The organism is Microbacterium sp. SSM24, from assembly GCF_025989145.1.
GTDB lineage: Bacteria > Actinomycetota > Actinomycetes > Actinomycetales > Microbacteriaceae > Microbacterium.
On sequence record NZ_JAPDNQ010000001.1, the window covers coordinates 735,301 to 792,971 of the forward strand.

A 57,671-nucleotide genomic window follows, 5' to 3' on the forward strand; every position below is an offset into this window, starting at 1 on the left:
TCGGTCGGCCGTGACCGCGTGGTAGAGCGCCCCGTGCGGCTTGACATAGCGCACGTCGGCGCCGGCCGCGACGAGAGCGCCGAGCTGCACGGCGACCGAAGCGGCGAGATCGTCCGGCGCCATCGCCATCGGGAGGCGGCCGAAGCCCGCAGGGTCGGGGTAGGACGGATGCGCTCCGACCGCGACTCCCATGCGCCCCGCGCGCTCGACCGCGGCGCGCATGCTCGCGGCATCGCCCGCGTGCCCGCCGCACGCGACGCTCGCGCTCGAGATCACCGCGAACATCGCCTCGTCGTCGGCGGTGGGCACGCCGTCCACCGTCTCGCCGAGATCGGCGTTGAGGTCGATGGCCGCCATGCCCCCACGCTAGCGGCGCGCGCTTCCACACCGGGAGTCGCCAAGACACACCGCTCGGCCGCAGCCATGTCCGGCGTGTCTTGGCGACTCGGGTGGGCGGTCGGGGGGTCGGGCCGGGGGCGGACGGGGCTAACGTGGGACGCATGGCGCGAGGGAGGGACGAGGCATCCGCTCCTGCCGTCAGGCTCTCCGACGGCACCCTCGCGCGCGTCGTCACCTCGGCGTACGGCGGCGGGTGGGAGCTCGACGTCGACGGCACCCCGCAGTCCCACGTCGACCTCGACGACCCGACCCATCTGCACTTCGAGTACGTCGCGCGCATGGGTGCGGTGATCGACCGGCTCCGGATGCCGCGCCAGCCCCTGACCGCAATCCACCTCGGCGCCGGCGCGCTGACGATCCCCCGGTACGTCGAGTCCACGCGGCCCGGGTCGCGCCAGCAGGTCATCGAGCTGGAGCCCGCGCTGTGGGACCTCGTGCGCGAGAACCTGCCGCTCCCGCGCGGCGCGTCCATCCGCGTGCGCATCGGCGACGCCCGCGAAGGCCTCGCCCGGCTGCCCGCCGGGCTCGTCGGCGCCGCCGACCTCGTGGTGTCGGACGTGTACTCGGGTGCGCAGACCCCCGCCCACCTGACGACGGTCGAGTTCTACGCCGAGGCGGCGAGGTTCCTCGCACCCGACGGCGTGCTGCTCGTGAACGTCTCCGATGGCGCGGGGCTCGCGTTCGCGCGGCGGCAGGTCGCGACGATCGCGGCCGTGCTCGACCACGTGATCGTGCTCGCGGAAGTCCAGACCCTCAAGGGGCGGCGGTTCGGCAACCTCGTGATCGCGGCGTCCCGCGCGCCCCTGCCCACGGAGTGGCTGCCGCGGCTCATGGCGGCGGGCCCCCACCCCGCCAAGGTCGCTCAGGGCGACGAGGTGGTCGAGTTCGCGCGCGGCGCGCGCGTCGCCACCGACGCCGACGCCACCGCATCGCCCAAGCCCTCGGCATCCGTCTTCGACCGCTGACCCCGCGGGCGCGTGTCGGGCGATGCATGTCCCGCGAATGGTCGGCCGAGGGACCGCAGACCCGCCGATCGTGGGACATGGATGCCGCGACGGGCGCTGTCACAGCGCCATGACAGCGCCGTGACAGCGCTGTGGACGGCGTGACAGCGGGGTGACAGCGGTGCCGGCGCATGGTGGACGCGAGCCATTCAGAGAAAGGCACATCACCATGACTTCATCGCTCCCCGCGGGAACCCCCGCGGTCCGCGCCGAAGGCCTCGTCAAGGTCTTCGGCGACAATCGTGCCGTGGACGGCGTCGACCTGCTCGTCGAGGCCGGCAGCGTGTACGGCGTGCTCGGCCCCAACGGCGCCGGCAAGACCACCACGATCAGCATGCTCGCGACACTCCTGCGTCCCGACGGCGGCCGCGCCGAGATCTTCGGCCACGACATCGAGCGCGAGCCCCAGATCGTCCGCCAGCTCGTCGGCGTGACCGGGCAGTACGCCTCGGTCGACGAAACGCTGTCGGCGACCGAGAACCTCGTCCTGTTCTCGCGTCTCCTGGGCCTGTCGCGCGCCGACTCCCGTCGCAAGGCCGCCGAACTCCTCGAGGAGTTCGGCCTCACCGAGGCCGCCAAGCGCCCGCTCAAGAACTTCTCGGGCGGAATGCGTCGGCGCCTCGATCTCGCGGCATCCCTCATCGCGCATCCGCCGCTCATCTTCCTCGACGAGCCGACGACGGGTCTCGACCCGCGCACCCGTGCGCAGATGTGGGAGACGATCCGTCGTCTGGTCGCGAACGGGTCGACCGTGCTGCTCACGACGCAGTACCTCGACGAGGCCGACCAGCTGGCCGACCGGATCGCCGTCATCGACACCGGCAAGGTCGTCGCCGAGGGCACGCCCGACGAGCTCAAGGGCTCGATCGGGACGTCGAGCCTGCAGCTGCGACCCGCCGATCCCGCCGATCTCGACGACATGCGAGTGGCGGTCGAGCGCATCCTCGGCGTGCCTGCCGCCGTGACGCCCGAAGCGACGCGCATCACGGCGCCGATGCAGGACCCGGGCCTGGTGACCGACCTGCTGGTCGCGTTGCGCGAGTCCGACATCCGCCTCGCAGAGCTGAGCGTGCAGAAGCCGACGCTCGACGAGGTCTTCCTCACCCTCACGGGGCACGGAGTCGTCGACTCCGAACAGCCCGAGGCCGCTCTCGAAGGGAGCCGCGCATGACCACCGCAGTACTCGACCCCGCCGCACCTCTCAAGAACCACGTGAGTCTCGGACAGTCCGTCCGCAACTCGCTCACGATGGCCGGCCGCGGACTCATCAAGATCCGACGCACGCCCGAGCAGCTCATCGACGTGACGGTGCAGCCGATCATCTTCACCGTGATGTTCGCGTACATCTTCGGCGGCGCGATCGCCGGCAGCGTCGCGGACTACCTGCCCTTCCTGCTCCCCGGCATCCTCGTGCAGACCGTCATCACGACCTCGGTCGTCACGGGCGTGCAGCTGCGCGAAGACATGGAGAAGGGCGTCTTCGACCGCTTCCGATCGCTGCCGATCGCCCGCGTCGCGCCGCTCGCCGGTGCGCTGCTGGCCGACACGCTCCGCTACGCGATCGCGACGACCCTCACATTCGCGACCGGCTACATCATGGGCTACCGGCCCGCAGCCGGACTCGGCGGAGTGCTCGCGGCAGGACTCCTCGTCATCGGCGCCGCGTGGGCGCTCAGCTGGATCTTCGCGTTCTTCGGCGTCATCGCCCGCACCGCGGCATCCGTCCAGGGGATCTCGTTCCTGATCCTGTTCCCGCTGACGTTCCTCTCGAACGCCTACGTGCCGATCGACACCCTGCCGCCGGCACTCGCGTGGTTCGCGTCGATCAACCCCGTCTCCCACCTCGTGTCGGCCGCTCGGGCGCTCACGATGGGGACGGATGCCGGAGCCGACATCGTCGCCACCGTCATCGGCGCCGCGGTCGTGGTGGCGGTGTTCGCGCCTCTGACCGTGCGGGCCTACATGCGGCGAGCGTGACGGATGCCGCGGTCGGTCTACGGCCGCGGCAGCACGTCGACGAGGCTCGCCAGCTCTTCGTGCGCGGCGTCGGAGGTCAGCTCCGGCGCCGCGCCGATGTGCGAGGCGACACGGCGGTAGAACGGGTCGGAATCGTCCGGCCGCCCGCGCAGCGATGCCGACGCCGTCAGGGCTCGGCGCGCCGCGGACTCTTCGCCGGTTCCGGCGAACCAGCCCGCGAGGCTCAGCGCGACATCCGCGATGATCGGCTGGTCGCCGCTGCGCAGCGCGAGCGGGATGGCCGTGCGCAGGTCGGCCGCCGCCTCGTCGTACCGTTCCAGGAGCACGAAGGCCTGTGCGCGCTTGGACGTGGCCCACGCCGTCATCTGGTCGGGGAAGCCGGCGTTGGCGCCGATCGGAACGTGTTGGAGCTCGCGCAGCGCCGCCTCGCCGTCACCGGCCGCGATCTCCACCGTCGCGGCGCTCATGTGCGCCTGTGCGACCGCGCGGTCCGAGCCGTCGGCGCGCGCGGCGAGCTCGATCTCCGCCAGGCGCTCGCGGGCCTCGTCGACGCGACCGAGCCGCAGCAGGATGCCCAGGCTCTGCGACCGCTGCTGCAGCAGGTCCGCGACGGACGTGAGCCCGGTGAACCCCTCGGTCGAGGTGTCGGCCACCTCGAGCGCTTCTTCCAGCCGCCCCTCGAGCATCAGCCACTCGGAGCGCATCTGGCTCGCGAATGCGATGCCCCAGATGTCGCCGAGCCCGTGGAACATGCGGACCGCGCGCTCGCTCTCGACGCCGAGCGTCTCGACATCGCCGCTGTTCTGCGCGACGGCTGACCGGATCATGCTCACGAACGCCAAGGACCACTCGGGGGCGTCGGGGGCAGCATCCGGAATCGCGAACCCTCCCGACCAGCCCCACCCGCGCTCGTGGCGCTCCACGGCCTGGCCGACCGCCGCCAGCAGCGGCGGGAGCACCGCCGTGAGCTCGGAGGGATGGCGCGCGGCGCTCTCGGCGATCCGCGCGCGTCGTGCGTCGAAGTCCGGGAACCCAGGGATCTCCGCCGCCTCGCCGCCGGTCATGCCCGCGGCGGCGGTCATGAGTCCCAGCATGAGTGCGACGCCGTTGACGACCACGGCGGCTTCGGAGTCGAGGGGATCGACATCGGAGGAGAACCGCCGGATGCCGTCGGACAGGTCGTCGAAGCGCTCGCGCATGACGCACGGCCAGAGCGACGCCCGTACGAGCGCGACTCCCGTCTCCTCGAGGCCCGGCCGCTCACCGCACCAGCGGAGCGCGGCCGACAGGTTCTCGTCGTTCGCATCGAACCACGCCAACCCCTGGCGGACCCGCGCACCTCGCAGCAGAGGCTCGCGCTCGCCCGCCAGCTGCGCCATGACGCGTGCCTGGCGCCCGCGGGCCTCGGGCTCGCGATCCGATGCGCGCAGGCGGTCGACACCGTACGCGCGCACGGTCTCGAGCATGCGGTAGCGGCCGTCGCCGCGGCGCAGCAGCGATCGATCGACGAGCAGATCGAACGCCGCCGGGGTCGTCTGGAACATCGCCGCGACCGTCGCGACGTCACCCGCGCCGATTCCGTCGGGGAAGACGGATGCCGCGAGCAGTGCCTCCCGCTCGGTCGCGGTGAGGGTCTCCCAGCTCCAGTCGATGAGCGCGCGCAGCGTCTGGTGACGCGGGTCGGCCGTGCGCGGGCCGGATGCCAGCAGGGTGAACCGGTCGTCGAGGCCCTCGTCGATCTCGGCGAGGGTGAGCGTGCGCGCCCGCGCCCCGGCCAGCTCGAGGGCGAGCGGCAGCCCGTCGAGTCGCCGCACGATGCGATCGACGACCTCGCCTTCGCCGGGCTCGGGGCCGGCGCCCCGAGCGGCGCGCACCCGGCGCGAGAACAGTTCGACCGCATCGACGGCGGGAAGCGGACCGAGGTCGACGAACGCCTCACCCGAGACGCCGAGCGGCTCGCGGCTGGTGGCGAGGATGCGAGCGGCGGGCGTCGCACGCAGCAGCGCGAGGGCGACCTCGGCCGCCTCGGCCGACACATGCTCGCAGTTGTCCAGCACGATCAGCACGCGGCGGCCGGCGAGCGCCTCGAGAGCGCGCTGCCGCGACGACATCGGACTGGCGGCGGTCGTCGAGTCGGCGATCCGGATGCTGCGGCCCGCGGCAGCCGCGACGGCCGCCCACACCTCGCCGGGCGCGGCCGGGGCGAGCTCCACCACGACGGTCGCCTCGACCCACGCCCGCGCCGTCTCGAGTGCGAGGGTGGTCTTGCCGGCGCCGCCCGGACCGATCAGGGTGACCAGGCGCTCGGCACCCAGCTGCGCGTCGATCGCGTCGAGCTCCCGTCGACGTCCGACGAGCGGAGTGAGGGCGGCGGGGACCGCGGGCGACGCGACGGCGGAGGTCGTCCCCGCATCCGCGGCGGGCCCGACCTCGCGCAGGATGCGCTCGACGTGGGCGCGATCCTCGAGGAGGTCCCGCACCACCCAGTCGAACTCCGGGCCCGGGGTCCACGGGTCGGCGGTCCACAGCGCGCCGGCGCGTTCGGCGAGAGCGACGGCATCCCTCGCCTCGGGCTGACGGCGAGCCGCCGCGACGAGATCCTGGAAGGCCGTGATGTCGACGTCGTCCCGCGAGACGGCCAGACGGTACCCCCCGGGCTCGGACACGACGGCGTCGGCGCCGAGCGCGCGGCGCAGGCGCGAGACGAGCGACTGCAGGGCGGCTCGGGGATCCTCGGGTGAATCGTCTGGCCAGACGTCTTCGGCGAGCGCCCGGTAGGCGACCGCCGTCCCGGCATCGAGTGCCAGCCGGTAGAGCAGCGCCTGCTGGCCCCGCCCGTGCACGGACAGGGCCTCGCCATCGGGGCCTTCGAGTCGCAGCCCGCCGAAGAACCTCAGACGCACGCCTCAACGATAGGCCCGCCGCCCTCATGTCCCGATCCGCATGGTCGTTTCCCCCGTTGCGGATCGGGACATGGATGCCGCGACGGCGTGCCACGACCGGAGAACCGCATCTCCCGGGGCACACTGGGAGGGAGCCAGCTGCCGTGTGCGAAGGGAGTCGCTGTGAGCTACATCCGCGGGTACGACCCCGACACCCTCCGCGAGAAGGTCGACGCTCGCCACTGTCGTGAACGCCTCGACGAGATCGGCGAGCAGCGCAGCCTTCCCGCCCTCCTCGAGCGGGTCTGGCTGCTGAAGGTGCTCGACCGGAGCGAGGACGCCCTCGTCGTGTCCGAGCAGTCGGTGCGCGTCGCACGCATGGCCGGCACCCGCAAGGACCTGCTGCGCGCCCGCATCCTCCACGCGACGGTGCTGCAGGCGCGCGGCGCGTACGCCGCCGCCGATCAAGAGCTCACGACGTGCGCCGAGGAGGCCGAGGGCCAGGGATGGGCCGGCATCGCCGCGTTCGCGGTCCAGCACCGCGGCAAGGTCGCGTACGAGGCCGGTGACTACGAGTCCGCACGCCGCGACTTCAAGCGGGCGCTGTTCCTGCGCCAGGAGTCCGGCGCGCCCGACGACCAGCTCGAGTCCACGCTGCTCGCCATCGATGCCGCCGACCGTCGCCGGGCAGCGGCATCCGTCGCCAGCTGACTGTCGCAGGCTCGGCCTAGTCTCACTCCATGTCGGATCTTCAACGCGTGCGCCATTGGGCCGAGGCCCTCATCGCCGTGCACCTCGACGACTCCTGGTCGTTCGGGTTCGACAACGCCAAGCGCCGCGCCGGCCTGTGCGACTACACGCACAAGCGCATCAGCGTGTCGCGGTACCTCGCCGCCCGGCACGACGACGACGACAACCACCAGACCCTGCTGCACGAGGTGGCGCACGCCCTTGCAGGACCGGCCGCGGGTCACGGCCCGAAGTGGAAGACGATCGCACGCGACCTCGGGTACGTCGGCGGCACGACGCACCGCGGCGAGACGGCGACCGAACTCGCGCCGTGGATCGGGGTGTGCCCGTCCGGTCACGTCGCCTACCGGCACCGGCGTGCGACCCGGCCGACGTCGTGCGCGAAGTGCGCGCCGCGGTTCGACGAGCGCTTCGCCTTCTCGTGGACGCGGCGCGAGATCACTCCCGCGACCCGCCTCGCCGCGAAGACCCCTCGCTGAGGAGGTCGCTCGCCGGCGGGGCCTGCGTCGCCGGCCTGTGCCGCGCCGCCGGCCCGTGCCGCGTTGCCGGCCCATGCCGCGTCGCCGGCCCGCTCGGTCTAGAGCGCGACGAACGTCCCGTCGCGCAGGACGGGAACGACGGATGCCGCGTCCACCGCCGCAGCGGCGAGCACCTCGTCGCGGCGACCCGCCGCGTCGAGTTCGCGGCCCGAGCCGCTCGCGGTGAGCAGGTGCTTCGCCGCGCCGCGCAGGGCACGGAATCCCTCGCCCGCGACCGCGGCCTCGGGTGAGGAGTGGTCGATGCCGAGCCCGGCGAGCGCGTCGATCACGGCGCCCGCGCCGAGGAGGTCCTCGACCGCGAATCGCAGGGGCGCAGCGGGGTCGCGCGACGTGAGCTCGCCGCACGCGATCACCGCGATGCTCGTGCGCGCGCCCCGGTGCTCCTGCTCGGCGAGGATCGCGCGGGCGACGGCTGCCGCATTGCGGAGGCCGCCGAGAAGGACGAGCCCGGTCGCCGCCGCCGCGACGGCGGCGCCGTTGATCGAGACGGCGTGGGCCGCGGCATCCAGGGGCACCTCCTCCCCGCGCTCGACCGCCTGCACGACCGTCGACGAGAACCGCAGCACGTCCACCACGACGACGACGTCTGACGGCGCGAGGCGGTCGAGGCCGTCGAGGCCCCACTCGAAGCGCACCTGGTACGCGGACTGATCGAACGGGGACGCGGCGGGCATCCGACCAGCGTAGAGCCGCGGCGGCGCATAACTCCTGCAGTTTCGTGCGCGGCTTCGGAGGCAACCCCGACATCGCGGCCCGCCGACCGCAGCATCCGGCAAATGTGCAGGAGTTATGCGCCGCCCGCCGCGCGAACGGCCCGTCTCGGTAGCGCCGATCCCGCCGCGCTGCAGCGACGCGGTGCGACACTGGAGCATGCGCATCCTGCTCAAGCTGGTCATCGACTGCGATCCGGATGCCGCGTGGCGGGCGTTGCACTCGCCCCGCGCCGTCGCCGAGCTCTACGGCCCGCTCCTGGATCTCGAGCCGATGATCCCCGACGGACTGCCGACGTCGTGGTCGCCGGGCGACGACGTGCCCGTCCAGCTCGCCGCGCTCGGTAGGGTGCCGGCGGGCCGGCAGCTCATCCACGTCAGCGAGCGCGAGGTCGACGAGCCCGCGGGGCGCGTGCGGATCTTCCGGGACAGCGGCATCCCGCTCACCGGCCCGCTGTCGAGCCTCGACGTGTGGGACCACCAGATGGCCGTCTCCCCCGCACCCGGCGAGCCCGGCCGCACCCTGTGGCGCGACCGGCTCGTGATCGGCGGGGCGACCGCCCCCATCCTGTGGCCGGTCCTTTGGAGCGCCTGGCAGTGGCGCGGCGCACGCATCAAGGCGCTCGCCCCGACGTGGGCCCACGATCTCGCCGCCGACGCCGACCCCGCGATCTGACCCGCCGCCCCCGCCCCGCCTACGCCCCATCCGTTTGTGCGGGCAAATGCACGCCTGACCCGCGCGTGTTGCGCACATTCGCCCGCACAAACGGCCCGGGGGAGCGGGACGGAGAGCGGGGGGGGTTAGTCCGCCAGCGCCTCGACGGGGGCCACGCGGGTCGCCAGGCGCGTGGGGACGACCGCCGCCACCAGCGTGAGCACGGCCGTCGCCACGACGATGAGCAGGACGGGGACCCACGGCACGGCCGGAGCCACAAAGGTCGGCGACTGCCACAGCGGCGGCACCGGCACCGATCCGAGCAGCGACTGCGCACCTGCCCAGCCGTAGGCGGTGCCCAGCACGAGACCGGTGGCCACGGCGGCGATCGTGATGTGCGCGGCTTCGAGGAGCACCATGCGACGCACCTGGCCGGTGGACACACCGAGCGAGCGCAGGAGTCCCAGCTCGCGACGCCGCTGCACGACGCCGATCGTCAGGAGGTTCACGAGCCCGACGGCCGCGATCACGGCGGAGACCGCGACCAGGCCCATCATGATGCCCGCGAACGTGTCGAGGATCGCGGTGAAGTCGCTGTCGACCGCACCGCCGGCGGATGCGGTCAGCACGGACTTGACCGTCTCGAGCGCCACCGCGAACATCGTCACGAGCGTGACGCCGATCACGACACCGATCGCCATGCGGCTCGAGCGCTCCGGATAGCGCAGCGCGTTCTCGGCCGCGAGCCGCGCGGTCGCCGAGCGGCCGAACATCCGCCCGACCAGGCGGAGCACGGGCGGCATGATCAGCGTCGAGCCGAGCACGAGCCCCGTGAACGACAGCAGCCCGCCGAAGAACGCGACCACGACCCCGAGCGGGGTCAGCAGCCCCAGCGCGATCCCCGCCGCGAGCAGCGCCGCGCCCGTGCCGAACAGGCCGATCGCGCCCGCGTTGCGCCCGCGGCGCCCCGCGAGCGCCTCGTGCGTCGCCTCGACAGAGCCGCCGAGCGCCTGCAGCGGCGTCACGGCGAGCACACGGCGGGAGCCGACCCAGGCAGCGCCCCACGTCGTGAGCGCGACGATGATCGCCGGGATCACGAGCACGCCCTGCAGGACGCCGTACCCGACATCGGTGATACCGAGCAGCTGCTCCGCCAGCGCGATGCCGGCGGCCGAGACGATGATGCCGACGACGAGGCCCAGCGCGGCGCCGATGACGCCCACCACGAGACCCTGCCGTGCGACTTCGGCGCGCTGCGAACGGGCGGATGCCCCGATCAGGCGCATCAGCGCGATGCGGCGCGTGCGGCCGGCGACCACGGTCGAGAAGGTGTTCGCCGTCACGATCGCGGCGACGTACACCGCGACCCCGGTGAGGATGATGCTCAGGATGACCAGCACGGCGGCGAGCACCTCGCTCTGGCCGATGTAGGGGTCCGCGCGCAGGATCGCGGCGAGGTACCCGGTCGCCGTGAGCAGCACGGCGCCGAAGGCGCTCGAGATGGTCGCGACGAGCACGCTCGCGCCCATGCCTCGCTCGCGCAGCCACGACACTCGCGAGGACGCGGGGCGCGGCATCCGCTGTGCTCGGGCCGGCGCCGCGACGGCGGTCACGATGCCACCGCCGGCTCGCCCGCACCGAGCTCGGTGGCGAGCATGTAGGCCGAGATCTCCTCGGCGCTCTGACGCGGCTTGTCGGCGACGATGCGGCCGTCGCCGAGGAACAGCACGCGATCCGCATGGCTCGCGGCCACCGGGTCGTGCGTGACCATCGCGATGGACTGGCCGTGGTCGCGGCTCGCCGTGGCGAGGAGCCCCAGCACCTCGCGCCCGCTGCGGGAGTCGAGATTGCCCGTCGGCTCGTCGGCGAACACCAGGTCGGGCGCCGTGGCCAGCGCCCGCGCGATCGCGACCCGCTGCTGCTGTCCGCCGGAGAGCTCGTGAGGACGGTGGGCGAGACGCGGGGTCAGCCCGAGCGTCTCGATGAGTCCGTCGATGCGCGCCCGCTCGAGCGCGGTGGGGCGACGGCCGTCGAGGTCGAACGGCAGCAGGATGTTGCCGATCGCGTCGAGGGTGGGCACGAGGTTGAACGCCTGGAACACGAACCCCACCCGCCGGCGGCGCAGGATCGTCAGCTCCAGGTCCGAGAGGCCGGTGATGTCGGTATCGCCGATCCAGGCGCGGCCCGACGAGGGCGCGTCCAGGCCGGCCATGATGTGCATGATGGTGGACTTGCCCGAGCCGGACGGTCCCATGATCGCGGTGAACTCGCCGCGCCGGATGCCGACCGAGACGCCGTCCAGCGCCCGCACCGTGCTCTCGCCGGTGCCGTAGGTCTTCGTGAGCTGCTGCACCCGGGCCGCCAGGCCCAGGTCGGTCGTTGAAATCTCCATGGCTTCGACGTTAGGAAGCGGCATCCGCTTGGCGCGTCGGCCGGGCGAGGCATCCGCGTACATCTCGAGGATGATCTCTTCCGGCGCGAGGCTGCACGGCGCTATCGTCACGGCAGGACTCGACGACGAGGAGACCCGATGCCCGCGACGCCCCTGCCCCCGAGCGGAGCCCTGCCCGACGGCCCGAAGACGTGCGACGCCAGTGGCATGGCCGAGATCCATCGCATGTTCCGCCGCGGCTTCGGCGAGGGCCCCGATCTGGTGCGCCGTGTCTCCGACGGCGATGCCGCGCACGCCGAGACGGTCGCCACCCAGCTCGAGACGCTGTCGATCGGCCTGCACGCGCACCACGGCGGCGAGGACGAACGACTGTGGCCCGCCCTCGACGAGCGGGCCCCGTCGTGCGCCGCGCACGTCGAGCGCATGAAGGCGCAGCACGCCGAGATGCTCACGCAGCTGATCGCCCTCGACGGCGCCCTGCCCGCGTGGCGGCACTCGGCGAGCGGGTCGGATGCCGCCGCCGTCGTCGCCGCACTGGACGGCATCAACGCGGCCCTGGCCGTGCACCTGCCCGATGAGGAGGCGAACATCGTGCCGGTGATGGAGTACACGATCACGCCCGCCGAGGTGGAGTGGTTCGCCGAGCACGGCCGCAAGGCGGTGCCCAAGGGTCAGACGTGGCAGCAGCTCGGCGAGATCCTCGCCTCGCAGCCCGACGGCGGCGACGAGTGGCTGCACAAGCACATGCCCGCGCCGGGACGGCTCGCATGGCGGCTCATCGGCAAGCGGAAGTACGCCCGGCACCGGGCCGCCCTCGAAGGGCGCTGACCCGCTCGTACCCAACTCAGGATCGGGCGTCACCGCTGGTCCGCGCAGCCGCGCGGTGGCGGGGGCTTCCTTCCGCGGGTGTGCACGTTGGTCCTGAGAACGGTACGCGCGACGCCCGGCGCGAAGGCTGCCGGCCGGTAGGCGCGACGCCCGGCGCGAAGGCTGCCGGCCGGTAGCCGCGGTACGCGCGACGGCTACGCGAGGCCGTGCTCGAACGCGAAGACGACGAGCTGCACGCGGTCGCGCAGGCCGAGCTTCGTGAGGATCCGGCTGATGTGCGTCTTCACGGTGGCTTCGCTCAGGTACTCCCGCGCGGCGATCTCGGCGTTGGAGAGGCCGCGGGCAGCGAGGGCGAAGATCTCGCGCTCGCGCTCGGTGAGCTCGCCGTAGCGATCGGGGACCGGCCGGGGCGCGGCATCCGAGAAGTGGGCGAACAGGTCGCGGGTGGCGGATGCCGCGATCACGGACGAGCCGGCGTGCACCGTGCGGATCGCCGCGAGCAGGAACTCGGGGTCGGCGTCCTTGAGCAGGAAGCCGCTCGCGCCCTGACGGATCGCGCGGGCGGCCGCCTCATCGAGGTCGAACGTCGTCAGCATCACGATGCGCGGCGGGTCGGGGTCGGTGAGCAGCTCGGCGGTGGCGGCGAGGCCGTCCATCACCGGCATCCGGATGTCCATCAGCACCACGTCGGGACGCGTCGCGCGCACGGTGGCGATCGCCTGGATGCCATCGGATGCCTCGGCCACGACCTCGAGGTCGGGCTGCGAGTCGACGAGCATGCGGATGCCCGCACGGAACAGGGCCTGGTCGTCGACGAGCACCACCCGGATCACGCCGGAACCCCGATCGGAAGCTGCGCCCGCACGACGAACCGATCCCCCTGCGCGCCGGCGTCGAGCCGTCCGCCAGCCAGCTGGGCCCGCTCGCGCATGCCGATCAGCCCGTGACCGTGTGCGTCGGAGGGCGACGCGCCGGGCGGAACCGGGTTGTGCACCTCGAGCTCCACGTGCGAGGGATGCCACGCCAGGCGCACCTCGACGGGTCCGCCGCCACCGTGCCGGAGCGCGTTCGTCAGCGCCTCCTGGAGGATCCGATACGCCGCCAGCTGCACCGCGGCGGGCGGCTCTCCGACCGGCGCCGGATCGACGTCGACGCGCAGCTCGACACCGGCGGCGCGCACCTGCGCGTAGAGCTCCTCGAGGTCGCCGAGGGTCGGCTGCGGCCCGTCTCCCTGACTGTGGCGCAGCTGCGTCAGGAGCAGCCGCACGTCGGCGAGCGCGGCGCGCGCCGTCGTCGAGATGGTGCCGAGGGCGGCGGTGGCCGCCGCGGGGTCGGCCGCGGACGCGTACCGCGCGCCGTCCGCCTGGGCGATCACGACGGCCAGCGAATGCGCGACCACGTCGTGCATGTCGCGCGCGATGCGCACCCGCTCCTGCTCCGCCGAGGCTTCCGCCTCCGCGCGCTGCTGCGCGTCGCGGTTCTCCCGGGCGCGCACCCCGGTTCGCACGAGTGCGCCGACGGTCCACGACAGCAGGAGCGCGAAGCCGGCGGCGACGAGCACGGCGAGCGCGATCGGGATCGAGCTCCACGTCAGGCCGGAGGCGCCGAAGTACGGCCCGAACACGAGGTAGACCGTGATGACGAGCGCCCCCGCGAACGACGACGCGAACCCCGCCCAGAACACGCGGGCCGAGCCGTACGCGGCGGTCGTGTAGAGCACCGCGAAGATCGCGAGGTCGGCCACGCCCGGCGGTCGCGCGAAGCCCATCTGGATGATCGCGCCCAGCCAGGCGAGGCCCAGCGCGATCCCGGGCGACAGGCGCCGCACGGCGAGCGCGGCAGCCATCGCGACGGTGACGAGGACCGATGACACGACGAGCGTCACGAAGTCGGCGCCCCGCCCGAGCTGAAGCTCGACGAGCAGCGCGACGAGGCCGAACGCCGCCGCGACGACGACGTCCACGACGAGCTGGTACGTCTTCAGCGGGCGGAACACCGTTTCACGGTACGCGAGAGCGGATGCCGCGGCATCCGTCCTGCGATGTATCCGGCGCGGATTCCTATGGTTTGCCCACCCAACCATTGCCAGCGTCCGCGGGAGGCTTTACTGTCGCGTCACAGGCCGAAACCGACGGGAAACGTCGACTCGACAAGATCGGGGAGCGGGGCTGCTCCATCGATCACTCCCCGCCGGCCCCAGCCCGAGGGACCTCGATCGAGCACGGACGGAGACACCATGACGACGGTACGCGCAGCCATTTCGCAGACGACCTGGACGGGCGACAAGGAGTCGATGCTGGACAAGCACGAAGGCTTCCTTCGTGACGCCGCATCGCAGGGGGCGCAGGTGGTGTGCTTCCAGGAGCTGTTCTACGGCCCGTACTTCGGCATCACGCAGGACAAGAAGTACTACCGGTTCGCAGAGCCCGTCGACGGCCCGATCGTGCAGCGATTCGCGGATGTCGCGAAGGAGCTCGGGGTCGTCACGGTGCTGCCGATCTACGAGGAGGCCGAGACCGGCGTGTACTACAACACGTCCGTGCTCGTGGACGCCGACGGCTCGACGCTCGGCATCTACCGCAAGCACCACCTGCCGCACCTGGACCGGTTCTGGGAGAAGTTCTACTTCCGCCCGGGCAACCTCGGGTACCCCGTCTTCGACAGCGCCGTCGGGCGCATCGGCATGTACATCTGCTACGACCGGCACTTCCCCGAGGGGTGGCGCGAGCTCGGGCTGAACGACGCGCACATGGTCTTCAACCCCAACGCCACCAAGCCCGGTCTGTCGAACCGGCTGTGGGAGGTCGAGGGGCCGGCCGCCGCCGTCGCGAACGGCTACTTCGTGCTGCAGCCCAACCGGGTCGGCCGCGAGGACAACGAGTACGGCGACCTCGCCGTCGACTTCTACGGCACGAGCCAGGTGATCGACCCGCGCGGCAACTTCGTCGGCGAGCGCGGCTCGGGCGAGCACGAGGAGCTGCTCGTGCGCGACCTCGACCTCGACATGGTGCGCGAGATGCGCGACGACTGGCAGTTCTACCGCGACCGCCGGCCCGACTCCTACGCGAAGATCGCGAAGCCCTGACCCCGGTGATCGAGCAGCGACGAGGGAGCGTATCCAGATCATGACCACGACACTCATCACGGGCGGCACCGTCGTCTCCGCGACCGGGCGGGGCGAGGCCGACGTCCTCATCGACGGCGAGACAATCGCGGCCGTGCTCGCGCCCGGCTCGCACCTCCTCGGGACGGATGTCGCGGCATCCGTCGACACCGTCATCGACGCCACCGGCAAGTACGTGATCCCGGGCGGCATCGACGCCCACACCCACATGGAGCTGCCGTTCGGCGGCACCGCCGCATCCGACACGTTCGAGACCGGAACGCGCGCGGCGGCGTGGGGCGGGACCACGAGCATCATCGACTTCGCCGTGCAGAAGTACGGCGAGCGGGTGCAGGACGGACTCGCCGCGTGGCACGAGAAGGCACGCGGCAACTGCGCGATCGACTACGGCTTCCACCAGATCATCGGCGGCGTCGACGACGAATCGCTGCTCGCCATGCGCGGCCTCCTCGACGAGGGCGTCTCGAGCTTCAAGCTCTTCATGGCCTATCCGGGGGTGTTCTACTCCGACGACGCCCAGGTGCTCAAGGCCATGCAGGTGTCGGCGGAGACGGGCCTGCTCACGATGATGCACGCCGAGAACGGCCCCGCGATCGACGTGCTCGCCGCGCAGCTCGCCGAGGCGGGCAAGAAGGCGCCGTACTACCACGGCATCGCGCGCGCCTGGCAGATGGAGGAGGAGGCGACGCACCGCGCGATCATGCTCGCCAACCTCACCGGCGCTCCCCTGTACACCGTCCACGTGAGCGCGAAGCAGGCCGTCGACCAGATCGCGTGGGCCCGGGATCAAGGCTGGAACGTCTTCGGAGAGACGTGCCCGCAGTACCTGTACCTGTCGCTCGAGGAGCAGCTCGGCGCGTTCAGCGAGGAATGGGGCCAGTTCGAGGGCGCCAAGTGGGTGTGCTCCACGCCGTTGCGCAGCCGCGGCGAGGGTCACCAGCACCACATGTGGCAGGCCCTGCGCACGAACGACATCCAGATGGTCTCGACCGACCACTGCCCCTTCTGCATGAAGGGCCAGAAGGAGCTGGGGAAGGACGACTTCCGTGCGATCCCCAACGGCATCGGATCCGTCGAGCATCGCATGGACCTCATGTACCAGGGCGTCGTGACCGGCAAGATCACGCTCGAGCGCTGGGTCGAGCTCACCTCGACCACGCCGGCGCGCATGTTCGGGCTGTACGGCCGCAAGGGCGTGATCCAGCCGGGCGCCGACGGCGACGTCGTCGTGTACGACCCGAACGGGCACACGTCGATCTCGGCGGCATCCCACCACATGAACATGGACCACTCCGCGTGGGAGGGGTTCGAGATCGACGGGCACGTCGACACGGTCGTCTCGCGCGGCAAGGTGATCGTCGACGGCGGCGCGTACCTCGGCGCCAAGGGCGACGGCCGGTTCCTCAAGCGCGGCCTGTCGCAGTACCTCATCTGACCCACCGGCGATCGAGTAGCGGAGCGTATCGAGATCATGGACTTCGGCGTCGTCCTCCAGACCAACCCACCGGCCGCGCGCGCGATCCAGCTCGCGCAGCTGGCCGAGGCGCACGGCTTCAGCCACGTGTGGACCTTCGACTCGCACCTCCTGTGGGAGGAGCCCTACGTCATCCACTCGGCGATCCTCAATGCCACGAAGCGGGTGACCGTCGGCCCGTTCGTGACGAATCCCGCCACGCGGGACTGGACGGTCACGGCATCCGTCTTCGCGACGCTCAACGAGATGTACGGCAACCGCACCGTCTGCGGCATCGGCCGGGGCGACTCGGCGGTGCGCGTCACCAACGGCAAGCCGGTGACGATGGCCGAGCTGCGCGAGTCGATCCACGTGATCCGCGAGCTCGCCAACTCGCGAGCCGTCGAGTACAAGGGCGCGACGCTGCAGTTCCCGTGGAGCCGGGGGTCCGAGCTCGAGGTGTGGGTCGCCGCGTACGGGCCGATGGCGCTCAAGCTCACGGGCGAGGTCGGCGACGGCTTCATCCTGCAGCTGGCGGACGTCGACATCGCCGCGTGGATGATCAAGACGGTGAAGGATGCCGCGGCCGCCGCCGGCCGCGACCCCGAGTCGCTCTCGTTCTGCGTCGCGGCGCCGATGTACATCGGCGAGGACCGGCAGCACATGCTCGACCAGTGCCGCTGGTTCGGCGGCATGGTGGGCAACCACGTCGCCGACATCGTCGCGAAGTACGGCGAGCACGGTGCGGTCCCGGACGCGCTGACGGCGTACATCGAGGGCCGCAAGGGCTACGACTACAACACGCACGGCAAGGCCGACAACGATCACGTCGACTTCGTGCCCGACGAGATCGTCGAGCGGTTCTGCATCCTCGGCACGGCCGAGGAGCACATCGCGAAGCTCGAGCAGCTGCGCGCGCTCGGTGTCACCCAGTTCGCGGGGTACCTCCAGCACGACAGCAAGGAGGAGACCCTCCGGGTCTACGGCGAGACGGTCATCCCCGCACTCTCCGCGCATGTGACGGCCAAGACATGAGGCCGATCGGGTGGACGTCCCGGCGACAGGGCGAGCTGCGCGGCTGGATCGTCGTCGGCTGGGGCGCGCTCGGCGTGCTCGCCGTGCTCGTGCTGTGGGAGCTGTACAAGTTCGTCGGTCCCGCGGAGGGCGTCGTGATCGGCGCCGTCGAGGGCGAGGCCGGTTCGGGCGTCATGATCCTCCCCCGCACCCACGACCGGGCGATGCCGCACGTGTGGGACATGGTCGCGCGGCTCTTCCTGCCGACGAGCGGCGGCGAGACCCCTCCGCTGTGGGTGTCGGTGGCGACCGCCGCGCTCGTGACCCTCGGCATCGCGGCCGTCGGCTGGATCATCGGGGTCACCGTCGGCGCCGTCCTCGGACTCGTGATGCAGCGCTGGCGCCTCGTCGAGTGGGGACTGCTGCCCTGGATCGTCGTCAGCCAGATCATCCCGCTGATCGCCTTCGCGCCGGTCGTCAATGCGATCGGCAACCAGATCGACCGCGGCGGGGGAACCTGGCCGCAGTGGCTGTCGGTGGCGGTGATCGCCTCCTACCTCGCGTTCTTCCCGGTCTCGATCGGCGTGCTCCGCGGGCTCGCCTCGCCCGACCGCATCCACCTCGACCTGATGCAGAGCTACGCCGCCGGGTACTGGCCGACCCTGTTGCGCCTGCGACTGCCGGCAGCGGTCCCGCACCTGCTCCCGGCCCTGCGGCTGGCCGCCGCCAACGCCGTGCTCGGCACCGTCGTCGCAGAGGTGTCCATCGGCATGCGCGGCGGCATCGGCCGCATGCTCATCCAGCTCGCGGGCCAGGCCTCGAGCGACCCCGCCGCGCCGTGGGGCCCGACCTTCGGCGCGATCGCGCTCGGCCTCATCGCCGCGGCATCCGTCGCCGTCATCGGCCTCGGCCTCGCCAACTACCGCAGAGGAGAAGCCCCGGCATGACCCTTCCCCCCACTTCTGACGAGAACACCGCCGGTTCCGCCGTGCGGGCGGCCGGCGTCGGCAAGGTCTTCCCGACCAAGACCGGCGAGGTCGTCGCCCTCACCGAGGTCGACCTCGAGGTCGCCGAGGGCGAGTTCGTCTCACTCATCGGCCCATCGGGATGCGGCAAGTCCACGCTGCTGCGCCTCATCGCCGACCTCGACGGGGCCACGACGGGCACCCTGGAGATCTTCGGCAAGCCGGCGTCGCGTGCGCGCGCCGACCAGGACTACGGCATCGCGTTCCAGCAGGCGGGCCTGTTGCCGTGGCGCACCGTCGCGGCCAACATCGGCCTGCCGCTCGAGCTGCACGGCACCGGCAAGACGCAGCGCGCCGCTCGCGTCGCCGAGCTCGCCGAGCTCGTCGGCCTCACGGAGTTCATCGACCGCTACCCCGACCAGCTCTCCGGCGGCATGCAGCAGCGCGTCGCGATCGCCCGCGCCCTCGCGGCCCGCCCGCGACTGCTCCTCATGGACGAGCCGTTCGGCGCACTCGACGAGATGACGCGGGAGTACCTGCAGTCCGAGCTGACCCGCATCGCGGGCGAGACGGGGGCCGCCGTCGTCTTCGTGACCCACTCGATCCCCGAGGCGGTCTTCCTGTCGGACCGCGTCGTGGTGATGAGCCCGCGACCCGGCCGCATCACAGACGTCATCGTCACGGGCCTCGGCGCCGTGCGCGACGAGGACCTGCGCGAGTCGCCGGAGTACTTCGACCGTGTCACCGCCGTGCGCGAGGCCCTCCACGGCACCCGCATCGAGAGGGCGAACGAACGATGACCGACGCCCCCGCCTCGACGATGCTCCCGGCGCCTCCCGGGAAGAGCCAGCGCGCGCGTCCGTCGGACGAGAAGCCGCTCCCCGGCTGGCTGCGCATCGTCGCGCCGATCATCGTCGGATTCCTCATCCTGGCCGTCTGGACGATCTGGGTCGCATCGGGCACCGCCCCGCGCATGCTCCCCAGCCCGGTCGCCATCGCCGCCGAGTTCGTGCTGCGCTGGCCGATCATCGCCGAGGACATGGCCGTCACCGCGACGAACGCGCTCGTCGGCCTCGTCGCGGGCTCGATCCTCGCGATCCTCTTCGCGGCGCTCGCGGCGGCCGCACGCCCGATCGACGGCATGCTCGCGCCGCTCATCTCGGCGCTCGCCGTCATCCCGATCGTCGCGATCACGCCGATCCTCAACACGATGTTCGGCGCGTCGAGCCAGTTCGGACGGCAGGCGGTCGCGACGATCGCCGCGTTCATCCCGGTGTTCGTCAACGTGCTGCGCGGCCTGCGTCAGACCCGGCCCGTGCATCGGGACCTGATGCGGGCATCCGGCGCCTCGAGCTCGCAGACGTTCCGCATCCTCACTCTCCCGACCGCCCTCCCGTACCTCATGACGGGCCTGCGCATCGCGAGCTCGCTCGCCGTGATCGCGGCGCTCGTGGCCGAGTACTTCGGCGGCCCCGCCGACGGCATCGGCACCGCGATCGCGACCTACGCCAAGTCGGGCCGCGCCGCGCTCGCGTGGGCGTACGTCGTCGGAGGCATCCTCATCGGCCTCGTGTTCTTCCTCGTCACCTCGCTCCTGGAGCGGCTGGCGACACGGCGCTCGCGCCCCTGACCCCTCGACCCACCGGCTCCACCCCGAGAGAACAAGCACCACACGAAAGGATCAGCATGAGGCACAGCACCAGACGCGGCATCGCCGCGGCATCCGTCTTCACGATCGCAGCGCTCGCGCTCGCCGGCTGCGCGGGGTCGTCGGACCCCGACTCCAGCGACGGCGGAGGCGGCGAGGACTTCGAACCGCTGACCTCGGTGAAGCTGCAGCTGCAGTGGCTGCCGCAGGCGCAGTTCGCGGGCTACTACGTCGCCCAGGAACAGGGCTACTTCGAGGAGGAGGGCTTCGACGACGTCGAGATCGTCCCGTCCGGCGGCGACATCGTGCCGCAGGACGCCCTCGTCGCGGGAGATGTGGACTTCGCGATCGCGTGGGTCCCGAAGGTCCTCGGCACCCTCGAGGCCACCGGCGTCGAGCTCACCGACATCGCGCAGGTCTTCCAGGAGTCGGGCACGATGCAGGTGGCCTGGAAGGGTGACGGCATCGAGTCGGTCGCCGACTTCGAAGGCAAGCGCATCGGCTCGTGGGGCTTCGGCAACGAGTGGGAGATCTTCGCGGCGATGGCCGCGGACGACCTCGACGCGAGCACGGTGTCGATCACGACGCAGGACTTCTCGATGAACGCGCTCCTCGACCGCGACGTCGACGCCGCCCAGGCGATGACGTACAACGAGTGGGCGCAGATCCTCGAGGTCGTCAACCCCGACACCGGCGAGCTGTACCAGCCCGACGACTTCGACGTCGTCTCGTACCAGGACACCGAGGGGGCCATGCTGCAGGACGCCATCTGGGCCGACACGCAGCGCCTCGCCGATGACCCGGCCTACGCCGACGCCGCGGTGCGGTTCCTCAAGGCCGTGACGAAGGGCTGGATCTTCGCGCGCGACAATCCCGAGGAGGCGGCCGAGATCGTCTACGACATCGCCTCGAACGCCGAGGCGGCCTTCCCGGTCGGTCCCGTGCACCAGCTGTGGCAGATGAACGAGGTCAACAAGCTGATCTGGACCGGCGCCGACTTCGGTCTCGTCGACCAGTCGGCATGGGACAAGACCGTCGCGGGCGCGCTCTCGGCCGTCAACCAGGACGGTCTCGAGCTCATCACGACCGAGCCCGCGGCATCCGCGTTCTCGAACGAGTACATCGAGCAGGCGCTCGCCGAACTCGAGGAGGAGGGAGTCGAGGTCGGCGGCGAGTACACGCCGATCGACGTCGTCCTGACCGAGGGCGGCCAGTAACCGGCCATCCCGTCCGGCCGCACCCTCGTCCCGGGGGTGCGGCCGGACATTCCGTCTTACGGGGCACCTTCCTCACCGCGATCGTCGGTTGATTCCGCCGCGCCGATCGCGGATCGTAGCGAGGGGGAGAACGCCACAGGAAGGACCGCCATGCCGGAAGACCTCGACGCCGAGGCGAAGTCGCTCGATCGGGCCCACGTCTTCCACTCGTGGTCGGCGCAGGCAGGTCTCGATCTGCCCGTGATCGCGGGTGGATCCGGCACCGTCGTGTGGGACCACGCGGGCAATCGGATGCTGGACTTCGCCAGTCAGCTCGTGAACGTCAACATCGGGCACCAGCATCCGGCCGTCGTCGCCGCGATCCAGGCCCAGGCGGCCGAGCTCGCCACCATCGGCCCGGCCACCGCGAACCTCGCGCGCGGACGCGCGGCGCAGCGCATCCTCGACAAGGCGCCCGACGGCTTCGCGAAGGTCTTCTTCACCAACGGCGGCGCCGACGCGAACGAGAACGCCATCCGCATGGCCCGCCTCCACGCTGCTGCTCGGGGCGAAGCGGGCCGTGAGACGGTGCTCTCGACCTACCGCTCGTACCACGGCAACACCGGTGCGGCCATCGTCGCGACGGGCGACTGGCGCCGCATGCCGAACCAGTACGCCCGCGGACACGCGCACTTCTTCGGTCCTTACCTGTACCGCAGCGAGTTCTGGGCGACCACTCCCGAGGAGGAGTCGGCTCGGGCGCTGCACCACCTCGAACGCGTGATCCAGTCCGAGGGCCCCGCGACGATCGCGGCGATCCTGCTGGAGTCGGTTCCCGGCACCGCCGGCATCCTGCTGCCGCCGCCGGGCTACCTCGCCGGCGTGCGCGCGCTGTGCGACCGCTACGGCATCGTGCTCATCCTCGACGAGGTCATGGCCGGGTTCGGCCGCACCGGCCGCTGGTTCGCCTTCGAGGGCTACGACGTCGTCCCCGACCTGATCACGTTCGCCAAGGGGGTCAACTCCGGCTACGTGCCCGTGGGCGGCGTGATCATCTCGGACGCCATCTCGGCGACGTTCGACGACCGCGTCTTCCCCGGCGGACTCACGTACTCCGGGCACCCGCTGGCCGCGGCATCCATCATCGCGTCGATCGATGCGATGGAGGACGAGGGCATCGTCGAGAACGCCCGCCGCGTCGGCGCCGATGTGATCGGACCCTCGCTGGCCGACCTCGCCGAGAAGCACCGCCTCATCGGCGAGGTGCGGGGCGAGGGCGTCTTCTGGGCAATCGAGCTCGTCAGCGACCGGGCGACCCGCGAGCCGGTGGGCGCCGACGTCATCGGCCGGCTCAAGAAGGAGATGTCGGCGCGCGGACTCATGCCGTTCGCCGCCGACAACCGCATCCACGTGGTGCCGCCGTGCGTGGTCACCGACGACGAAGTGGCACAGGCCATGTCGATTTACGATGAAGCTCTGACGAGCGTCGAAGAGGACCTCTCTTGACGCGTGCGCGTCCTCTCACGAGGAGGGCTTCCCATTGGAGGGCAGGAACACCATGACCGACACGACGACCCTGGAGCGGACCGACCAGTCCGCGACGACCATCCTCGAGCACTGGGTGGGCGGTGGCGACTGGGCGGGCACGTCCGAGCGCACCGGCTCCGTCTTCAACCCGGCGCTGGGCACCGTGCAGAAGAGCGTGCGGTTCGCCTCGACCGCTGACGTGGGCGCCGCCGTCGACGTCGCGTCCGATGCCTGGGCCGCGTGGCGCGACGCGTCGATCGCCAAGCGCCAGACCGTGCTCTTCGCGTTCCGCGAGCTGCTCAACGCCCGCAAGGGCGAGCTCGCCGAGATCCTCACCCGCGAGCACGGCAAGGTCCTCTCCGACGCGCTCGGCGAGATCGCCCGCGGCATGGAGGTCGTCGAGTTCGCGTGCGGCCTCGGCCACCTCACCAAGGGCGCGTACTCCGAGAACGTGTCGACCGGCATCGACGTGTACACGCTGCGCCAGCCGCTCGGCGTCGTCGGCATCATCAGCCCCTTCAACTTCCCGGCCATGGTGCCGCTGTGGTTCTTCTCCGTCGCGCTCGCGGCCGGCAACGCCGTGATCCTCAAGCCCAGCGAGAAGGACCCCACCGCCGCGAACTGGATGGCCGCGCTCCTCAAGGAGGCCGGACTCCCCGACGGCGTGCTCAACGTCGTCCACGGCGACAAGGAGGCCGTCGACGCGCTCCTCGAGCACCCCGACGTGCGGGCGATCTCGTTCGTCGGCTCGACGCCGATCGCGAAGTACGTCTACGAGACCGCGACCTCGCACGGCAAGCGCGTGCAGGCCCTCGGCGGCGCGAAGAACCACATGCTGATCCTCCCCGACGCCGACCTCGACCTCGCGGCCGACGCCGCCGTCAACGCCGGCTTCGGCTCGGCCGGCGAACGCTGCATGGCGATCTCGGTGGTCCTCGCCGTCGACACCATCGCGGACGCCTTCGTGCAGAAGGTGTCCGAGCGCATGGCGACGCTGCGCACCGGAGACGGCATGCGCGGCTGCGACATGGGACCGCTCATCACCGGGCAGCACCGCGACAAGGTCACCTCGTACCTCGACATCGCCGACGCCGACGGCGCCTCGGTCGTGGTCGACGGCCGCGATGTCGAGATCGACGGCGACCCGAACGGCTTCTGGCTCGGACCCACGCTGATCGACAACGTGCCCACGACCTCGGCCGTGTACAAGGACGAGATCTTCGGCCCGGTGCTGTCGGTCGTGCGGGTGGAGGGCTACGAGGACGGCCTCGGCATCATCAACTCGAGCCTCTACGGCAACGGCACCGCCATCTTCACGAACGACGGCGGCGCTGCCCGGCGCTTCCAGCGCGAGGCGCAGGTCGGCATGATCGGCATCAACGTTCCGATCCCCGTGCCGGTCGCGTACCACTCGTTCGGCGGCTGGAAGGCCTCGCTGTTCGGCGACGCGAAGGCCTACGGCCCCCACGGCTTCGACTTCTTCACGGCCGAGAAGGCTGTCACCTCGCGGTGGCTCGACCCCTCGCACGGCGGTCTGAACCTGGGCTTCCCGCAGCACGACTGAGCCGTTCGAACCCCCGGATGCCGCGACCCGCGTGGGTCGCGGCATCCGTCGTCTCCGGGCCTCGGGGCGCTCCCGAGCCGACTCGCCAGAACACGCCGGTCCCGCGATCGCGCACCGGCGTGTCTTGGCGAGTCAGGGCTGGGTGGCCGGGGCGAACACGCGCAGCGCGTCGGGGACGATGCGACAGCGCAGGCGGAAGTCCCCGGCGGCGCGCTCCCCGAGCTCCCCGTCGTGGACGAAGATCGACGGATGCCCCGGCGCCGGCGTGATCCGCAGGTCGAGGTCGCGCGCGACCAGGCGCTCGACGTCGGCGTCGCGCGGGAACAGGCGCACCGCGCGCAGCACGGCTGCGGTCCGCTTGCCGAACGAGAGCGCCGCGAGCGCGCGGACGCGCGACCCGCGCGCGTGATGGATGCGGACGTCCAGCACCGCGGCATCCGCTTCCTGGCGCTGCATCGTCGCGACACGGTCCGGATCGTTGCGTCCGACGCTCACGAACACCGACCACACACGGGCCCTGCGTCCGCCGAGCACGATCGTGAGCGGCTCGGTGCTGCGCAGGGCGGTCCAGGTCGCGACGACTCCGCCCAGCCACTTGCCGAGGCTGCGGCGGCGCTCGCGCTCGTCGATGAGCTCGGGGTATGCGCCGACCGACACCACGTTGAGCACGGTGATCGGCTCGTCGTCGTCGGCGATCGCCTCGACCACGCCGACCGGCACGGTCGATCCCGCCTCGAGCGCATCGATCGCGAGGTCGACGTCGTCGATCCCGAGCGCGCGGACGAAGTGGTTGAACGTGCCGCCGGGCATCGCGAACAGCGGCCGGTCGTAGTGCCGGGCGAGGCCTGCCATACGCGAGACCGAGCCGTCGCCGCCGTAGATCCCGAGCACGGCGGGCGCGGCATCCGATTCCATCGCCGCGGCCACCACGTCGGCGAGGTCTTCACCCTCGGCGAGCTCGCGCACCGCCGCCTCCGGCAGCCGCTCGGCGAACGTGGCGGCCGGGTCCGAGCGGATCACGGAGGTGCCGGACGCCGCGTTGCGCACGATCAGCACGCCCCGTCCGTGCGGATGATCGGATGTCATGCGCCGAGACTACGCCGGAAGGATCGGCCGGCTCTCGTAGAACGTCTGCAGCACGACGGTGGTGCGGGTGTTGACCGATGCGGCGAGGCGGATGTCGCGGATCAGCGTCTCGAGATGCCGCGGCGATGCCACCCGCACGAACAGGATGTAGCTCGCGTCGCCGGCGATGGAGTGGCACGCCTCGATCTCATCGAGGTGCTCGAGCAGCTCGGGGGCATTGTCGGGCTGCGCCGGGTCGAGAGGCGTGATCTCGATGAAGGCGGACAGCGGCTTGCCGACCGCCTCGGCGTCGAGAACGGCGCGATACCCCGAGATGACCCCGCTGCTCTCGAGCCGCTTGAGCCGCGCCTGCACGGCGGACGGCGACAGACCGACCCGCTCGGACAGCTGCGCCAATGTCGCGCGCGCGTCTCGCGAGACCTCGGCCACGATCGCCAGATCGACAGGATCCTCCATGCATGGAAGAATATCGGTTGTAAGCGGCACTCGCCGGAATTCTTACGCCTATCGTGTCCATGATCGGAGGTTCCCTATGTCCATGACCGCGCACAACGCGAAGTCCATCGTCGGAGAGCCCGAGGTCGTCGAGGACGCCATCGCCCTGGCCGCCGGGGTCGAGGAGTCGCCCGCCTGGCAGAGCCTCAAGGCCGCAGCATCCGCTCTGCAGCCCCTCCAGATCAAGGACGGCTCGATTCCGGATGCCGCGGCCCACGTCGACGCGCGTGCACACGTCGAGGCGATCATCGCCGCGATCGACGAGCTGCGCCCCCGGTTCCCTCACGACGCGGAGTACCTCGAGGCGTCCATGCGCGACTTCGGTCGATGGATGGCGGAGGGCTTCGGCGTTCCGGACTTCCTGGACTCGCTCGTGGCGTTCCAGCCGCAGCAGCACCGGGTCGACGGCATCCGTCATCTCGCCGTCTTCCCGATGTACACGCAGAACGGGTCATCCGACCGCCACGTCGAAGCCGTGCTCGTCGAGGTGATCTGGCCCGACTTCATCGCGGAGCTCGAGACCGAGTACACGAACAGGCTGTTCGTGTCGCTGCGCTTCCTCGACTTCACGCCCGGCTACGACACCAATTCGGCGGTGCTGTTCCCCGAGACGGTGGCGATGCGCGAGATCCCCTCGTTCACGTGGGGCGCGATCTTCCAGGACCGCGAGGCCGCACGGTACCGGCGCGTCGTGCGCGCGGCATCCGAGATCACGAAGCTCGACCTCCCCGCCGACGCGGCGCGCATGCTCGACGACCAGGCGCTGACCGAGAAGACGTTCGTGATGTGGGACATCATCCACGACCGGACGCACATGCGCGGCGACCTTCCCTTCGACCCGTTCATGATCAAGCAGCGGATGCCGTTCTTCCTGTACTCGCTGGAAGAGCTGCGCTGCGACCTGACGGCGTACCGCGAGTGCGTCGCGATCGAGAAGCGGCTCTCGGCGAAGTCTGCTGCCGAGCCTGCCGAGGCGCTCTCGGCGGCCGAGGCCGAGATGCTCGAGCACGCCAAGCTCGTTCAGTACGCGGTGATCTTCGACCGCATCTTCCGCTTCGCCATCACCGGCTCGCGCGTGCGCAACTACGACGGACTCGGCGGGCAGCTGCTGTTCGCGTGGCTGCACCAGCGCGGCGTGCTGCACTGGACCGACACCGCGCTCGCGTTCGACTGGGACGAGGTGCCCGCAGCGGTCGTCGCCCTCGCCGACACGATCGACGAGCTCTACTGGCGCTCGATCGACCGCCCGAAGACGGCGCACTGGCTGGCCGCGTACGACCTCGTGCGGGGCACGCTCACGCCGAACCCGGCGTCGCAGTGGGCGCGCGGCCTGTCCGACGAGATCCTCGCCGGCGCGCCGAAGGGCTACACCGACGCGGTGATGGACGACGAGTTCCCGCTGTCGATGTTCTTCGAGGCGCTCGACAAGAAGATGAAGCCGGTCATCGAGTCCACCGCGGGTGTGACGGGCGCGGATGCCTGAGTCCGGCGTCGCGGGCCGGCTGGTCCTGATCGCGGGCGCGACGAGCGCCTCCGGCCTCGCGGCGACGCGCACCCTGGTCTCGGCCGGGGCGCGGGTCGTCGCGGTCGGGCGCGATGCCGGCAGGCTCCGGCCCCTGGCGGACGCCGGGGCGCGCGCCGAGGCGTGCGACCTGACCGACGAGGCCGCCGTCGTGGCGCTCGCCGAACGCGTGCACGCGAGCGACGGCGCGGTCGACGGCGTCCTGCACCTCGTCGGCGGCTGGCGCGGGGGCGGCGGGCTGGCAGGGCAGACGGATGCCGACTACCGCTTCCTCGAAGGATCGTTCACCGCGCTGCGGCACGTCAGCCGCGCGTTCGACGCGGATCTGCGGGCCTCATCCGCCGGTCGCCTCGCCGTCGTCTCGTCGACGGCCGTCGCACGGCCGCTCGCGGGCGGCGCCAACTACGCCGCCGTGAAGGCCGCCACCGAGGCCTGGACCAGGGCGGTCGCGCAGGGCTTCGCGAAGGACGCCCGGGACTCCGGGGAGTCGCCGGCCGCGGCATCCGTCGTCTTCCGCGTGAAGGCGCTCGAAGGCCTCGAGGACACACTCGCCCAGCGGTTCGCCGACCTGTGGGATGCCGACCCGGCCGAGGTGAACGACACCGTCATCGACCTCTCCTCCGTACCGAACTCAGGATGAGAACGTCCGCGAGCGGTCACGCCCGGCATCATTCCGGCGATGGAGCGGCGGCTGGACCGCGGCGGTCCTGAGTCCGGTACACCGGGCCGCCGGGCCGCCGGGCCGCCGCCGGCACGAACTAGATTGGACACCCGTGACCACGATCCACGACCCGAACCTGCGCGGCTTCGCCTCCGACAACTACTCCGGCATCCACCCGGAGGTGCTCGCGGCCATCGCCGCCGCGAACGACGGCCACCAGGTCGCGTACGGCGAGGACGTCTACACCGAGCGCCTTCAGCAGGTCATGGCCGGCCACTTCGGCGACGGGGTCGAGGCCTTCCCGGTGTTCAACGGCACCGGAGCGAATGTCGTCGGGCTGCAGTCGATGCTCCCCCGCTGGGGCGCCGTGATCTCGGCCTCGACCGCGCACATCAACGTCGACGAGGGCGGTGCGCCCGAGCGCGTGGGCGGGATCAAGATCCTCCACGTGCCCACCGACGACGGCAAGCTGACCCCCGAGCTGATCGACCGCGAGGCCTGGGGCTGGGGCGACGAGCACCGCGCGCAGCCGCTCGTGGTCTCGATCACGCAGTCCACCGAGCTGGGCACGCTGTACACGGCGGATGAGATCCGCGCGATCGCCGACCACGCGCACGGTCACGGCATGCGCCTGCACATGGACGGCTCGCGCATCTCGAATGCGGCGGCCTCGCTGGGTCTGCCGCTGCGCGAGTTCACACGCGACGCCGGCGTCGATGTGCTGAGCTTCGGCGGCACCAAGAACGGGGCGATGCTCGGCGAGGCGATCGTCGTGCTCGAGCCCGCGGCATCCACCGGTCTCATCTACCTGCGCAAGCTCGACATGCAGCTCGCCTCGAAGATGCGGTTCGTGTCGGCCCAGCTCGTCGCCCTGCTCGAGGGCGACCTGTGGCTGCGCAACGCTACGCATTCCAACGCGATGGCGCAGCGGCTTCGCAGGGGCGTCGAGGCGGGGCTGGCCGACGGCTCGATCCGCGGGGTGTCGTTCACGCAGCCGACGCAGGCGAACGGCGTGTTCGCGACCCTGCCCGACGGCGTCGCCGATCGGCTGCGCTCGTCGTTCCGGTTCTACGACTGGGATGCCGCGCGCAACGAGGTGCGATGGATGTGCTCGTTCGACACGAGCGAGAACGACATCGACGCCTTCCTCGCGGCGATCGCCCGCGAGACCTCGGCCTGACGCGGCGCCGCGGCGTACTGCGCTTCGCAGGAGGAATCCTCTACGCAGGATGATCCGGTGAGGAATCCTCCTGCGAGCGGGAGATCTCCTGCGAGGCGGCGGAGCGTGAAGCCCCGCCGGCGCTGAGCCGGGCGGCTCAGCGTTCGGCGCTTCGCAGGAGAAATCCGCTCCGCAGGAGAAATCCGCTCCGGAGGACGATCCGGTGAGGAATCCTCCTGCGAACGGGAGATCTCCTGCGAAGCGCCTCGGGCTCAGTGCTCGGCGTGCTCGAGGCTCTCGACTTCGGTGGTGTCGGGCTCCCCGGCGTCGTCGCTGCCGGCCTCGTCTGAGGAAGCGGATGCCTCGCCCTCGACGTCGTCGGCGTCGTCGGCAGAGTCCGTGACCTCGGCTTCGAACTCGGCCTCGTCCGCGTCGACCTCGTCCGCGTCGGCAGCGTCGGCAGCGTCGACCTCGTCCGCGTCGGCAGCGTCGTCCTCGTCCGCGTCGGCGGCGTCGGCGGCGTCGGCGGCGTCGGCGGCGTCCGCGTCGGCGGCTCCGGCCGTGTCCTCGTCCGCGGCGGCGTCGTAGACCTCGGCCTCGTCCTCGTCCTCGACCTCGGCCTCGACCGCGTCGTCGCCCTCTTCGAACTCAGGGTCCTGCGCCGGCTCGGCGGCCCCGGGTGCGTCAGCCCGGTCGAGATGCTCGGCGTCGACGTCGTCGACGTGCAGCACGTGCTCGATGGGCGCTCCTGCGGCGACCTGGAACTCGGCGGCGGCGTGGGCCGCGGCATCCGGGCGGATCATCTCCTTGACCTCGGCCATGAAGCTGGTGAGCTGGTGCTGCTGCCAGCGCAGCTGGCGGGTGCGGTCCTCGGCGTCGCGCAGCACACCCTGGGAGTGCGTCGTGACCAGGTCGATGATGCGCTGCGCCTTGATGTGCGCCTGATCCAGGTGCTCGCGCGCCCGGACGCTCGCGTCGGCCTCGATCTGCTGGGCCTGCGCTCGCTGGAGGCGCTCGAAGTCCTCCGCCTTCGCCGACACGCGCTGGGCGTGATCGAGTGACGCGGCGACCTGGTCGTTCGCGTCCTGCGTGATGCGCTCGGCGTGCGCGACGGCCTGGTTGTGCAGCACGAGGAACTCCTGCTGCGCGTCGTCCTGGCGGCGGGTCAGCGACGCCTCGAAGTCGAGCGCGCGGACGCGCAGCTCGCGCACCGCCTCCTCGGCCTCGGTGCGTGCGTCGGTGGTCTCGCGGGCGACCATCGAGCGCAGCGCGGCGGCGCCCTTCTCGGCCTCCGAGCGGATGGCGGCGGCTTCGCGCTCCGCCTGCGACACCTTCTCGGCGGCGTGCGCGGCCTCGCGCGCGAGCTGCGCCTCGTGGGCGGTGAGCTCCGTGTCGATGCGCAGGCGCACCTGCTGCGCCTCGTGCTGCGCCTGCGACAGGATGCCGTCGGCCTCGGCCTGCGCGTCCTTGCGGCGGTTCTCGATCTCGGCGCGGGTCGCCTCGAGCAGGCGCTCCCCCTGGACCGTGGCGTTTCGCAGGAGCACACCCGCCTGCTCCTCGGCGACGCGCAGGACCTCCTCGAACTGCTGGCCGTTCGGCGTGGAGTCGGCGGTGCCGACGAGCTCCTCGGTCAGCGCCTCGACGCGCTGTTCCGCCGCGGCGGCGCGGGCGCGGGTGGCACCGAGCTCGGCCTCGAGCGCGGCGATGGCGTCACGGCTCTCGGCGCCGGCCGCCGCGACAGCGGCTGCGACACCTTCGACGGCCTCGAGGCGCTCGCGCTGGGCGGACTCGAGCTCGACCTCGAGGGCAGCGAGCTTCTCACGACTCTGCGAGACGACGGTGCTGGCGCGGCGCTGGTTCTGCTTGAGGGTCGACACCTGCTCGGCAGCGGCGCGGGCGCGCGCCTCGAGCTCGGCGACAGCAGCATCCACCTCGTCCTTGTCATACCCGCGGAAGGCCGTCGCGAAGGCGGGGCCGGCGGTCGTCTGACCGGCGAGCAGCCGTTCGAAAGTCGAGTCCTCGGCCGGGTTCTTCCGGGCCGGAGCGCCGTTGTCGGACATCGGGTTCTCCGCTTCTTCGGGGTGCTGTCGCCGGGGTGATCCGGGTTCCGAAGTCGGCGTCCACCCGTGCACGACGCCGGCTGCGACGGGCGTCGGAGAGGGCGAGGGCACCGGCGAGACGCTCGGCCTCGACGACATCAGGGGGATGGGCGTCGCAGCTGGGTGCGCTTGCGGGCAGGGGCAGGATACCTGCCCGACCTGTGTGTCGGCGACCTTCGTCTACAGAATGGGTGTAAGGATGCCGCGGCCCCCCGCTCCTCACCCGGCGAGCGACTCCCGGCGAGCGCCGGTTACGCCCCGGCGAGCCACTCCCGGTACGCGTCGAACGAGTACGGACGGCCCAGGAATGCCTCGACGAGGTCGCCCGCGTCACGCGAGCCACCGCGTTCGAGCACCTCGGTGCGATAGCGGAGCGCGGCATCCGGGTCCATGAGTCCGCCCGCGAATCCGGTGAGCAGATCCCGCGCGATCACGAGGCTCCACTGGTACGTGTAGTAGCAGGCGCCGTACCCGGTCAGATGGCCGAAGCCCGCGTAGGGGTGCAGGCCCGGAATGGGCTGGATCGGCGTCGTCGTCGAATACAGTCGCTCGGTCTCGGCCTGCAGATCGGCGGGGCGGTCGACGTGCAGGTGATACGACACCGACGCGTGGCCGAGCTGACGGCGCACCTCGAGGGCGCGGCCGAACGCATCGGCCGTGCGCATCCTCGCCACGAGGTCGGCGGGGATGGGCTCGCCGTCCGCATTCGCGGTGAACGACGCGAGCACGCCGGCATCCCACGCCCATTCCTCGAGCAGCTGGCTCGGCGCCTCGACGAAGTCCCACTCGGTCTCGAAGCCGGTGAAGCGCGCATAGCGCTGGCGTCCGCCGAGGATCTCGTGCACGAGGTGCCCGAACTCGTGGAAGAACGTCACGACCTCGTCATGCTCGAGCAGGCCGCGGGAGAAGTTGCACAGCAGGGCGGCCTCGGGAAGGATCCGGCCCGGGATCCCCGGGGCCACCGGGAAGCACGCGGCATGGCTGTACTTGCCGTCGCGCGGGTGCAGGTCGAGGTGGATGCGGCCGATCCGCTCCCCCGCGCGCACGACGTCGTACGAGCGCACGTCCTCGTGCCACGCGGAGGCGTCCACGGGAACGTACTCGACATCGAGCAGCCGGCCGGTCACGTCGAGCACGCCGCCGAGCACGCGCTCGAAGGGGAAGTACGAGCGCACGAGCAGCGCGTCCACGTCGTACTGCTCGCTCTTGACCGCGCCGAGGAGGTGCCAGAAGTCCGCGACGGTGACGGCTTCGGCATCCGGGATGTCGCGGCGCAGCCGCTCCAGCAGGACGGGATACTCGGCCTCGGCCTCCGCGCGCGAAGCCTCGTCGAGTCGCGCGAGGAATGCCGGGATCTCGGCGCCGCCGCCGATCATGCGCGTCTCGGTCTCGAACTCGGCCCAGTCCGAGTAGCCGAGGAGCCCGGCACGCTCGGCACGCACCTCGAGAAGCTCGGCGAGGACGTCTTCGTTCTCGGGCCACGCGAGGTCGTTGTAGGCGCTGATCAGCGCCGTGCGCGTGGCACGGTCGGTCGCGTACTCGCGCACCGGCATGAGGTCGGTGTACTCGGTCGTCAGGGTGACGAAGCCGTTCTCGTCGGCGGGATGGGAGTCGAGGAAGTCCTGGGGCAGCCCGGCGAGCCCGGCCGCGGGGATGTGGATCTCGCGGCGCCCCTCCCGGATGTTGCGGGAGAAGGTCAGCGACAGGTCGGTGTCGCGCTTGGTGAGCGTGCGCACGCGCTCCCGTCCGTCGTCGTCGAGGCCGACGCCGCCGCGGCGGAAGTCACGCCGCACGTGCTCGAGCAGCCGAGCCTGATCGTCGTCGAGTCCCTCGGCCGCGGCATCCGCGAACGCCGTCCACAGTCCCCGATCGAGCAGGCGCGCGGCCGACAGGGACTCGATCGCCTGCACCTGCGTCTCGGCCAGCTCGCGCACGGCGGCGTCGGGGTGGGCCTCGCTGACCACGTACGCCTCGCTCAGCGCCTCGCGGAGGGCGATGTCGGCGTCGTTCCACAGCTCGAGGCGATCGACGACGGAGAGGTCGGCCTCGGCGCGCAGTCGCGCGTCTGCGGCCTCCACGAGCGCGATGCGGGCGGCGGCCCGGTCACGGGCGAAGGCGGTCCAGCCGTCGAGGTCGGACGGGAAGCTGATCGGAGCGATGGTCACGGTCCGAGCCTACGTCGGCACCCTCGGGGTGCGCGGCACTCTCCCGCGCGCGCGGCGCTCGGCCGGGTGCGCTCGGCCGGGTGCGCTCGGCCGGGTGCGCGGCGCATAACTCCTGCAGAGTCCCCGGCCGCTCCACGCGCCCGCGCGGGATTCCGCGGTCGACACCGGCATCTCCCGGGGAAGTGCAGGAGTTATGCGCCGCGGGTGGGGATGACCGCCGCGCCCGGCCGGCTCAGCGCAGCGCGCCGACGCTCGCCAGCGCCAGCCGCACGAGCGTGCCGCGGCCGCCCTCCATCTCGGCGGAGAGGGCATCGGATGCCGCTTCCTGCGGCGTCATCCACGTGACCTCGAGCGCGTCCTGGCGCGGCTCGCACGTGCCGGTGACAGGCACGACGAAGGCGAGCGACACGGCGTGCTGACGGTCGTCGTGGAACGCGCTCAGGCCGGGCATCGGGAAGTACTCCGCCACCGTGAACGGCGTCGGCGCCCACGCTGAAGAAGAACTCTCCGAGCAGCGTCATTTTGTGGGTTCTCGAGCGTCATCTCAATGAGGCGGTGTCCGCCTGATCCCAAGGAGGAACACGATGCAGAAACCGAAGAGCGCCGCGATCTCGGTGCTTCTCATCGCGGGGCTACTTGCCGCTGGCAGCGATACCGCGTCCGCAATGGGAGGGCCGGCTATGGCTTCGGTGACCGACTCCGAAGAAGATTCGCAGGTGGTGGAAGAATCGATCACCATCGGGCCAGTCGCCCCGGGCGAAACAACTGCGCCGAACGGGAAAGTCACCCCGAACGGAAAAGCCGCCACAGCGGCGATCTGCGTGGCCGTGAACCGCGTCGACTATCCGCACATCTCGAGTACCAGTTCTTACCTTGCGGTTCAGGCACACGGCAACTGGGACAAGGGGACCTGCAAGGCGACGCTCGCAGACGTGACGACGCAGATCGACCGGAAGAACCCGATCGGCCTCTTCCAGGCCGTAGGAACGCAGGGAAAGGGACGACTCGCACCGAATCCGAAAGGACTCACCAGCGGTGGCGCAGGACGTGTGACGGCTCACTACCGATGCAACGGCAAGGCAGCTGCCCCGTTCCGGGCGTGGACGAAGATCGACATGGTTGGTATTGCTGACACTCAGAATGCGACTACGACGCCCGCTACCAGCCCCATCAAGTGCGGCTAGCTCCGCGCCGATGATGAGCGCTTGGCGCGGTCTGCGGCAGACGTCCCTGGCCACCAAGTGGTTGCTGGCCATGTCCATCCCGCTCTTGGTGAGTGGATTCTTGGGAGGGTGTTCGTCGCAGGCTGCGCCAACCGAGGGTCCGGCTGCTGTCGCCACACGGTTTGTGGAGGCCTACGACCAGTGGGCGCAAACTGGCTTCTTGAGGCCGATCCCTCACTCGCTACGTTCCCTCGCGACTACCGACATGATCGATGTCCTCGAGGCTGACCAGAGGTGGCATGTAAGCGGCGGCGTGGTGCAGCACGGGGCGGTGCGCATCGTCGAGAAGGCCACAATCGACCTCGCTGAAGACCGAGCTGTGGTGCGCATCGTACTTGACGCCACAAACGTCTCAGTGACAGCTGAGGGCAAACCTACCTTCGTGGACTACTCGCGCCCGATCGTGACGCGGTTTTCCCTCGAGAAGGGAGGCGGGACGTGGCGCGTCGCCTCCTCTGACAGCGATGACTGATCAGCGCGAGCATCCGAGTGTGGTGCGTCGCTTACGTCTGTGGCCCACGCTTCCGCCGAGCCTCGACAAACTCGGGAAAGTCAGAGGGGCCGATGCCGTCGTCCGAGAAGAATGCGCGCACGAACAATCCGGCCTCCTTCTCGATGAAGGCTCGCGAGAAGTCGTTCTGCGCCGATGAGGTGGAACCGACCGTGAACCCGTACGACGAAGCCCCGGGACCATTGACCCACGTAAAGTCGTAGACGATGCCCCCGTCGGGTTCAGTTCGCCTTTCGACCTCGAAGCGCTCTCCTTGCACTTCGATCAGCATGCCGTTGTTGCCCTCGACCGTCAGACTCAGCGGCCCTCGATCTTGCTCCATGGCGCGCCTCTTTTCGGTTGAGCTCCGTCTGCACGACTTCCGAGCGTAATCGGATCAGCGGAATGCGTGCACTCGGCACTCCCACCCAGAGCCAACCAGAGGAGTGCGAGACGTGATCAGAGTCGATCCAGATCGTGGGGGTTGCGGGCGCCGGTGACTCCAGCCCGGGGCGCACGCGCGCACCAGGGGCCGCATAACTCCTGCACAATGTCGCGGCCGCCCGACTCAACGGGCCGGGATGCGGCGAGATTCCGGGCGCGCGGCGCATAACTCCTGCAGAGTCCCCGGCCGCTCCACGCGCCCGCGCGGGATTCCGCGGTCGACACCGGCATCTCCCGGGGAAGTGCAGGAGTTATGCGCCGCGGGTGGGGATGACCGCCGCGCCCGGCCGGCTCAGCGCAGCGCGCCGACGCTCGCCAGCGCCAGCCGCACGAGCGTGCCGCGGCCGCCCTCCATCTCGGCGGAGAGGGCATCGGATGCCGCTTCCTGCGGCGTCATCCACGTGACCTCGAGCGCGTCCTGGCGCGGCTCGCACGTGCCGGTGACAGGCACGACGAAGGCGAGCGACACGGCGTGCTGACGGTCGTCGTGGAACGCGCTCAGGCCGGGCATCGGGAAGTACTCGGCCACCGTGAACGGCGTCGGCTCGGGCGGGAGGAGGGGGAACGCCATCGGTCCGAGGTCGTTCTCGACGTGCCGGAACAGGGCGTCGCGGACGGTCTCGCCGTAGCGCACCCGCCCCGATACGAGCGTGCGCGTGATCTCGCCGAGCGGCGTCGCGCGCAGCAGGATGCCGACCTCGGTCACCGCCCCGACGCCGTCCGTGCGCACCGGCAGCGCCTCGACGTACAGCATGGGCAGGCGGCGACGCGCCTCCGCGAGCTCGACGTCGGTGAGCCAGCCCGGGTTGGCGGAGCTTCCCGGGGCAGGAGATCCGAACGAGCCGTCGCCGACGGAATGGCCGCCCCGACCGAACGAGGCACCGACGCCGCCGAGCGGATCGCGGGGCGTGCCCGAGTCGTCGCGCTCGTTGGGGTCGGGGTCAGGGGTGCGGACCGGCATGCCTCCTGTATACCCCAGTCCCCGCTCCGCCACCCGCGCCTCCCTCCCGCGCCTTCCTCCCGCGCCTCCCTCCCGCGCCTTCCGTTTGTGCGGGCGAATGTGCGCATCACGCCGGTGCTGAGCGTGCATTCGCCCGCACAAACGGACCAGGCGGAGTGGGGGGCGGCGTCAGAGCGCGGCGGGCACCGAAGCGAGCAGGCGCCGGGTGTACGGATGCTGCGGCACGGCCAGGAGCTGCTGGGTCTGCCCGCGTTCCACGATCTCGCCCCTCGACATCACCACGGTCTGCTCGCACACGCGGCGCACGACGGCGAGGTCGTGGCTGATGAACAGGAGCGTGAGTCCGCTCTCGCGCCGCACGGTCGAGACGACGTCGAGCACCTGCGCCTGGATCGAGACGTCCAGCGCGCTCGTGGCTTCGTCCATCACCAGCATCCGGGGCTGCACGGCGAGCGCGATCGCGATCGCGACGCGCTGGCGCTGACCGCCCGACAGGGTCTTGGGTCTCGCGGACGCGTGCTTCTCCCCGAGCCCCACGGATTCGAGCAGCCGCAGCACGCGCTCCCGGGCCTCGGCGGTGGTCAGCTTCGTGTGCAGCCGCAGCGCATCCTCGATGGCCCGTCCCGCCGTGATGCGGGGGTCGAGCGACAGGTACGGGTCCTGGAACACCATCTGCACGCTGCGCGCGTGTGCCAGGCGCTCGGCGCGCGTGCGGGGCACGGCGGTGCGCTCACGGCCGGCGATGGTGATGTCACCGGCATCCGCCTGCTCCAGTCCGACGACCATGCGTGCGAGCGTCGACTTGCCGGAGCCCGATTCGCCGACGACGGCGAGCGCTCCCCCCTCGGGGATGTCGAGGGAGACGTTCCGCACCGCCAGAACCGGCGCCTTCCCGCGCCGCTGGTACGACTTGGACAGGTCACGCGCGTCGAGCAGGGGAGCGGCGCCCGTGTCCTCCGGCGGGCGTGGCGGATCGGCGAGCGGGCCGTCGAGTGTCGGCGTCGTCGCGACGAGGCGTCGTGCGTAGTCCGTCGCGGGCGCGGTGAGCACGCGGCGCGCCTCGCCCGCCTCCTCGATCGCCCCCGATCGCATGACCACGATGCGGTCGCACAGCGAGCCGGCGAGCGTGAGGTCGTGCGTGATGAAGAGGAGGCCCATGCCGCGGGCGTCGCGCAGCTCCTTGAGCAGGGCGATGATCTCGGCCTGCGTGGTCACATCGAGGGCGGTCGTCGGCTCGTCGCACACCAGCAGCCGGGGGTCGCTCGTGAGAGCTCCCGCGATCATGACGCGCTGCAGCATCCCCCCGGAGAACTCGTGCGGATACTGCCGCAGGTGCTCCTCGGGGTCGGGGAGACGCACGGCCGCGAGGAGCTCGAGAGCCCGCTCCTGGGCACGCGCCCTGCTCCACCCCTCGTTCAGCCGCAGCGACTCGGTCATGTGGTCGCCGATCGTCCGCATGGGGTTCACGCCGGCGCGCGGATCCTGGAAGATCATCGCCGCACCGTGCCGGCGGATCTCGAGCAGCTCGCGCTTCGAGGCGCCGAGCACCTCTTCACCGTCGAGGGTCACCGATCCGCTGGTCGCGGCCCGGTCGGGCAGCAGCCCCAGCACGGACCGCGCCGTCAGCGACTTCCCCGAGCCGGACTCGCCGACGAGCCCGATCGTCTCCCCCGCCGCCACGGACAGCGAGATGCCGTGCAGCAGGTCGGTCCCGTCGGGGAGCCGGATGCCGAGCCCGTCGATCTGAAGAAGCGTCATCGTGGTCCTCCCCCGACGCGGCGGGAGAATTCCTCGCCGATGATGTTCACGGCGACCACGACGATCACGACCGCGACCGCGGGGGCGATCGCCGGCAGGAAGTGGCCGCCGGCCAGGCCCGCCTGCGCCTCGTTGATCATGGAGCCCCAGTCCGGAGTGGGCGGCTGCACACCGAGCCCGAGGAACGACAGCGCGGCCAGCTCGGCGAGGACGTAGCCGAAGTTGAGCGTCGACTGCGCGCCGACGACGGGCGTCACGTTCGGCAGCACGCGGCGCAGTGCGATCCACGGGGCGCCGAATCCCTGCACGCGGTACGCCGACACGTACGGGCGGTGGCGCTCGGCCGTCACCAGCGTGCGGGTCAGTCGCGCGACGAACGGGATGTAGGCGATCGTCATCGCGAGCACCGGCGCGACGAGGCCCTTCCCGAACAGGGCGACCGCCATGATCGCGATGAGCAGGGACGGGAAGGCGAAGATCACGTCGAAGATGCGGCCCAGCGCGGCATCGAGCCACCCGCCCCGCCATCCGGCGAGGAGCCCGAGGAGCGCACCGAGCGCGGTCGAGAGCACCACCACGAGGAACGGGGCGACCAGCGCGGTCCGCGAGCCGAAGATGATCCGGCTCAGGATGTCGCGCCCCAGCGCGTCGGTGCCGAGCCAGTGCGCCGGGCTCGGCGGCGCGTACACGGCCAGGAAGTCGACCGCGTCGGGCGGGTACGGGGCGAGGAAGGGCGCGAAGACGGCGCCGAGCACGAAGACGGCGAGCACGACCAGAGCGCTCAGGAAGACGGCATCCGCCCGGCGTGCACGGGGTGCGCGGAGAACCCGCACGGCGAGAGTCGGAGAGGTCATCGGGCACCCGCTCCCGCCGCCGTGCGCGGATCGATCCACGGCTCGAGGACGTCGATCACGGCGTTGACCAGCACGAACGCCGTCACGATGAGCAGCACGATCGCCTGCACCACCGGGAAGTCCAGGCGGTCCACGGACTGCACGAGCAGCGACCCGATCCCCGCGATGCCGAACGCGGACTCGACGATCGAGCTCGCGACGAGCAGGCCGGCGACGAGGATGCCGCTCACCGTCAGGATCGGCCACAGCGCGTTGCGGAAGACGTGGCGCCGCACGACGGTGCCGCGGCGCAGTCCGCGGCTCGTCGCGACCTCCACGTGCTCGCGATCGAGCTGTTCGACCATCGCGGAGCGCGTGACCTTCGCGACGAGCACCGTGAAGACGATCGCCAGCGCGGTCGCGGGGAGGACGAGGTGGTACACGGTGTCGAGGACCCCTTCTCCTGAGCCGAAGGACGGGAACCAGCCGAGCTGCACCGAGAACACCGCGATCAGCACGATCGATCCCACGAAGGACGGGATCGCGCCGAGGATCGTGAGCGCGATGAGCACGATCCGGTCGCCGGCACGGCCGCGATAGAGGGCCGCGATCGCGCCGAACGCGAGCCCGGCCACGGCGATCGCGAGGCCTGCCATCACGACGAGCATCAGCGTGACCGGGAGCCGCTCGCCGATGACCGTCGAGACGTCCTGCCGGTACTGCAGCGACCGGCCGAAGTCGCCGTGCAGCACCCCCGACAGCCAGTTGAGGTACTGCTGCCACGGCGGCAGGTCGAGCCCGTACATCTCCTTGACCTCGGCGATGGCTTCGGGACTCGGCTTGCGGCCGCGCAGCAGGAAGTTCACGGGGTCGCCCGGAACCAGGAAGCGGGAGAAGAAGACCAGGAGCGAGGCGAGGCAGAGGGTGAGCAGGAGCCCACCCAGCTTCCCCGCGACGCGTCGAACGGCGATCATCGGATGCGTGTGCGAAGGCGAGTCGGCGCTACTTGGCGCCGATGGTCGCCGCCCAGGGGAAGTACATGAACGCGATCGACGGTGAGACGCCGGTGATCCGGTCGCTCATGAACATCGACATCGGGGTCGTGTAGAGCGGCAGCCAGGGCAGCTGGGCGTTGGCGATCTGCTGCGCCTTCGCCGTCTCGACGCTGCGCGCGGCGGGGTCCTCGATCGCGATGGCCTCGTTCACGACCGCGTCGAACTCCGGGTCGCTCCAGTTGCCGTAGTTGCTGAACTCGCCGGTCCGCAGGACCGAGTACATCTCGAGCGGGTCGGGGGACGAGAGGTACCAGCTCGTGAAGAACAGGTCCACGCCTTCGCGTGCGCTCGGGTCGGAGAACAGCGTCGTGTAGGCGCCGGGAGTGATCGACTCGATGCGGGCGGTGAGCCCGATCGACTCGGCCGCGGCGGCGGTGGCCTGCGAGATGACGGCGAACTCGCCCGAGATCGGCGCAGTCACGATCACGATCTCCTCGCCCGCGACACCGGCCTCCTCGATGAGGGCCTTGGCGGCCTCGACGTCGTACGGGTACGCGTCGACATCCTCGAACGCCGTCGTGACGGCGGCGGGATCGGCGCCGACCCACACCGACTCGGTCGTCATGACGTCGGTGACATCGCCCACGCCGCCCGCGCCGGCCTTGAGGATGCCCTCGCGGTCGAGCGCCATCAGCAGCGCCTGGCGCACGCGGAGGTCGCCCAGCGGTCCTTCGAGGTTGCTCACGATGAGCTGGCCGACCGCGGTGGTGAGGCCGTAGTACACGTCACCGGCGTCGGATCCGCTCAGCTGCCCGTAGGCCGACGACGGCACCATCCACGTGCCGTCGACCTCACCCGAGGCGAGCGCGTTGACGCGGGCGGTCGGGTCGGTCTGGAACACGAACTGCACCTCGCCGGACCGCGCGGCCAGGTCGGCATCCCAGTAGTCGTCGTAGCGCGCGAGAGTGATCGACTCGCCGGACTTCCATGCGTCGAGGCTGAAGGGGCCGGTGCAGTTGACGCCGCCCGACGAGTTGCCGTAGTCGGCACCGGCTGCGGCGAGCGTGGCGGCGGACTCGACGACGCCCGCGGCGCCGCCCATCGCGAGGTTGAACTGCGACCCGGGAACCGAGAGGGTGACGGTCACCTCCATGTCGCCGGTCTGCTCGATCGCCGTCACGTTCTGGTACACGGAGTACCAGAACGACCCGACCGCAGGATCGAGGTGCCGGTTCATCGAGGCCACGACGTCGGCCGCCGTCAGCGGAGTGCCGTCGTGGAAGGTCACGCCTTCGCGGATCGTGTAGACCCACGTGTTGGCGTCGGGCTGGGTGGCCGACTCGGCGAGCCCGGGGCTCAGCGTGAAGTCGGGGTTGAGGCGCAGCAGCGACTCGCACACGTTGGCCAGCACCTGGTTGTCGGCGTAGTCGAACGCGTAGGCGTAATCGAGCGAGAACGGCTCGGCGTAGATCGACCACGTGAACGAGTCGATGTCGCCGGACGGCGCCGGCGTGGTCTCGGTGAGCTCCCAGTCGGCGGGAGTGGCATCGGGGGTCGAGGCCGCGGGCGCGCACGCGCTGAAGGCGAGAGCGGATGCCGCGACCGCGGCCACGACGGCGAGCGAACGGGGAGCGCGGGTGAAGCGGGTCATGCGAGGTCCCTTTCGGTGGCGGTGGTGCGTTCGTAGACGGCGGCGCCTTCGATCCACGTGGAGTCGACGGTCGCCAGGTGGATGTCCTCCGCGGGCACGGAGAACGGGTCGGGCGAGAGGACGACGAGGTTGGCGAGGTAGCCCTCGCGCACCCAGCCGGTGTCGTGGTCGCGGTGGTTCACGTAGGCCGAGCCCGACGTGTAGGCCGCCATCGCCGTCTCCAGATCGAGGCGCTGGTGCGCGCCGCCGAGCGGACCGGACGCGCTGCCCGGGTACACGCGCGTGACGGCGATGTGGATGGCGTCCATCGGGTCGGCGCTCGACACCGGCCAGTCGCTGCCCGCCGCGAGGCGCACGCCCGCCCGGGCGAAGTCTCCGAACGGATAGTGGCGCTCCTCGGCGCCGTCGCGCAGGAACGGGAGGGTCAGCTCGTCGAGCTGGGGCTCATGCGTGGCCCACAGCGCCTGCAGGTTGGCGACGGCATCCGTCTCCGCGAAACGCGGGACCTCCGCCGCATCGACGACCTGCAAATGGGCGAGGTGGTGGCGGCCGTCGCTCGCGCCGTTCGCGTCGCGGGCGGCCTCGACGGCGTCGAGTGCTTCGCGCACCGCGCGGTCGCCCAGCGCGTGGAAGTGCACCTGCATGCCGGCCGCGTCGAGCGCGGTGACGGCCTCCCGCACGACCGCCGGGTCGACGAACGACAGGCCGGTGTTGCCCGTGAAGTGACCGTGCGGATCCTTGTAGGGGGTGAGCATCGCGGCGGTCTGGTTCTCGGCGACGCCGTCGACCATGATCTTGGTGGTCGAGATCGTGAGCCGGTCGGCGGGCACGCGCGAGGCGAGGTCGTCGCGCTTGGCGGTCATGCGCTCGACCTGCTCGATCCCCGCGTCGCGCTCCCACCACTGCGCACCGACGACGTGCACGCGCAGCACGCCGTCGCGGACCGCGCGCTCGTACGCGTCGAGCGGATCGGCGATGATGCTGGACGCGCCGACCGCGGCATCCTGCCAGCCGGTGATGCCGAGGGCGATCAGCTCGTCCTGCGCGGCGAGGAGGCCTCGGTAGGCGAGTTCGGGGTCGTGCTCCGGCCGCACCGCGGCGAACATCTCGCCGGCCCCCTCGTGGAAGGTGCCGGCCGGGCTGCCGTCGGCCTCGCGCTCGATGCGCCCGTCCGCGGGATCGGGCGTGGAGGCATCGAGGCCGGCGAGTCGGATGGCCACGCTGTTGACCCACGTGCTGTGGTGGTCACGGCTGAGGAGCAGGACGGGGCGGTCGTGGACGATCGCGTCGAGCAGTCCGCGGGTCGGCGCTCCGCCGGGGAAATGGTCCATCGACCATCCGCCGCCGAGGATCCACGGCTCGTCGGGGTTCGCGTCGGCGTAGGCCTTGATGCGGGCGACCGAGTCCGCGGCATCCGCAGCGCCGGTCAGGTTGCACTGCAGCAGCTCCATACCGCCCGACACGGGATGCACGTGCGCGTCCTGGAAGCCCGGGGCGAGCAGCGCTCCATCGAGATCGACCACACGCGTGCCGTCACCGACGAGGGCGGATGCCTCGGCCTCGGGCACGATCGCGGCGATGCGCCCCGCGGTCACGGCGACGGCCACACCGGTGAGCGGCGCGCCTTCCCCGGTGAACACCGGACCGCCGACGAACAGCACTTCTGCGACTCCCATGTCGTCTCGCTTCCTTTGGAGGATCTCGATGGGGCCCGAGATTACGGCGTGGACAACAGTGGTGTCAACGGTGTTGACTGATTTGTGATCTTGCACGTTAGGGTGGTGTCAGAGGCGGCGTCCCACGGATGCCGCGCCCGACCCGTTCAGGGAGGAGACGAGGTGGCGAACACGCAGACCGGCCGCACGAAGCCGACCCGCAAGCCCCGCCTCGATCGCGACACGATCGTGGCGGCGGCGCTCGAGCTCGCCTCGGCGCCGGGAGTGGCGAGCGTCTCGTTCCGCGACCTGGGAGCCCGCCTCGGCGTCGATCCCACCGCCGTCTACCGCCATTTCCGGAGCAAGGACGAGCTGATGGGAGCGCTGTTCGATCACCTCACCGAGCTCGGCCTGCAGGAGATCGTCGCCCCGCCCGAACAGTGGCAGGACCGACTGCGCCAGCTGGCGCTGGGCTCGCGCGAGTGGCTCAGCCGGTACCCGGCCGTCGGCGCCGAGGCGATGCTGCTGACGACCAACGGACCGTCCGAGCACCGTGCGATGGAGATCATCCTCGACGCGTTCACCCGCGCAGGACTCAAGGGCGACGACCTGGTGCGGCACTACGCGCTCTTCGCGATGCAGGCGCTGTCGGGCAGCGCGAACGCCGCGCGCGCCCGCGCGCAGCGCCCCGGCGAATCCGACACGCTGTGGCTCGACGCGCCGCTGCTCGTCGATCCGCACGAGTTCCCCCTCATCGCCGAGAACGGGGGGCGCCTGGCCGAGATCCGCGACCAGTCGCTCTACCTCGCCGCCGTCGACATGGTCATCGCTTCGGCGGAGCGCACCGCCGCGGCATCCTGACCTCTCTCCCCCCTGCCCCTCCCCCTCCTCCGTTTGTGCGGGCAAATGCGCGCGTCGCGCCGGGATCAGGCGTGCATTCGCCCGCACAAACGGAACCCGCACCGGGGGTGCGGAGGGCAGGATGGAGGGGTGAGCACTCCCCTCGACGGTGACGCCGTGCTGTGGTCCGACGCGCCGGGCACCCGCGTCGGCCGCCCCCTGCTCGTGCTGCTCCACGGGTACGGGTCCGATGAGCGCGACCTCTTCGGGCTCGTGCCGTACCTGCCTCCGGAGTTCGCCGTCGCCGCCGTCCGCGCCCCGCTCGCACCGCCGTTCCCCGCGCCGGGCTACTCCTGGTACCCCATCGAAGGGCTCGAGAACCGCGACCCCGCGCACGTCACCGCCGCCGCTACGCAGCTCATCGAATGGGCGGATGCTGCGGCCGGCGCTCACCCCTCCATCGGCCTGCTCGGCTTCTCGCAGGGCGCGGCCGTGGCGCTGCAGGCCCTGCGCCTCGATCCGGCGCGGTTCGCGTTCGCGGTGAACCTGTCGGGCTACGTCACCCCGGGCGACCTCCCCGGCGACGCCGCGCTCGCCGAGAGACGGCCGCCCGTGTTCTGGGGCCGCGGGACGAACGACGACGTGATCCCCGGATTCCTCGTCGACCACTCGACCGAATGGCTGCCGACGCACGTCGACCTCAGCGGACGCGTCTACCCCGGCCTCACCCACAGCGTCTCGGAGCAGGAGCTCGCGGACGTGCGGGTCTTCCTCGACAAGCGTCTCGCCGACACCGACGACTGACCCGATTCCCAGGCGGCGGGGAGCGGCATCCGCTATCGTGGTCCTGCCTCTGTCCCGAGTGTGAGGAAATCCGTTGAAGCTGATCGACGCGACCGCGCTGTAATCGCGCCGCTCCGTCGACCCTTCGACGCGCCGGCGCTTCTGATTCCGCGCTGACCGTCGATCCTGCCGCTTCATCCTCGGCTCCGGCATGCCTGCCGGCCGTTGCGCGGCTCCCGGTGTCAGCGCCTGACCGATTCCCGGAGGCCTCATGCCCGCCCACACCTCAACACCGTCCGTCGTGCTCGATCGCGTCTCGTTCGCGTGGCCCGACGGCACCATCGCCCTCGATCGCGTCACCGGCTCGTTCGGCACGGGCCGCACCGGCCTCGTCGGACGCAACGGCTCCGGCAAGTCGACGCTCCTGCGCCTCATCGCCGGTGAACTCGCGCCCGACAGCGGCCAGCTCGGCAGGACCGCGGATGCCGCGTACCTCCCGCAGCGACTGACGCTCGACGTCGATCGACCCGTCGCCGACCTGCTCGGCGTCGAGCCGGTGCTGCGCGCCCTGCGCGCGATCGAGTCCGGCGACGCCGACCCGCGTCATTTCGACGCGGTCGGCAGCGACTGGGACGTCGAAGCGCGCGCACACGCCGCCCTCGCCGAGGCCGGACTCTCCCCCGACATGCTCGACCGCACCGTCGGCGGACTTTCGGGCGGCGAAGCCGTGCTCACGGCGATCGCCGGCATCCGCCTGCGCGGTGCGCCCATCGCGCTGCTCGACGAGCCGACGAACAATCTGGACCGCGACGCGCGTGCGCGCCTGCGCGACATGGTGCGGTCGTGGCGCGGCGGGCTCGTCGTGGTGAGTCACGACGTCGCTCTGCTCGAGCTCATGGACGACACCGCCGAGCTCTACGACCACGAGCTCGCGACCTTCGGGGGCTCGTACTCCGAATGGCGCGCGTGGCTGGATGCCGAGCAGGACGCCGCACGGCAGTCCGAGCGCGCGGCCGCCCAGGCCGTGCGCCGCGAGAAGCGCGAGCGGATCGCCGCCGAGACGACGATCTCGCACCGCGCGGCGATGGGACGCAAGGCCCAGATGGAGAAGCGCGTGCCGGGGATCGTGGCAGGCGGCCGGAAGATGGCGGCCCAGGTCTCGGCCGGCAAGCTGCGCGGCGAGAAGGCGGATCGCGAGACCGCCGCCCGCGCGGCGCTCGACGCCGCCGAACGCCGGGTCCGCGACGACGACACCGTGAAGATCGACCTGCCCGATCCCGGCGTCCCGGCCGGACGCCGCATCGCGACGATCGGCGACGGCGAACGGTCGTGGGTCATCCAGGGACCCGAGCGGGTCGCGCTGATCGGGCCGAACGGCGCCGGGAAGACCACGCTGCTCGAAGGGCTGCTCGGGAGGGTCGGGGTCCGGTCGAGCGTCGGGGCCGGTGTCGCTGTACCGAACTCAGGAGACACGCCGGAAAGCGTCGCCGACACGCCATCGGCGAGCCCGTTCCTCCTGAGTTCCGCGCACACCGCGCTGCACACCGACCGCGTCGGCTACCTGCCGCAGCGTGTCGACGGCCTCGACGAGACGGCCTCGGTGCTCGAGAACGTGCGGGAGGCGGCATCCGAGGTTCCCGTGCCCGAGCTGCGGAACCGGCTCGCGCGGTTCCTCATCCGGGGCGCCGCGGTGGATCGGCCGGTCGCCACCCTGTCGGGTGGCGAGCGGTTCCGGGTCGCGCTCGCGCGGCTGCTGCTGGCCGACCCGCCGCCGCAGCTGCTCGTCTTCGACGAGCCGACGAACAACCTCGACCTCGACACGGTCGGGCAGCTCGTCGACGCGCTCGCCTCCTATCGCGGGGCCGTGCTCGTGGTCAGCCATGACGACGCGTTCCTCGCGCGCATCGGCGTGAGCCTCGTGCTCGAGCTCGCGCACGACGGGAGTCTCAGCGAGGGGTGACCGAGGTGTGGCTGGGCCTGGGGGCTCAGCCGCACCGAGTCACTGGAAATCGGATGCCGCAGCCGCCGCGACGGCCACGGCGATGTCGCGGAGCGGAAGAGCGGATTCGTAGACGTAGAGGTCCGCGCGGTTCACTCCATCGGCCACGGAGAACCCCGACTCCCCGCGCGTCTGTGCGGTGATACCGGGGACGCCGAGGTCGACTGGGGCAGTCGGCGCCGATTCGGGCGCTTCCCTGAACGACCCTCCGAGGCCGGCTTCCGTAGACAGAAGCAGGTTCAGCTCGCCTCCTGCGTCCTGCAGTATGCAGGCAGTCTCGCGACCCGCCAAGATCGCCAGGGTCTGCTCCGGCGCGCCCAGGTGCTCGGGGCCGTACTGCAAGCCCACGAGGTCGGTTCCCAGTTGCGTTCCTACCGCGTCAGCGAGGGCCTGGCACTCGAACGTCGGCCACCATCCCGTGCGATCGCGCACCCAGGGCTCGCCGGCGGAGCTCACGTAATTTCTGACGACTCGCGGCCCGAGAGTGCTTCCCCACCCGTCGACGACCTCGCGCGTCATGCCATCGTCGAATTGGAACGAGACTGCGGTCCAGACGGCATCATCGCCGCCCTGCCACGAGCAGACCCACCCGCAATCCTCGAAGTACGTCGCAGTCAGTTCCGCGGGGATCTCCGCGCCGTCGAGCCCGGACCGCGGCATGACGGCGATCGCCATCTGCCCGCCGTCACCGCTCCACGAACACCGCAGACCCCCGACGTTGTCGATCAACGGCTCGAAGTTCCTGAACTCATCGAGGAGGAGGTTCCTGCCCGTCACCGCGGCGATGTCTTCCGGGGTGAGGGCCTTCGCGCAGTCCCCGTCGAACGGGACGGGCGGCATCTCGGCCGGCCCGATGACGATGGGCTCGATCGTCGGCGTTGCCGAAGGCGCCGACGTCGGCGACGCGGCGGGGGTCTCCACCGGTGCGGTCGCGGCGCAGCCGGTCAGGGTCAGGACGACCGCGACAACAGGCAGAGCAGCGGCGAATGGCGAGCGGCGCATGATCCTCCTCAGTAGATGCGGTCGAGAGAATCTATCTGTGCCGGGGCCGCGGCGCGGCATCCGCTTTCCAACGATTGGGCAACGACCCCCTGACGCGCCCGCCGCGAGAGGAGGAGGATGTCGCCATGAGCCGACTGGTCAGGCCGAGAGCGGGTCGCCTTCTCGCAGGAGTCTGCGCGGGGATCGCCGGGCGCTTCTCGACGAGCGTCACGGCGGTGCGCATCCTCACCCTCATCGGGATGGTGTTCTTCGGACTGTCGTTCTGGATCTACCTCGTGCTGTGGATCCTGCTCCCCGACGAGACCTGAGCGGCGTTCGACGCCGAGCCCGCCCCGATGTCGCCGGCAGCGACCAAGATGGTGGGATGAGCGAGGTGCTCGAGCGGTTCGGTCCTGCGACGCAGGACTGGTTCCGCGGCGCCTTCGCGGCGCCGACGAACGCGCAGGTCGGCGCGTGGGAGGCCATCTCGCACGGCAAGCACGCGCTCGTCGTCGCGCCGACCGGCTCGGGAAAGACGCTCTCAGCCTTCCTGTGGGCGCTCGACCGGGTCTTCCGCGAGAAGCAGGTCGAGTCGCAGCCGGTGAAGAAGAGGCGGGCGGATGCCGGGTCCTCCCCGACTCGCATCCTCTACATCTCTCCGCTCAAGGCGCTGGGCGTCGACGTGGAGCGCAACCTGCGCTCCCCGCTGGTCGGCATCGGACAGTCGGCACGGCGTCTCGGCGTCTCGGTGCCCGAGGTGTCGGTGGGGGTGCGCTCCGGCGACACGACCTCGAGCGACCGGCGAAAGCTGGTCACGGCGCCGCCCGACATCCTCATCACGACCCCCGAGTCCCTGTACCTCATGCTGACGAGCGCGGCGGGCGAGACCCTCTCCGGTGTGCACACGGTCATCGTCGACGAGGTGCACGCGGTCGCTGCCACGAAACGCGGGGCGCACCTCGCGGTGAGCCTCGAGCGCCTCGACGCGATCCTCGAGAAGCCGGCGCAGCGCATCGGCCTGTCGGCGACGGTGCGTCCGATCGACGAGGTCGCGCGGTTCCTCGGCGGAGCAGCGCCGGTCGAGATCGTCGCGCCGAAGGCGACCAAGGCGTTCGACATGCGCGTCGTCGTGCCGATCGACGACATGCTCAACCCGCCGCCGCCCCCGGGCACGGAGCCGTGGACGCCGGCCGCCGACGGTGGGACCGCCGATCCCGAGACCGGCGAGGTCATCGACGAGGACTGGTTCGCCGACGGGCAGTCGAAGCGCGCATCCGGGTCGGGCGAGACCGAGGTCACGGGGTCGGTCTGGCCGCATGTGGAAGAGGCGATCGTCGATCGCATCCTGCAGCAGCGGTCGACGATCGTGTTCTGCAACTCCCGCCGACTGGCCGAGCGCCTCACCGGGCGGCTCAACGAGATCTACTCCGAGCGCCTCGGGCTCGATCTGCCCGAGCAGAAGGTTCCTGCCTCCGTCATGGCGCAGGCCGGCGCGACCGTGGGCGCCGACCCGGTGCTCGCGAAAGCGCACCACGGGTCGGTGTCGAAGGAGCAGCGCGCGCAGGTCGAGGAGGAGCTGAAGTCCGGCGTGCTGCGCTGCGTCGTGGCGACCTCGAGCCTCGAGCTCGGCATCGACATGGGCGCGGTCGACCTCGTCATCCAGGTCGAGGCGCCGCCGAGCGCGGCATCCGGTCTGCAGCGCATCGGGCGCGCCGGACACCAGGTGGGCGAGGTCAGCCGGGCGGCGCTCTTCCCGAAGCATCGCGGCGACGTGCTGCACACGGCGATCGTGACCGAGCGCATGCTCGCGGGGCAGATCGAGGCGATCTCGATCCCGCAGAACCCGCTCGACATCCTCGCGCAGCAGACCGTCGCCGCCTGTGCGCTGCTTCCCCTCGATGTCGAGGGCTGGTACGAGACGCTCAAGCGCAGCGCGCCCTTCCGCGCGCTCCCGCGGTCGGCGTACGAGGCGACGCTCGACCTGCTCGCCGGACGCTTTCCGTCGGACGAGTTCGCCGAGCTGCGCCCCCGGCTCGTGTGGGATCGCGATCACGGCACGCTCACCGGGCGGCCCGGATCGCAGCGCATCGCCGTCACGAGCGGTGGCACGATTCCCGACCGGGGTCTCTTCGGGGTCTTCATCGCGGGCGAGTCGCAGAACGCCCGCGTCGGAGAGCTCGATGAGGAGATGGTCTACGAGTCGCGCGTCAACGACGTCTTCACCCTCGGAACGACGAGCTGGCGCATCGTCGAGATCACCTACGACCGGGTCAACGTCGTCCCCGCGTTCGGCCAGCCCGGCAAGGTGCCGTTCTGGCACGGCGACGGCATCGGCCGACCCGCAGAGCTGGGCGAGGCGCTCGGGAAGTTCTCGCGCGAGGTGTCGACCGCGCAGCCCGACAAGGCCGAGGAGCGCCTGCGCGAAGCGGGGCTCGACGAGTACGCCCAGGTCAATCTGCTCGCCTACCTCGCCGAGCAGCGCGAGGCGACAGGCACGCTCCCGACCGATCGTCAGCTCACCGTGGAGCGCGGCCGCGACGAGGTCGGCGACTGGCGCGTGATCCTGCATTCCCCGTACGGCATGAAAGTGCATGCGCCGTGGGCTCTGGCCGTCAACGCCCGCATCCGCGAGCGGCTGGGCGTCGAGGGCGCGGCGGTCGCGAGCGACGACGGCATCATCGCGCGGATCCCGGATGCCGCGGCCGACCCTCCCGGCGCCGACCTGTTCGTCTTCGATCCCGATGAGCTCGAGCAGATCGTCACCGACGAGGTGGGCGGCTCCGCGCTGTTCGCCTCGCGCTTTCGGGAGTGCGCCGCGCGCGCCCTCCTCATGCCGCGACGCAATCCCGGTCGGCGCAGCCCGCTGTGGCAGCAGCGGCAGCGGTCTGCGCAGCTGCTCGAGGTCGCGCGCCGGCATCCGACCTTCCCGATCATCCTCGAAACGCTGCGCGAGGTTCTGCAGGACGTCTACGACCTGCCCTCGCTCCTGCGCATCACGCGCAGCATCGGCGATCGCCGCATCAGGCTGATCGAGACCGAGCCCGCCCAGCCGTCGCCGTTCGCACGCGACCTCCTGTTCGGATACGTCGGCGCGTTCATGTACGAGGGCGACTCGCCGCTCGCCGAGCGCCGGGCCGCGGCGCTGTCGGTCGACCCCGCGCTGCTGTCCGAGCTGCTCGGCAAGATCGAGATGCGCGAGCTGCTCGACCCCGACGTCATCGCGCAGTTCGAGCGCGAGGCGCAGCGCCTGGATCCCGAGCGACGCGCGCGCGGCATCGAGGGCGTCGCCGACCTGCTGCGCATCCTCGGCCCCCTCGACGCCGCCGAAGTGGCGGCGCGCCTCCAGGCCGCCGACACCGCCGATACTGCCGCGACCGCCGACCCTGCCGCGACAGCCTCCGAGGGCGAGGCATCCGCTCTCCTCGACGCTCTCGTCACCGCGCGCCGGGCGATCCCGGTGACCATCGCCGGCACGCCCCGTTTCGCCGCGGTCGAAGACGCCGGGCGGCTGCGCGACGCGATCGGAGTGGCCCTTCCCGTCGGCATCCCGACGGCTTTCCTCGAGCCGCTCGCCGATCCCCTCGGCGACCTCGTGGCGCGGTATGCGCGCACGCACGGACCCTTCACCTCGGATGCCGCGGCCCAGCGCCTCGGCGTGGGCGTCGCGGTGGCCAGGCTCACCCTGCAGCGCCTCGAGTCGCAGGGCCGTATCGCGAGCGGCTTCTTCCTCCCGGCCAGCACCGCGACCGCAGGCGACGACACGGAGTGGTGCGACGCCGAGGTGCTCCGGCGCCTGCGGATGCGCTCGCTCGCCGCGATCCGCGGCAGCGTCGAGCCCGTGCCGCAGGACGCCTACGCCCGGTTCCTTCCGACGTGGCAGCACGTGACACGGCCGCTCGAAGGCGTCGACGGGGTGGCCGCCGTGGTGGAGCAGCTCGCGGGCGTCCCGATCCCGGCGAGCGCATGGGAGTCTCTGATCCTCCCGGCGCGGGTGGCCGACTACACGCCGGCGATGCTCGACGAGCTCACCTCGAGCGGCGAAGTGGCGTGGTCGGGGCACGGCAGCCTCGCCGGCCGCGACGGCTGGATCGCTCTTCATCCCGCCGACGCCCTCCCGCTCACCCTCACGACGACGGCCGACGAGATCGCGCCCGATTCGCTCGACGCCAGACTCCTCGCAGCCCTCGCCGCCGGCGGCGGATTCTTCGCCTCGCAGCTGCGGGCGCTGACGGATGCCGAGAACGAGCAGTCCGTGATCGAGGCGCTGTGGCGGCTGACGTGGTCGGGGCGGGTCACCAACGACACGTTCGCCCCCGTGCGCACCCTCGTCGGCGGCGGCTCGCAGTCACACCGGGTCGCGCGCAAGGCACCGCGCACGCGGCTCTACCGCGGGGCGGCCGTGCGGACGGTCGCGGCCTCCGTTCCTCCCCGTCCTCCCGCTCTCGGGGGCCGGTGGTCGCTGCTCCCAGAGCCCGAGCCCGACGCATCGCTGCGGGCGACTGCTGCGGCGAGCCTGCTGCTCGATCGCTACGGCGTGGTCACGCGGGGCTCGGTGCAGGCGGAAGGACTCCCGGGCGGCTTCGCGCAGGCCTACCGCGTGCTCGCCGGCTTCGAAGAGGCGGGGCACTGCCGGCGCGGGTACGTCGTCGAGAAACTCGGCGCGGCGCAGTTCGCGGCATCCGGCACCGTCGACCGCATCCGCGAGTTCGCCGGACTCCCCGACCCGCCGCCGCTCCGAGCCGTCACCCTGGCGGCGACCGACCCGGCCAACCCCTACGGCGCGGCCCTCGCATGGCCCGCCCTCGACGGCGTCGGCCACCGGCCGGGCCGCAAGGCCGGCGCCCTTGTCGTGCTCGTCGACGGTGCCCTCGTGCTCTACCTCGAGCGCGGCGGCAAGACGGCGCTCGCGTTCACGGGCGACGAAGCCGCGATCGCCGCTGCAACGCGAGACCTCGCGACAACCGCACGCGCCCGGCGTCTCGACACACTCACCATCGAGCAGGTCAACGGGGCGTTCGTGCACGGGACCGGGTGGGGGCGCGCGCTGCGCGACGCCGGCTTCGTCGAGTCGCCGCGCGGATTGACGCTGCGCAGGCTCACCGCGGGCGATGCCGAGCGCGCCGCCCGGCAGGCCGCGGGACCGACGCGTGCCTGAGGGCGACACCGTCTTCCGTGCGGCGAAGCGGCTGAACGACGCGCTGGCGGGCACCGAGGTGACCGAGTTCGATCTGCGCGTGCCGCGGTTCGCAACCGTCGACCTCACCGGCCAGACTGCGCACTCGGTCGTCGCCCGCGGCAAGCATCTCCTCCACCGCATCGGCACGTGGACGCTGCATTCGCACCTCAAGATGGAGGGCGAGTGGCACGTCTACCGGCGCGGTGAGCGCTGGCGCAACGCCGCGTTCAAGGCCCGGGCCGTCGTCGGCAACCGGAACTGGCAGACGGTGGGGTTCGACCTCGCCGACATCGATCTCGTTCCCACCGCCGAGGAGGACACGCTCGTCGGCTACCTCGGGCCCGACCCGCTCCGCGAGGACTGGGACGCCGCCGAGGCCGCCCGCCGGGTGCAGGCCGACGAGCGGCCGGTGCACGTGGCCATCCTCGACCAGCGCAACGTCGCCGGATTCGGCAACGTCTACGCGAACGAGATCCTCTTCGTGCGCGGGGTCGACCCGCACACGCCGGCGAGCGCCACCGACGCCCGCGCGATCGTCGATCTGGGGACGCGGATGATCCGCGCCAACCGCGACCGGTCCGCGCGCACCTTCACCGGCGAGAACAGGGCGGGCCGGCGCTTCTGGGTCTACGGCCGCGACGGAGCGCCGTGCCGTCGCTGCGGCACGGCGATCCGCGCGACGACGCTCGGCGCGGACGCCACGAAGGAGCGGAACGTGTTCTGGTGCCCCCGCTGCCAGACCTGAGTCCCACCCCGACGCAGCCTGACGCCGGTCGCGACGACGCTCGGCGCGACGCAGCCTGCGGTGTGCTGCGGCGCGGTGTGCTGCGGCGCATAACTCCTGCAGAAAGCCAGGGCCGACCCGTCCCCACCGGCGTGTCGAGGATCGAACTCGCGAAGGTGCAGGAGTTATGCGCCGTGTCGACCGGGCGCGGGTCGCGACCCGCCCCGCCCGCCCGGTACGCAACCCGACGGACGATCTGTCGGCCCTCGCGGCCGCCACGCACCGACGTCTTGCGTGTGCATACCGAAACCCCGCGGTTTCCTGACCGTTACACAACTCCGGACGATCTGTCCCGCGGCGACCTCTCGCGCCGCTAATCGTCCGGTTCGCCGAGTGGCACGTTGCAAGGGTGGGGTGCCCGATATTGAATACCCACACCAGCCCACCCGGCCGCGCAACGTCGCGAGGCCCGCTTGCAGAGGACCTCACCAGGTGACCACCGCGACTGACGCAGAGACGGCCCCGGCGAACACACCCGCCCCCACCGAAGGCCGCGGCGCGGTCGTCCTGGATGCGGTGACGAAGCGGTACGGCGATCAGGTGGCCGTCGACGCCCTCTCGCTGACGATCCAGCCCGGCGAGTTCATCTCTCTCCTCGGTCCGTCCGGCTGCGGGAAGACCACGACCCTGCGCATGATCGCGGGGTTCGAGCAGCCCGACGAGGGCGACATCTTTGTCTCGGGAACGTCGGTGCGCGGCGTCCCGCCCTATCGCCGCGACGTGAACACGGTGTTCCAGGCGTACGCCCTCTTCCCCCACCTCTCGGTGGCCGAGAACGTCGCCTACGGGCTCCAGCAGCGTCGCACGCCGAAGTCCGAGATCCGCGAGAAGGTCACGCAGGCGCTCGACCTGGTGCAGATGCGCCGCTTCGGCGACCGCAAGTCGACGCAGCTCTCGGGTGGCCAGCAGCAGCGCATCGCGCTCGCCCGGGCGCTCGTCAACCGCCCCGCGGTGCTCCTGCTCGACGAGCCGCTCGGCGCGCTCGACCGGCAGCTGCGCGAGGAGATGCAGCTCGAGCTCAAGCTGCTCCAGTCGCGCCTGGGCATCACGTTCGTCTTCGTCACCCACGATCAGGGCGAGGCGCTGTCGATGAGCGACCGCATCGCGATCATGCGCGCGGGCCGCATCGAGCAGCTCGCCGACGCCGACACCGTCTACGCGCGCCCCGCGTCGGCGTACGTCGCGGCGTTCGTCGGTCAGCAGAACTTCTTCCGGGGCGCGGTCACCGAGTCCGGCGCGGCCGTCGACTCACCGCACGCGCTCGTCCGCGGCGCCGATGCGAAACTGCAGGCGGCGACGCAGGGCGAGGCCGCCGTGCGTCCCGAGTACATCCGGATCGCCGCCGACACCGGCGCGCCCCTCCCCGATGTGAACGCGACCCGCGGCCACCTCATCGGCGTCTCGCACCTCGGCGACACGATGCAGTACCTCGTGCAGCTGGGCGACGACCAGAGCCTCATCGTGCGGCGCCCGACACCCGACGCACCGGCCCTGCAGGTCGGCGACGCCGTCGTGTGCACGTGGGCCGCGCACCATGTGCTGCTCTTCCCCGCCGACGAGGCCGCCCAGGAGGGCGGCTACGTCGCACCGCCGACCGTCTAGACCTCCCGCCCAGCCCCGCCGCAGCATCCGCCTCGCCGGCTCCCCGACCCGAAACCAGGAGACCCCCGATGACCGAATCCCGAAACCCGATCCGGATCCTCGCGCCCGAGGCATCGACTCCGGCCATCGTCCGCGAGCTCACCCGACGCCGCTTCCTCAGCATCGCCGCGATCGCCGGCTCGGCTGCGGCCCTCGCAGCATGCGCGCCCGGCGGCGGCGGTTCTCCGGCGCCGCAGGCGACCGGCGGCGACCTCGAGGACAGCCTGTCGGTGTACACGTGGGCCGAGTACGACGCGCCCGAGGTCGTCGAGGCGTTCACCGCCGACCTCGGCCCGAAGGTCACGCTCGACTCCTACGGATCGAACGAGGAGCTCATCGCCAAGCTCGTCGCCGCGAAGGGCACCTCCGGCTACGACATCGTCGTGCCGACGGGCGTGTTCATCCCGCAGATGATCGAGCAGGGGCTGCTGCAGAAGCTCAACAAGGATCTTCTCCCGAACATCTCGAACATGGACCCGGCCTTCCTCGGGCGCGCGTGGGATCCGAGCAACGACTACTCGATCTGCAAGGCGTGGGGGACGACCGGCTACGTCTACGACAAGAACGTGATCACCCGTGAACTGACCACGTGGTCCGACTACTTCGACGCGGCCCAGAACGAGGCCAGTGGCAAGACCGCGATGTCGGACGACCCCGCCGGTGTCGTCGGATGCTACTTCTGGGCCAACGACATGGACTGGAACACCACCGACCCCGACGAGCTCGAAGACGCGCGTGCCTTCCTCGTCGAGAAGATCGCCCCTCACGTCGCGGCGTTCGACTCCGCGGCCGGCGCAAACACGATCCCCCAGGGCACCCACGCGTTGCTCATGGCCTGGAACGGCGACGCGCGGCTCGGCATCCAGGAGTCGTCCGAGCCCGACCGCTGGCAGTGGGTGCTCCCCGGCCCGCAGACGGAGCTCTGGATGGACAACTGGGCGATCGCCACCGGGTCCGCGCACCCCGAGGCCGCTCACGCGTTCATCAACTTCGCGATGGTCCCCGAGAACCAGCTGCTGAACCTCGAGTGGGTCGGCTACAACGTGGGCGGCAAGGACATGGAGGGCGCCGCCGAGGCGGCCGAGGTCGAGCGTCTCGACATGATCTTCTTCACGCCCGAGCAGCTCGAGACCATGCACGAGCAGGTCATGAACGACTCGCTGAGCACGCGCGTCGAGATCTACAACGAGGTGAAGGCTGCCGCCGGTGCGTAATCGCGCCTCCGGCGCGGTCGGTCCCGCGCTGGCCGTCCCGGCCTGGGTGTGGCTCCTCATCTTCTTCGTCGCTCCGGTGGCGATGGTCGTGTGGTTCAGCTTCGGCTACAAGCCCGGCGTGTTCGGGACCCACGCGAACGACATCCTCTCCCTCGACAGGTACTTCGAGGCGATCTCGCCCACGTTCCTCGCGACGTTCCAGAACACGCTGTGGGTCGGGCTCATCGGCACGGTCCTGTGCTTCCTCATCGGCGCGCCGGTCGCGTACTGGATGGCGTTCAAGGTGCGTGCGTCGCGCCGCGGCATCCTGATCGCCCTCGTGCTCGTGCCCTTCTGGACCAACTTCCTCGTCCGCACCATCGGCTGGCAGGTGATCCTCGCCCCCGAGGGGTGGCTGTCGAGCCTGCTCCAGGGGATCGGCGTCCTCGA

49 protein-coding genes and 1 pseudogene (2 of these 50 only partly in view) are annotated in these 57,671 nt (G+C 71.3%); 30 read left to right on the forward strand and 20 right to left on the reverse strand.

What is annotated here, in order from left to right; all coding sequences use genetic code 11:
- Window positions 1–357, reverse strand: the start of a protein-coding gene (locus tag OL358_RS03430; protein ID WP_264708525.1) for a 5-oxoprolinase subunit PxpA. The gene continues 399 nt to the left of window position 1, outside the view; the window shows 357 of its 756 coding nt (coding positions 1–357); it begins with the start codon at window positions 355–357; its stop codon lies beyond the left edge, outside the window.
- A 143-nt stretch (window positions 358–500) separates the two neighbouring features.
- Here OL358_RS03430 and OL358_RS03435 point away from each other — a divergent pair, with 143 nt between their 5' ends.
- The 3 genes from OL358_RS03435 to OL358_RS03445 all read left to right on the forward strand — a co-directional run bounded on the left by OL358_RS03435 (window position 501) and on the right by OL358_RS03445 (window position 3,380).
- A complete protein-coding gene (locus OL358_RS03435) occupies window positions 501–1,364 on the forward strand; it encodes a spermidine synthase (protein WP_264708526.1) in 864 nt (287 codons plus the stop codon).
- A gap of 208 nt (window positions 1,365–1,572) precedes the next feature.
- Window positions 1,573–2,574, forward strand: a complete 1,002-nt coding sequence (locus tag OL358_RS03440) for an ATP-binding cassette domain-containing protein (protein WP_264708527.1) — start codon at window positions 1,573–1,575, stop codon at window positions 2,572–2,574.
- Window positions 2,571–3,380 carry an ABC transporter permease gene (locus OL358_RS03445; protein WP_264708528.1) on the forward strand — a complete coding sequence of 270 codons (810 nt, stop codon included), beginning with the start codon at window positions 2,571–2,573 and terminating at the stop codon, window positions 3,378–3,380. The genes OL358_RS03440 and OL358_RS03445 overlap by 4 nt, the downstream gene beginning before the upstream one ends.
- 17 nt (window positions 3,381–3,397) lie before the next feature.
- On the opposite strand, the gene OL358_RS03450 is transcribed toward OL358_RS03445, so the two are convergent.
- On the reverse strand, window positions 3,398–6,283 hold the full coding sequence (locus OL358_RS03450; RefSeq protein ID WP_264708529.1) for an ATP-binding protein: 2,886 nt from the start codon (window positions 6,281–6,283) through the stop codon (window positions 3,398–3,400).
- A gap of 162 nt (window positions 6,284–6,445) precedes the next feature.
- Between OL358_RS03450 and OL358_RS03455 the strand changes: the two genes are divergently transcribed.
- Both OL358_RS03455 and OL358_RS03460 read left to right on the forward strand, forming a co-directional pair.
- Window positions 6,446–6,973, forward strand: a complete 528-nt coding sequence (locus OL358_RS03455) for a hypothetical protein (protein WP_264708530.1) — start codon at window positions 6,446–6,448, stop codon at window positions 6,971–6,973.
- A gap of 29 nt (window positions 6,974–7,002) precedes the next feature.
- Window positions 7,003–7,491: a SprT-like domain-containing protein gene (locus OL358_RS03460; RefSeq protein ID WP_264708531.1), complete on the forward strand. Its 489-nt coding sequence runs from the start codon at window positions 7,003–7,005 to the stop codon at window positions 7,489–7,491.
- A 98-nt stretch (window positions 7,492–7,589) separates the two neighbouring features.
- Here OL358_RS03460 and OL358_RS03465 read toward each other — a convergent pair whose 3' ends face one another.
- Window positions 7,590–8,225 (reverse strand): 2-phosphosulfolactate phosphatase, encoded by a 636-nt coding sequence (locus OL358_RS03465; RefSeq protein ID WP_264708532.1) that lies wholly within the window; start codon window positions 8,223–8,225, stop codon window positions 7,590–7,592.
- A 196-nt stretch (window positions 8,226–8,421) separates the two neighbouring features.
- Here OL358_RS03465 and OL358_RS03470 point away from each other — a divergent pair, with 196 nt between their 5' ends.
- Entirely contained in the window at window positions 8,422–8,937 is a 516-nt protein-coding gene (locus tag OL358_RS03470) for a hypothetical protein (RefSeq protein ID WP_264708534.1), read from the forward strand.
- 125 nt (window positions 8,938–9,062) lie between these two features.
- On the opposite strand, the gene OL358_RS03475 is transcribed toward OL358_RS03470, so the two are convergent.
- On the reverse strand, window positions 9,063–10,493 hold the full coding sequence (locus OL358_RS03475) for an ABC transporter permease (protein ID WP_264708535.1): 1,431 nt from the start codon (window positions 10,491–10,493) through the stop codon (window positions 9,063–9,065).
- A 32-nt stretch (window positions 10,494–10,525) separates the two neighbouring features.
- Window positions 10,526–11,308, reverse strand: coding sequence for an ABC transporter ATP-binding protein (locus tag OL358_RS03480; RefSeq protein WP_264710228.1), 783 nt, complete (start codon window positions 11,306–11,308; stop codon window positions 10,526–10,528).
- Window positions 11,309–11,446: 138 nt separating this feature from the next.
- Here OL358_RS03480 and OL358_RS03485 point away from each other — a divergent pair, with 138 nt between their 5' ends.
- On the forward strand, window positions 11,447–12,136 hold the full coding sequence (locus tag OL358_RS03485; RefSeq protein WP_264708536.1) for a hemerythrin domain-containing protein: 690 nt from the start codon (window positions 11,447–11,449) through the stop codon (window positions 12,134–12,136).
- A 194-nt stretch (window positions 12,137–12,330) separates the two neighbouring features.
- Here the strand turns inward: OL358_RS03485 and OL358_RS03490 are convergent, their stop codons facing one another.
- Window positions 12,331–12,969, reverse strand: coding sequence for a response regulator (locus OL358_RS03490; RefSeq protein WP_264708537.1), 639 nt, complete (start codon window positions 12,967–12,969; stop codon window positions 12,331–12,333).
- Complete coding sequence (locus OL358_RS03495) at window positions 12,966–14,132, reverse strand: sensor histidine kinase (RefSeq protein WP_264708538.1); 1,167 nt, start codon at window positions 14,130–14,132, stop codon at window positions 12,966–12,968. Before OL358_RS03495 ends, OL358_RS03490 begins: the two co-directional genes overlap by 4 nt.
- A 240-nt stretch (window positions 14,133–14,372) precedes the next feature.
- Here OL358_RS03495 and OL358_RS03500 point away from each other — a divergent pair, with 240 nt between their 5' ends.
- From OL358_RS03500 to OL358_RS03540, 9 genes are all read left to right on the forward strand, one after another.
- Window positions 14,373–15,221, forward strand: a complete 849-nt coding sequence (locus OL358_RS03500) for a nitrilase-related carbon-nitrogen hydrolase (RefSeq protein ID WP_264708539.1) — start codon at window positions 14,373–14,375, stop codon at window positions 15,219–15,221.
- A gap of 40 nt (window positions 15,222–15,261) precedes the next feature.
- On the forward strand, window positions 15,262–16,695 hold the full coding sequence (gene hydA / locus OL358_RS03505; RefSeq protein WP_264708540.1) for a dihydropyrimidinase: 1,434 nt from the start codon (window positions 15,262–15,264) through the stop codon (window positions 16,693–16,695).
- A gap of 36 nt (window positions 16,696–16,731) precedes the next feature.
- Complete coding sequence (locus tag OL358_RS03510) at window positions 16,732–17,748, forward strand: TIGR03842 family LLM class F420-dependent oxidoreductase (RefSeq protein WP_264708541.1); 1,017 nt, start codon at window positions 16,732–16,734, stop codon at window positions 17,746–17,748.
- Entirely contained in the window at window positions 17,745–18,674 is a 930-nt protein-coding gene (locus OL358_RS03515; protein WP_264708542.1) for an ABC transporter permease, read from the forward strand. Before OL358_RS03510 ends, OL358_RS03515 begins: the two co-directional genes overlap by 4 nt.
- The gene (locus OL358_RS03520; RefSeq protein ID WP_264708543.1) at window positions 18,671–19,492 is read left to right on the forward strand and encodes an ABC transporter ATP-binding protein; all 822 of its coding nucleotides are present in this window, start codon (window positions 18,671–18,673) and stop codon (window positions 19,490–19,492) included. The genes OL358_RS03515 and OL358_RS03520 overlap by 4 nt, the downstream gene beginning before the upstream one ends.
- Entirely contained in the window at window positions 19,489–20,322 is an 834-nt protein-coding gene (locus OL358_RS03525; RefSeq protein WP_264708544.1) for an ABC transporter permease, read from the forward strand. Before OL358_RS03520 ends, OL358_RS03525 begins: the two co-directional genes overlap by 4 nt.
- A gap of 56 nt (window positions 20,323–20,378) precedes the next feature.
- Window positions 20,379–21,557, forward strand: coding sequence for an ABC transporter substrate-binding protein (locus tag OL358_RS03530; protein WP_264708545.1), 1,179 nt, complete (start codon window positions 20,379–20,381; stop codon window positions 21,555–21,557).
- A gap of 150 nt (window positions 21,558–21,707) precedes the next feature.
- Window positions 21,708–23,042 (forward strand): aspartate aminotransferase family protein, encoded by a 1,335-nt coding sequence (locus tag OL358_RS03535; protein ID WP_264708546.1) that lies wholly within the window; start codon window positions 21,708–21,710, stop codon window positions 23,040–23,042.
- Window positions 23,043–23,094: 52 nt separating this feature from the next.
- Window positions 23,095–24,627, forward strand: coding sequence for a CoA-acylating methylmalonate-semialdehyde dehydrogenase (locus OL358_RS03540; protein WP_264708547.1), 1,533 nt, complete (start codon window positions 23,095–23,097; stop codon window positions 24,625–24,627).
- 132 nt (window positions 24,628–24,759) lie between these two features.
- Here OL358_RS03540 and OL358_RS03545 read toward each other — a convergent pair whose 3' ends face one another.
- Window positions 24,760–25,713, reverse strand: a complete 954-nt coding sequence (locus OL358_RS03545) for a diacylglycerol/lipid kinase family protein (RefSeq protein ID WP_264708548.1) — start codon at window positions 25,711–25,713, stop codon at window positions 24,760–24,762.
- A 9-nt stretch (window positions 25,714–25,722) separates the two neighbouring features.
- A complete protein-coding gene (locus OL358_RS03550) occupies window positions 25,723–26,169 on the reverse strand; it encodes an Lrp/AsnC family transcriptional regulator (protein ID WP_413631334.1) in 447 nt (148 codons plus the stop codon).
- A gap of 76 nt (window positions 26,170–26,245) precedes the next feature.
- Between OL358_RS03550 and OL358_RS03555 the strand changes: the two genes are divergently transcribed.
- The 3 genes from OL358_RS03555 to OL358_RS03565 all read left to right on the forward strand — a co-directional run bounded on the left by OL358_RS03555 (window position 26,246) and on the right by OL358_RS03565 (window position 29,571).
- Window positions 26,246–27,691, forward strand: coding sequence for a DUF6421 family protein (locus tag OL358_RS03555; protein ID WP_264708549.1), 1,446 nt, complete (start codon window positions 26,246–26,248; stop codon window positions 27,689–27,691).
- Window positions 27,684–28,370: an SDR family NAD(P)-dependent oxidoreductase gene (locus OL358_RS03560; RefSeq protein WP_264708550.1), complete on the forward strand. Its 687-nt coding sequence runs from the start codon at window positions 27,684–27,686 to the stop codon at window positions 28,368–28,370. The genes OL358_RS03555 and OL358_RS03560 overlap by 8 nt, the downstream gene beginning before the upstream one ends.
- 133 nt (window positions 28,371–28,503) lie before the next feature.
- Window positions 28,504–29,571, forward strand: a complete 1,068-nt coding sequence (locus OL358_RS03565) for a threonine aldolase family protein (RefSeq protein WP_264708551.1) — start codon at window positions 28,504–28,506, stop codon at window positions 29,569–29,571.
- Window positions 29,572–29,822: 251 nt separating this feature from the next.
- Here OL358_RS03565 and OL358_RS03570 read toward each other — a convergent pair whose 3' ends face one another.
- The 3 genes and pseudogenes from OL358_RS03570 to OL358_RS03580 all read right to left on the reverse strand — a co-directional run.
- The gene (locus OL358_RS03570; RefSeq protein ID WP_264708552.1) at window positions 29,823–31,610 is read right to left on the reverse strand and encodes a DivIVA domain-containing protein; all 1,788 of its coding nucleotides are present in this window, start codon (window positions 31,608–31,610) and stop codon (window positions 29,823–29,825) included.
- 290 nt (window positions 31,611–31,900) lie between these two features.
- On the reverse strand, window positions 31,901–33,814 hold the full coding sequence (locus tag OL358_RS03575; RefSeq protein WP_264708553.1) for a M3 family metallopeptidase: 1,914 nt from the start codon (window positions 33,812–33,814) through the stop codon (window positions 31,901–31,903).
- Window positions 33,815–34,046: 232 nt separating this feature from the next.
- A pseudogene (locus tag OL358_RS03580) lies at window positions 34,047–34,298 on the reverse strand (DUF4916 domain-containing protein); the annotation flags it as partial.
- A 100-nt stretch (window positions 34,299–34,398) separates the two neighbouring features.
- On the opposite strand from OL358_RS03580, the gene OL358_RS03585 reads away from it, so the two are divergent.
- Together OL358_RS03585 and OL358_RS03590 are read left to right on the forward strand one after the other, a co-directional pair.
- A complete protein-coding gene (locus OL358_RS03585; RefSeq protein WP_264708554.1) occupies window positions 34,399–34,998 on the forward strand; it encodes a hypothetical protein in 600 nt (199 codons plus the stop codon).
- Between the two features lie 244 nt (window positions 34,999–35,242).
- Window positions 35,243–35,509 (forward strand): hypothetical protein, encoded by a 267-nt coding sequence (locus OL358_RS03590; RefSeq protein ID WP_264708555.1) that lies wholly within the window; start codon window positions 35,243–35,245, stop codon window positions 35,507–35,509.
- 31 nt (window positions 35,510–35,540) lie between these two features.
- On the opposite strand, the gene OL358_RS03595 is transcribed toward OL358_RS03590, so the two are convergent.
- The 7 genes from OL358_RS03595 to OL358_RS03625 form a co-directional block, all read right to left on the reverse strand.
- Window positions 35,541–35,870: a hypothetical protein gene (locus tag OL358_RS03595; protein WP_264708556.1), complete on the reverse strand. Its 330-nt coding sequence runs from the start codon at window positions 35,868–35,870 to the stop codon at window positions 35,541–35,543.
- Window positions 35,871–36,263: 393 nt separating this feature from the next.
- The gene (locus OL358_RS03600; RefSeq protein ID WP_264708557.1) at window positions 36,264–36,932 is read right to left on the reverse strand and encodes an NUDIX hydrolase family protein; all 669 of its coding nucleotides are present in this window, start codon (window positions 36,930–36,932) and stop codon (window positions 36,264–36,266) included.
- A 168-nt stretch (window positions 36,933–37,100) separates the two neighbouring features.
- The gene (locus OL358_RS03605; protein ID WP_264708558.1) at window positions 37,101–38,690 is read right to left on the reverse strand and encodes a dipeptide ABC transporter ATP-binding protein; all 1,590 of its coding nucleotides are present in this window, start codon (window positions 38,688–38,690) and stop codon (window positions 37,101–37,103) included.
- Window positions 38,687–39,544, reverse strand: a complete 858-nt coding sequence (locus tag OL358_RS03610; RefSeq protein ID WP_264708559.1) for an ABC transporter permease — start codon at window positions 39,542–39,544, stop codon at window positions 38,687–38,689. Before OL358_RS03610 ends, OL358_RS03605 begins: the two co-directional genes overlap by 4 nt.
- Complete coding sequence (locus tag OL358_RS03615) at window positions 39,541–40,497, reverse strand: ABC transporter permease (RefSeq protein ID WP_264708560.1); 957 nt, start codon at window positions 40,495–40,497, stop codon at window positions 39,541–39,543. Before OL358_RS03615 ends, OL358_RS03610 begins: the two co-directional genes overlap by 4 nt.
- Window positions 40,498–40,525: 28 nt before the next feature.
- Window positions 40,526–42,169, reverse strand: a complete 1,644-nt coding sequence (locus OL358_RS03620) for an ABC transporter substrate-binding protein (RefSeq protein WP_264708561.1) — start codon at window positions 42,167–42,169, stop codon at window positions 40,526–40,528.
- Window positions 42,166–43,845, reverse strand: a complete 1,680-nt coding sequence (locus OL358_RS03625) for an amidohydrolase (protein WP_264708562.1) — start codon at window positions 43,843–43,845, stop codon at window positions 42,166–42,168. The genes OL358_RS03620 and OL358_RS03625 overlap by 4 nt, the downstream gene beginning before the upstream one ends.
- A gap of 162 nt (window positions 43,846–44,007) precedes the next feature.
- On the opposite strand from OL358_RS03625, the gene OL358_RS03630 reads away from it, so the two are divergent.
- The 3 genes from OL358_RS03630 (at window position 44,008) to OL358_RS03640 (ending at window position 47,407) form a co-directional block, all read left to right on the forward strand.
- Window positions 44,008–44,685 carry a TetR/AcrR family transcriptional regulator gene (locus tag OL358_RS03630; RefSeq protein WP_264708563.1) on the forward strand — a complete coding sequence of 226 codons (678 nt, stop codon included), beginning with the start codon at window positions 44,008–44,010 and terminating at the stop codon, window positions 44,683–44,685.
- 129 nt (window positions 44,686–44,814) lie between these two features.
- Window positions 44,815–45,468: an alpha/beta hydrolase gene (locus tag OL358_RS03635; RefSeq protein WP_264708564.1), complete on the forward strand. Its 654-nt coding sequence runs from the start codon at window positions 44,815–44,817 to the stop codon at window positions 45,466–45,468.
- A gap of 250 nt (window positions 45,469–45,718) precedes the next feature.
- Window positions 45,719–47,407, forward strand: coding sequence for an ABC-F family ATP-binding cassette domain-containing protein (locus OL358_RS03640; RefSeq protein ID WP_264708565.1), 1,689 nt, complete (start codon window positions 45,719–45,721; stop codon window positions 47,405–47,407).
- A gap of 39 nt (window positions 47,408–47,446) precedes the next feature.
- Here the strand turns inward: OL358_RS03640 and OL358_RS03645 are convergent, their stop codons facing one another.
- Entirely contained in the window at window positions 47,447–48,508 is a 1,062-nt protein-coding gene (locus tag OL358_RS03645; RefSeq protein ID WP_264708566.1) for a DUF3558 domain-containing protein, read from the reverse strand.
- A 65-nt stretch (window positions 48,509–48,573) separates the two neighbouring features.
- Between OL358_RS03645 and OL358_RS03650 the strand changes: the two genes are divergently transcribed.
- From OL358_RS03650 to OL358_RS03675, 6 genes are all read left to right on the forward strand, one after another.
- Window positions 48,574–48,756 (forward strand): PspC domain-containing protein, encoded by a 183-nt coding sequence (locus tag OL358_RS03650; protein ID WP_264708567.1) that lies wholly within the window; start codon window positions 48,574–48,576, stop codon window positions 48,754–48,756.
- Window positions 48,757–48,812: 56 nt separating this feature from the next.
- Window positions 48,813–53,582, forward strand: a complete 4,770-nt coding sequence (locus OL358_RS03655; protein ID WP_264708568.1) for a DEAD/DEAH box helicase — start codon at window positions 48,813–48,815, stop codon at window positions 53,580–53,582.
- Entirely contained in the window at window positions 53,575–54,348 is a 774-nt protein-coding gene (locus OL358_RS03660) for a DNA-formamidopyrimidine glycosylase family protein (protein WP_264708569.1), read from the forward strand. Before OL358_RS03655 ends, OL358_RS03660 begins: the two co-directional genes overlap by 8 nt.
- Window positions 54,349–54,819: 471 nt before the next feature.
- Window positions 54,820–55,989 (forward strand): ABC transporter ATP-binding protein, encoded by a 1,170-nt coding sequence (locus tag OL358_RS03665; protein ID WP_264708570.1) that lies wholly within the window; start codon window positions 54,820–54,822, stop codon window positions 55,987–55,989.
- A gap of 68 nt (window positions 55,990–56,057) precedes the next feature.
- On the forward strand, window positions 56,058–57,242 hold the full coding sequence (locus tag OL358_RS03670) for a spermidine/putrescine ABC transporter substrate-binding protein (RefSeq protein WP_264708571.1): 1,185 nt from the start codon (window positions 56,058–56,060) through the stop codon (window positions 57,240–57,242).
- A protein-coding gene (locus OL358_RS03675) for an ABC transporter permease (protein ID WP_264708572.1) crosses the window boundary here: on the forward strand, window positions 57,235–57,671 show its 5' portion. 514 nt of this gene lie beyond the right edge of the window; the window shows 437 of its 951 coding nt (coding positions 1–437); it begins with the start codon at window positions 57,235–57,237; its stop codon lies beyond the right edge, outside the window. The genes OL358_RS03670 and OL358_RS03675 overlap by 8 nt, the downstream gene beginning before the upstream one ends.

Coding starts and splice junctions, on each gene's coding strand:
- OL358_RS03435 (WP_264708526.1), top strand. CDS start 501: ATGGCGCGAGGGAGGGACGAGGCATCCGCTCCTGCCGTCAGGCTCTCC.
- OL358_RS03440 (WP_264708527.1), top strand. CDS start 1,573: ATGACTTCATCGCTCCCCGCGGGAACCCCCGCGGTCCGCGCCGAAGGC.
- OL358_RS03445 (WP_264708528.1), top strand. CDS start 2,571: ATGACCACCGCAGTACTCGACCCCGCCGCACCTCTCAAGAACCACGTG.
- OL358_RS03460 (WP_264708531.1), top strand. CDS start 7,003: ATGTCGGATCTTCAACGCGTGCGCCATTGGGCCGAGGCCCTCATCGCC.
- OL358_RS03465 (WP_264708532.1), bottom strand. CDS start 8,225: ATGCCCGCCGCGTCCCCGTTCGATCAGTCCGCGTACCAGGTGCGCTTC.
- OL358_RS03470 (WP_264708534.1), top strand. CDS start 8,422: ATGCGCATCCTGCTCAAGCTGGTCATCGACTGCGATCCGGATGCCGCG.
- OL358_RS03475 (WP_264708535.1), bottom strand. CDS start 10,493: ATGCCGCGCCCCGCGTCCTCGCGAGTGTCGTGGCTGCGCGAGCGAGGC.
- OL358_RS03480 (WP_264710228.1), bottom strand. CDS start 11,308: ATGGAGATTTCAACGACCGACCTGGGCCTGGCGGCCCGGGTGCAGCAG.
- OL358_RS03485 (WP_264708536.1), top strand. CDS start 11,447: ATGCCCGCGACGCCCCTGCCCCCGAGCGGAGCCCTGCCCGACGGCCCG.
- OL358_RS03500 (WP_264708539.1), top strand. CDS start 14,373: ATGACGACGGTACGCGCAGCCATTTCGCAGACGACCTGGACGGGCGAC.
- hydA (WP_264708540.1), top strand. CDS start 15,262: ATGACCACGACACTCATCACGGGCGGCACCGTCGTCTCCGCGACCGGG.
- OL358_RS03510 (WP_264708541.1), top strand. CDS start 16,732: ATGGACTTCGGCGTCGTCCTCCAGACCAACCCACCGGCCGCGCGCGCG.
- OL358_RS03515 (WP_264708542.1), top strand. CDS start 17,745: ATGAGGCCGATCGGGTGGACGTCCCGGCGACAGGGCGAGCTGCGCGGC.
- OL358_RS03520 (WP_264708543.1), top strand. CDS start 18,671: ATGACCCTTCCCCCCACTTCTGACGAGAACACCGCCGGTTCCGCCGTG.
- OL358_RS03525 (WP_264708544.1), top strand. CDS start 19,489: ATGACCGACGCCCCCGCCTCGACGATGCTCCCGGCGCCTCCCGGGAAG.
- OL358_RS03530 (WP_264708545.1), top strand. CDS start 20,379: ATGAGGCACAGCACCAGACGCGGCATCGCCGCGGCATCCGTCTTCACG.
- OL358_RS03535 (WP_264708546.1), top strand. CDS start 21,708: ATGCCGGAAGACCTCGACGCCGAGGCGAAGTCGCTCGATCGGGCCCAC.
- OL358_RS03540 (WP_264708547.1), top strand. CDS start 23,095: ATGACCGACACGACGACCCTGGAGCGGACCGACCAGTCCGCGACGACC.
- OL358_RS03545 (WP_264708548.1), bottom strand. CDS start 25,713: ATGACATCCGATCATCCGCACGGACGGGGCGTGCTGATCGTGCGCAAC.
- OL358_RS03550 (WP_413631334.1), bottom strand. CDS start 26,169: ATGGAGGATCCTGTCGATCTGGCGATCGTGGCCGAGGTCTCGCGAGAC.
- OL358_RS03555 (WP_264708549.1), top strand. CDS start 26,246: ATGTCCATGACCGCGCACAACGCGAAGTCCATCGTCGGAGAGCCCGAG.
- OL358_RS03560 (WP_264708550.1), top strand. CDS start 27,684: ATGCCTGAGTCCGGCGTCGCGGGCCGGCTGGTCCTGATCGCGGGCGCG.
- OL358_RS03570 (WP_264708552.1), bottom strand. CDS start 31,610: ATGTCCGACAACGGCGCTCCGGCCCGGAAGAACCCGGCCGAGGACTCG.
- OL358_RS03585 (WP_264708554.1), top strand. CDS start 34,399: ATGCAGAAACCGAAGAGCGCCGCGATCTCGGTGCTTCTCATCGCGGGG.
- OL358_RS03590 (WP_264708555.1), top strand. CDS start 35,243: ATGATCGATGTCCTCGAGGCTGACCAGAGGTGGCATGTAAGCGGCGGC.
- OL358_RS03595 (WP_264708556.1), bottom strand. CDS start 35,870: ATGGAGCAAGATCGAGGGCCGCTGAGTCTGACGGTCGAGGGCAACAAC.
- OL358_RS03600 (WP_264708557.1), bottom strand. CDS start 36,932: ATGCCGGTCCGCACCCCTGACCCCGACCCCAACGAGCGCGACGACTCG.
- OL358_RS03605 (WP_264708558.1), bottom strand. CDS start 38,690: ATGACGCTTCTTCAGATCGACGGGCTCGGCATCCGGCTCCCCGACGGG.
- OL358_RS03610 (WP_264708559.1), bottom strand. CDS start 39,544: ATGACCTCTCCGACTCTCGCCGTGCGGGTTCTCCGCGCACCCCGTGCA.
- OL358_RS03615 (WP_264708560.1), bottom strand. CDS start 40,497: ATGATCGCCGTTCGACGCGTCGCGGGGAAGCTGGGTGGGCTCCTGCTC.
- OL358_RS03620 (WP_264708561.1), bottom strand. CDS start 42,169: ATGACCCGCTTCACCCGCGCTCCCCGTTCGCTCGCCGTCGTGGCCGCG.
- OL358_RS03625 (WP_264708562.1), bottom strand. CDS start 43,845: ATGGGAGTCGCAGAAGTGCTGTTCGTCGGCGGTCCGGTGTTCACCGGG.
- OL358_RS03640 (WP_264708565.1), top strand. CDS start 45,719: ATGCCCGCCCACACCTCAACACCGTCCGTCGTGCTCGATCGCGTCTCG.
- OL358_RS03645 (WP_264708566.1), bottom strand. CDS start 48,508: ATGCCGCGCCGCGGCCCCGGCACAGATAGATTCTCTCGACCGCATCTA.
- OL358_RS03650 (WP_264708567.1), top strand. CDS start 48,574: ATGAGCCGACTGGTCAGGCCGAGAGCGGGTCGCCTTCTCGCAGGAGTC.
- OL358_RS03655 (WP_264708568.1), top strand. CDS start 48,813: ATGAGCGAGGTGCTCGAGCGGTTCGGTCCTGCGACGCAGGACTGGTTC.
- OL358_RS03670 (WP_264708571.1), top strand. CDS start 56,058: ATGACCGAATCCCGAAACCCGATCCGGATCCTCGCGCCCGAGGCATCG.